Source organism: Uliginosibacterium sangjuense, from assembly GCF_059132465.1.
This window is the reverse complement of sequence record NZ_CP101132.1, coordinates 2495425-2552023: the sequence shown is the minus strand read 5'-3', so window position 1 is coordinate 2552023 and position 56599 is coordinate 2495425. Positions and strand designations below refer to the sequence as shown.

The window sequence follows — 56599 nt, the reverse complement described above, 5'->3', positions numbered from 1 at the left end:
GGCGGCCTCGTTGATGCGCTGACGCAGGCCCAGCTCGCGGTAGGCGTTCTCCTGCAGCATTTTCGCGAGGGGCTCGGACTCTAGCGTCAGCGTCTGCGCGACGGCGGCCTGCTGGTCAGCTGGGTAGAGCGCGATGAGCGCCGCCTTACGTTGCGCGAGGATGGCCTCGAAGTCCAAGGTCTCGATGACGTTCGGGGCCGGCAGTTGAGAGAGGTCGATCGGTCCGCTCATCGCACGGCCACCTGCAGGTTGACGGCGGCGCCGCGCGCGACATCCTTGCGCGTGCCCTCCAAATTGACGATGAGCTTGCCGGCGTCGCTGCCGGTCCCCACGAGGACGTTGACGCGCTCGATGCGCAGCCGCGGCTCCCAGGTGTAGATCGCCATGACGGTGGCGGCCATCACGCGCAGGCGCGTGGCGTCGTTGATGGGCTGGTCGATCAGGTCGGGCAGCAGCGATCCGTAGTCGCGGCGCATGACGCGCGACCCGATGCGCGTGGTCAGGATGTCGCGGATCGACTGACGCAGGTGCTCGAGGTCGGACACCGAGCGGCCGGTCTGGGCGTTCATGCCGGCGTAGCTCATGCCGTCGGGCCTCCGGTCTTGGCGACACCCGGCGTCACGCCGTCGTGCTTGTGCGCATCGAGCACGACACCATTGCTGATGACTTTGCCGACCACCTTCACATCGCCTTTGATGTTGATCGTCGGGCACTCGATGTCGATCGACTCGGAGGCGTGCAGGGAGGCTGAGCGAATGCCGGTGGCGGTCAGGGCACCTGACGCGTGGTCGTAGGCAATGCGGGCGCCGTCGGGGTACCGCACGACGTGCTCGCTCGCACTGTGGGTCGGGGCGGGGTGGTCTGTGGAGTAGAGGCCGACCAGCACGACGCCGGCCGCCGGATCACCGCTGGGGCTGAGCACGAGCACCTGCTCGCCCACGGTGGGCGGATCCCATGTGCGCGTCTCACCGGCGCGGAAGGTCAGCCAGGGCCGCCAGGTCGTTTCAAGGTCACCGCTCTTGACGCGGCAGCGCTCGGCGTCGTGATCCACAGCGGACACGGTGCCCAGGCGCACGATGCTTTCGAGACGGCGGGAGAGGTCGGCGAGCAAATCCATGCCCGCAGGATGACGCGCGCGCGCGGCGCGCAGTAGCTATACATGTTGTAGGGCGGCCGCCCTACAACATGCAGCCACTGCGCAGTATTAGTGCGCCACTCAAGTCGTCTGAATTCGCGAGAAAAGCTCCACAAACGCCCTGGGGAGAGTGCGTCCGGCTGTAGCTAAGATTCCCTTGTGCACGACTTCGATGTGCAGTTGTCTTCGGATTGCGCCGAGGCACGGGAACTTTGTTTTCGCCAGTTCCGCGAGTCGTTTGCCATTCACATGGCAGTACTCGCTTGACGCTCGTACCATGGCTCCATTTAGGAATTCGATATTTAAGTCGTAGTTGTCCGGCGCCATGCCAAGAATCTTCGTGTGCACAGCATCAGCAATCTGCTGCCACCGGCTCCCGTCCGTCAAAACAGCCAGGACATCACAGTTTCGTTCCAGGCCGAACTCTTCGGGAGGAACTTTATCTTGATGGTTATGCAGGATATATAACCCCAAGGTCAGCGGGTTTAGGATTGCGCTTTCTATGTTGTAGAACACCCCTTCACCGAGCACGTGTAAGTTCTCCTGAGGTTGGTTCTTTGCGTCCCAATCGATGATGCCATGGGTGGTTAGATTGCCCTCGCCAACTAGCGACTTAACCGTCCCTTTGACATTTTCACAGTTCCCTTGTCCGTTCAACGCAGCGATAAACCGATCAGTCTTCTGGGGATCAAGCTCCCCGAAGCTGGCTGTAAGCAACTGCCTGACTAGGGTCGGCACCAACTTCGCTGCAGCGGGGATGAAAGACAAGGACACACCAGCATTCAGGTGCTTTCCCTGCTCCCGCAGCATGGAGAAGATGTTCGCGTACACGCCGACGTCATACTCGCTTTCCACGTAGACCTGCCGCCTGTTTGTTGGCTGCACAGATACGTGCGACACCCCAACTAGCAACTCACTTATCGCGTCGTCGCGATCTACAACCACTAAATCGCGATCACTGACACGCATGACCGTCCCCTCGTCAAATACGGCAACGGTCGTGGGAGAGTGCGTGGTAAAGATGACCTGGCAGCCAAAATAATGAGCGATGGTGCGCAAGGTGCTGTGTAGCTTGATCACCATCTGAGGATGCAACTTGCAGTCCGGCTCGTCGAGAAGGAGAAGCCTCGGCATTTGGCCGAGTTGCCCTGACGTCGTCGTGTACATGGTTAGGCACAGCCACATCAAAACCTTCTCGCCAGATGAAAGTGCTGCTGGATCAACAAACGTTCCGTCGGGAAGGGTTAGTTTGGCCTGATATGTGGCTCGATTCTCCGGCGTTGGGACTGGAATCTGGTAACGGCCATTCAGACTCTCTCGCAGGAACTCATTGAAACTCTCCCATGGAGGAGGCCCGAAGCGCCACTCGAAGTCCTCTCCACTCCAGTGCGGGTTGCTCTCTCCATACTTGTGGTTCCTGAATTCCGCGAAGTCGTTTTGCTCTCGCCGATACCAGTAGGCGAGCATAGTGGCTGTGACGTTTAAGTGTCCAAGGCCGCTCGCATATCCCGCCACCATGTGATCAGCAACATCCTCGGCACTTAAATCGTTGACACCGCAACTGAGGGCCCTTGCTGCCGCCCTTACCGCGTGCATAACCGCGTGAGGGCTCACTGCCGAACCGTGACGCCCAAATGGACTCATTTGGCCGATCGCCTCGTTCGAGTCTGAGCTAAGCTTGCCCCGCCAGCTTTCATAAATTGCCTTTGCCTGGACAAGGCTCTCTTCATGCTGAACTCGGTTGAAGTCGAAGGACAAAGCCGGCTGCAGTTTCTCAAGATCGAAATAGGCGATTCGATGCAACGGCAGTTTGTCTGTTCCATCAAATACGACGGTTTTCCCTTCAGCGATAGACCGCATCAGCCTCGATTTTCCCGCTCCGTTTCGGCCAATGATCGCGGTCAGCTCACTCTCGACGCAGACGTCTGAAGCAAGTTGAAAGCCAAAGAACTCCTCGTGAGAGCACAAGCGCATATCTATCCCCTAATTGTTATATGGGAAGTATATGCCGATAGCTTTCACCTGCAGGAATGCCTGATATCAGATGGACAGGTGATTTAGCACAAGCTCGCAGATGCGCTCGACATCCCGCTCTGCTAGGCCTATCAGACCGCGCGCCGGGTATTGCACCTCTCGCTGACTGCGACGCGAGACGCGATCGCGCAGGCCTTCATGGTGGATCTGGGCGATGCGCTGCACCTGGGCTGAGAACTCGACCACGGCTTCGTCCGGCGTGCCGATGGCCTTCATGAAACGATTGGTCCGCAGACGCGAGAACATGCGCCGACGGATCGCGCCCTGCTTGGCGCGCGCCTGCGTTTTGCGGGGGGCGTAGGGCGAGCCGTCCGGATTGACCTGGGCGGCAATGCGCGCCTGATTGCGCCGGCGAAGCTCAGCGGCGAGCACTTGCGCGAGCTGCTTGCGCTGGCCTTCTTCGAGTGTGGCGAGCAGGCCGTCGGCCCACTCGCTGAGCGCTTCTAACTCGGCCATTGCGTGTCTGCGGTCGGCGGCCAGACGATGGCCGTTCCCTGCAGCGCGTATTCCCACACCGACACGTCGGCGAAGGGATCGAGCGGCGGCTCGGGCAGGTGCTCGACCACACGCTCCCCGTCCTCCGACTCGCTGACCCTGACCCGCTCGGTCAGCTTGATCGTCATCGACATGTCGATCGCGCTGTTGCTCAGGATCTCGGCGTCGAACCGGAAATCCTCCTTCATGCGCTCGGCATTCTGGAGCAGCTCGCGCTGGTGCGTGGCCAGCCATGACAGCGTCGGCACGACCAGGCGGTCGGGATGGTCGGCGTAGTCGATCACGACCACGTTCAGTGTGTAGGCGTACTCATACGAGAGCGATGCGGTCGCGGTCGACTGAATGCTGCCTGAGTCGATGTAGAGGCGCAGCCGATCGGGGTTGCGTTTCAGATCGGGATTGGCGGCCTCAAGCGCCGCGCGAAGGCTACTCGGCTTGTACATCGCAGGACTTCCGCGTGAGGATCAGGGCGGCTTGGCAGGCGCCGAGCTGCCGGGCGACGTCGTCGGCTTCTCCGGCGAGCGCGGAAAGATCTCCAGCAAGCGACGCAGGAAGTTGGGTTCCCGCTTCACCATGACAGCCGGGTCCGGCTCCGGCGGCTTCGGGCAGACGTAGGCCACCTTCGGTTCTGCCGGCAGGGAGCTGCAGGCGGACATCGCCAGCCCGCAGGCGAGCGATAAGCCGATCACGATCAGTTTTCTCACGTTGGGTTTCCTCCTGGTAGCGGCGGCCAAGGTCCGCCATGGCTGCGTTGGCTTGGGCGTCGCGCTCGCGCACCTTGGCGTAGGCCTTGATGAGTTCGGCCTGGCCAGCGGCCACACGGCGCGCGTCGGCAAGATCCCATTGCGCCTGCACGTGGCCCGCGCCTTTCACCCAGCAGAAGCCGCCGACGGCGGCTGCCACCGCAGCGACCACGAGCCAGCGCAGCAGCAGCGGATTCATGCCGCCTCCGCTTCGGTGACCCCCGCGAAGCGCTCATAGGCGCGCGCGAGCTTGGTGTCGTAGAGGTTCTCCTTGTAGGCCGGCCCGTTGTAGAGGCGCGCGAAGTCAGCCCACTTGCGAGCCTTGAGTGCCTTCTGCAGCGCTGCGTCGAGTTGGATGAACCGCACGAAGGCGGCGAGCTGCTCGCCCTCGCTGCGGCGCATGGCGGCCTCGAATGCGGTGGCACTCTCGTAGCCCAGCGCCTGCCAGTGATAGCCCATGATCTGGAACAGGCCCCAGCTCGCCGACTCGATGGCGATGGCTGGGTGGATCTCACGGGCACGCGCCAGGCGCATGTACTCGTCGGCGCCGCCGATGTAGCCACCGCGCTTCGCGCTCACCACGTTGGGCCACTTCGCGGCCAGCTCTTCAGCATCGAGGCCGGCCGTCTGCAGGCGCTGGTACATGACGTGACGCTCGTACAGGATCACCGGGCGGCCGTCGGCCAGGAAGCCGCAGCCGCGGCTCTCCACCGCGTTGATGGCCTTGATGCTGGCCAGCGGCACGCCCAGCGTCTCGGCGGCGGCGACCAGGTCGGCTTCGCGTAGCAGGTGCTCTGTGCGGCCACCCAAGGCCAGGGCGGCCAGCGTCTTGGGGCCTGCCGTGCCGTCGACCACCAGGCCGGCCTTGCGCTGGAAGGCCGACACCGCCTCGACGGTGGCCTCGCCGTACCAGCCGTCGACCATGATGTTGAAGCCGGCCGCGCTCAGCGCACGCTGGATGGCGCGCACGTCCTCGCCGGTGTCACCGAGGGTCAGGATTTTCATGGGAAGCTCCTTTGCTTGCGCGCCCGGGGGCGCAGTCGGGATTCGGCGATCGCGCGCAGGGCGATGCCACCGAAGATGCACAGCAGGGCCAGGAAGGTCTGCCGCAGGTTGAGGGTGGGCGCGAGGCACAGCCCGAAGGCGCCGGTCGCCAGCAGTGCCCAGGCGTGGCGATGCAGGGCACGCGCAGGGCGATGCGGGCCGTGACGATGGTTGGCAACGCAGACGGCGTGCCACAGCACGACCAGGGCGAGCAGCGCGGCGAGCGTGGTGAGGATCACGATGGGCCACCTCCGATGTTGTCGAGCTTGCGGCCGGCTGCGGCGCGTGCCTTCGGCAGCAGCCACAGCCCGCCGTAGCCCACGAAGACCGCCGCCGGCAGGTTCAGGTGCGGCGCACTCAGCGTGACGCCTGGCAGGGCCGAAAGCAGGCCAGCAAGAAGCTGCGCGACAGCCGGTGCGAGGTATCCGGCCAGCACGGCCGAGAACACCACCTGCACGACGCGCACGATGGTGCGGGTGGGCGGCAGATCGGTGACCGCATAGACGCCGCCGAACATGCCGGCCAGCAGCAGCGGGTAGTCCAGGCCGGTGGCCACGCCTGCGATGACGATGCCGCCGGTGCCCAGCGTGGCGAGGGGGCCGAGTGCGCTTGCGGTGGTGGTCGGTTCAGCCACGGTTCAGTCCCAGAGGTTGAGGGTTTGCTTGACGGCCGGCGGCGCCATGTCGGGCAGCTCGACGGCGGTGCCGTGCGGCAGGATCGCGCCCAGCGAGGCAATGCCGGGATTGGCTTCGAGCACGGTCTCGACGATGCCGGCGGTGCGGCCGTAGTGGCGGTAGCAGAGCAGGTCCAGGGTGTCGCCCTGGTGTGCGATCACGCGCATCAGATCAGCTCCACCGTGCTGCGCGGCCGGCCGACGATGTCGGAGAGCGCCCAGGCGGCGTCGCGGCGCAGATCGTCGATCGGGCTCTCGACCAGGTCGGCGCGCTGATCGCCCTTGCCGGTCGCGTCGGCCCCGCGATAGCGCTCGGCGAGGCTGGCCGCGGCGTAGCAATAGACGGCCCGCGTCCAGCGGTGGACGTGCTTGGTGGTCCCGTCGATCTCTTCGTCGCTGGTCTCTTCGAGCGAGCTGTGACCGGCGGCGATCTGTTGCGCCTTCCAGGTAGCCAGGCCCTCGATTGCGCTGATCGCGCCCTCTACCAATGCCGCCCGCACGCGGACGTCCGTCACGCTGCCGTCGATGCGCATGGCTTCGCGGAAGTCCTGCGGAGACACAGCCGGCCAGAAGGGGCCGACATCGATGTCGGTTTCCGCGGGGTTGCTGGTGCCGGTGGCGACGAAGGGACTGCTCATGGTGACTCCGGTGTGGTCGCGGTGGTCGGGGGTTTGAGCGATCGGCTGGCCGATGCTCGCCCCCCCGAGCCGCGAGGGTCGCGGGGACGCTCGTTATGCCGCCGGGGCGGGCGTGTTCTTGGGGTCGCGCGTGAGGCGCTCGAGGCGCTCGATGTCCTTCTTGACGCCCACCTTGTCGTGGAGCTGCAGGGCGCGCTTGAGGTAGTCGAGAGCGGAGAGGCGACAGCGCAGGCCGAAGTCATCGTCTGGCGGCCCATCTTCGGCTTCGGCACGAGCGAGCAGCGCGTAAGCGATAGCTTTGAGGAGCTTGGCGCGGACTTCGTCCGGCATGTCCTGCTCAGTGACCATTTCTTCGCACTGACGCAGCAGATCGGCATAGGGCGCCAGTGCCACCCCTTCGAGCTTCAGCGTGGTGTCGGCCATCTCCTCGGCGATCAGGCACGCGGTGGTGCGCTGGAAGCGGTCCGGCATTTGCAGGCCGTGCTTGATGGCATGGGCGGCCATCGGGAGCGCGGCGGCGAAATCACCGCAGTCGATGTGCCACAGCAGGATCGTCATGAAGACATCGTCCTGTCGCGGGCTGTCGGCCTGCAGCACGCCCTCGCACCAGGCGGCGTACTTGGGCAGCAGCTCACGCTTGACGGCGATCTTGCGTTCGACGCTCTGCACCGTTTTGAGGTGGCGGCGGTCCTCGGCGAGCGAGGCCTGCATGAGTTCGTACTCGGTGGCGTTGGCGCGCAGCTCGGAAGAACCCGCCCCGGCCGTGACGGCCAGGGCGGCGAGCACACGCTGCCGGTGAGCGAGGGCGTGGCGGGTCATGGTGCGGGTGCTCCCGATCAGGCGGCGACGAGCTGGATGTTCTCAGCGACCGCGATGCAGTCGAAGTCCTCGACCACGTAGGCGTCGTTCGAGGACTCGTAGTTCTCGATCCGGTTGCGCTTCGGGTTTTCCTCGAGGTGCCGGCGGCGCGCGCCTTCTTGGAAGTAGATCGACAGGTTATCCAGGCGCGTGATCGCAAGGCCGTTGGCCGGGAAGAAGGGCACCGTGACCGCCTGCTTACCGCCAACGCGCTTCTGGCTGATGATCAGATCCGCCGCGATCGCCTCGGAGTTGTCCTGCGCCTTGTTCACCAGCGGGAAATACTTGTCCGCCAACAGGTCGCGGCCGAGGATGACCACGAGTTCAGTATCGTCTTGGTACCAGGGAGCCAGGATGGAGCTGATCAGATCCATGACCAGGGCATCGAGGTTCTTGTAGCCATTGGCGGCACCGACGGTGTTACCGATCTGGATCTTGTTGGAACCGGCGGCGACTTCGGACAGCACGTTGGAGCCGCCGTTGAAGTCGCGCACGTGCTGCAGCCAGCCCTTGTTGACGTCCTGCAGGAGCGGATTCGCAATCAGGTCGGTGTCTGCGGCGGCATGTGTGCCGTTCCAGCCGATCATGATGCGGTCCAGCGCCTGACGCTTGATGATCAGGTCGCGCAGCCGCGCCTGGAAGTCCTTGAACTTGGCCCAGGCGTCCAGGGTGGCGTAGGGCACGTAGGTATCGAAGTTCGTCTGCACGGCCTGATAGCCCTTGTTGTCCAGAGCCAGCACGTTGCGCGGCGAACGGTCCGCGTTGGTGGTGTTGGTGCGGCTGGCGATGGGGCCGCCGACGCCCATCCCCAGCTTCTCGCCGATCTGCTCGGGGACTGGGACAATGTTGATGCGCTGCAGGAAGTCCGAGGACTCCTGCATGCGGGTCTCCAGCGTCTGCTGCACGCTGGGCGCGACGGTGAAGGTCTTGGTGGCGTCGCTCACGCCGCTCAACTGGGCGATTGCGGCGAGGTAGGCGGAATACTTCTGGCGGGCTTCGATGCGCATTGTTCGGTCTCCGAAAGGCGGATTGGGTGGGAACTCGTTGAGGATCAGCAGTCGGTGGTCACGTCGCCCTTGCCACCCGTGGCGGGGGCACGCGGCGCCCCGCCCGGGGTGTTGCTGAGCTTGGTGGTGAGGTCTTCGAGCTGGGCTTTCACCTTGGCCAGCTCGTCGCCGGTGGCGCTGAGCTTCTGAATGGCGGCCTCGGCTTCGCCCAAGCGCTTGGAGGTCTCGTCGTTGAGTGCCACTTGGTGCGAGGCGATCTCTTCGACCGCCGCGTGCACATCGGCGAAACGGGCGTCGTCGGAGTCCTGCTTGCGCGAGAACATGCTGCGGATCTTGTCCAGCAGGCCGGGTTCTTCTTCGATCTCGTCGAACTCGAACACCACCTCTTCGGCCGCGCTGAACAGGTTGTCTTCGTGCAGCTTGCGACTCTTGAGCGCTCCGCTCTTGGCCGAAAACTCCAGCATTTCAGTGCCAAGGCTGGCGGGGCTGTCCGTGACGGCCAGGCCGACGAGGTAGGCCTTGCCGGTCTTGGCGAAGTCCGGCTGCACTTCCATCGACGTGTAGACCTTCTGGCCCTTCTTGTTCAGGGCGATCAGTTCGTCGGTGGGCGCGATCTGGCCGAACAGCGCCAGCTTCTTTTTGCCGTCGATCTCGACCTCTTCGGTCTTGAGGGCGATGACATCACCGTAGGCCTTGAACAGGCCGTTGGGGTCAACGCCTTTGAAGTGTTCGAGATTGACGCGCGCACCATAGGTGTTGGGGTTGTAGCTCGAGGCCATCTGTTCGAGCCATGCACGTTCGATCGTGCGCCCGTCGGTGGTGGCGCCTTCGACGCCGATGCGGACAAACTTGCTGACGCGCTTGAACTTCTTTGCCTTCTGGCTCATGTGCTGATCCCCTGACGTGGTCTGGATTTCTGTGTTGGCGCGATATCGCGCTCGACACAGCCATCATCGGGACTCAAGCGACTGCGAGCTATGCCCATGTGTTGTATGCGCGCCGGCCTACAACACGCCGCGACCGGACTCGCGCGCGCGCGGCGGCAAAGTGGGCGACATGGATTTGTCGCAACCGCCCATCTCAATCTCCAATGCTCCCGGCATGGACCCTTGCCGGCAGGCGCGCGACCTGTACTGGCAAGGCCTGCGCGTGGCGCGCATCGCCGAGATGCTGGGCATCAAGGCGGCCACCATTCATTCGTGGAAGCGGCGCCAGCTATGGGACGAGACCGAGCCCGTCGCCCGTGTCGAGGCCGTGATCGAAGCACGTCTGATGAAGCTGGTCGCAAAGGAGCAGAAGGAAGGCTGCGACTACAAGGAGATCGATCTACTCGGGCGGCAGCTCGAGCGCACCGCGCGCGTGAAGAAGTACAGCGCGCCGGGTGGGCGCGAGACCGATCTCAATCCGAAGATCGCAGAGCGCAACGCCGCCCCACGCACGCGCAAGGCACCGCCCAAGAATGCAATCAGCGAAGAGCAGGCCAATCGCATGCGCGAGGCCTTCCTCGACGATCTCTTTGGCTACCAGAAGCACTGGCACCGGGCCGGGTTCGTCGAGCGGATCCGCAACGTGCTGAAGTCGCGCCAGATCGGCGCGACGTTCTACTTCGCGCGCGAGGCGCTGGTCGATGCGATCCACACCGGGCGCAATCAGATTTTTCTGTCGGCCAGCAAGGCGCAGGCCTTCCAGTTCAAGAGCTACATCCAGGACTTTGCGCGCAGCTCGGCTGACGTCGAGCTGCAGGGCGAGAAGATCACGCTACACCTGCCCAACGGTGAGTCTCCCGAGCTGATCTTCCTGGGCACCAACAGCCGCACGGCGCAGAGCTACCACGGCAATCTGTACCTGGACGAGTACTTTTGGATTCCGAAGTTCCAGGAGCTGCGAAAGGTGGCCAGCGGCATGGCCTCGCAGAAGCGCTGGCGCCAGACCTACTTCTCGACGCCGTCTTCGCTCACCCACGAGGCGGTGCCGTTCTGGGACGGCACGCTGTTCAACCGAGGGCGATCCAAGGAGGACCGGATCAAGCTGGACGTCAGCCACACGGCGCTGGCGGCCGGTCGGCGCTGCGAAGATGGCCAGTGGCGCCAGATCGTGACGATCCTCGATGCCCTGGCCAGCGGTTGCGACCTGTTCGACATCGAGCAGCTCCGCCTCGAGTACTCGCCCGAAGAGTTCCTGCAGCTCTTCATGTGCCAGTTCATCGATGACGGGCAGAGCATCTTCCCGCTCAACGTCCTGCAGCGCTGCATGGTGGATGCCTGGGAAGAGTGGGGCGACTTCAAGCCATTCGCAGCGCGCCCGTTCGGATACCGCGAGGTCTGGATCGGGTACGACCCGGCCCGGTCGGGAGATTCGGCCGGTCTCATCGTGCTGGCACCACCCGACCGCGCGGGAGGGAGATTCCGCGTGCTGGACCGTGTCCAGTTCGCGGGTCTGGACTTCGAAGAGCAGGCCGAGCGCATCCGCCTGCTCACTCAGACCTACAACGTCGGGCACATCGGGATTGACACCACCGGCATGGGCCAAGCCGTGTTCGATCTGGTGCAGAAGTTCTACCCGAGCGTGATGCCGATTCTCTACTCGGTCGACATGAAGGTGCGCCTTGTGATGAAGGCCATGTCGGTCATCAATGCGGGGCGCCTGGAGTTCGATGCCGGCGCCACGGACCTGGCCGCCGCGCTTATGTCGATCAAGAAAACCACCACCGCGTCGGGCCGCCAGATGACCTTCGAGGCCGGGCGCTCGCAGGAAACCAGCCACGCCGATCTGGCGTGGGCGCTGATGCATGCCCTGATCCGTGAGCCGCTTGAAGGCTCGACGGCCACCAATCAAAGCTCCATGGAGATCATCTGATGTCGCGCAAGCGCACCCCCCACAACAACGTCCGTCTATCGCAAGCGCAGACGCCACAGGCACAGGCCACGGCCATGGAGTTCAGCCTGGGCGACCCGGTACCGGTGCTCGACCGCCGCGAGATCTTCGACTACCTCGAGTGCATCGAGATCAGTGGCAAGTACTACTCGCCACCGCTTCATCTGCCAGGGTTGGCGCAGATTTTCCGGGCGGCCCCCCACCACGCCAGCGCGATCTACTGCAAGCGCAACATCCTGCTCGATACCTTCATCCCACATCCGAAGCTCAATGCTCAGGAGTTCAGCCAGCTCGCGCTGGACTACTTGGTGCTCGGCAATGGCTACGTCGAGCGTGTGCGCTCGATGATCGGGCAGGCGATGAGGTACCGGGTGCCGCTGGCGTTGTACGTGCGCCGCGGCGTGGCGCCCGGCTCCTTCTGGTGGCTGCATCGCGGCTATGAAGAACAGGAGATGCCGACGGGGGATGTGTTCCAGCTCCGCGAGCCGGACCTTCGGCAGGAGATCTACGGCATGCCAGAGTATCTCGCCGCCATCAACGCCGCGCTGCTCAACGAGTCGGCGACGTTGTTCCGGCGCAAGTACTACGCCAACGGATCACATGCTGGCTTCATCTTTTACATGACCGACCAGGCGCAAAAGCAGGATGACATTGATGCGCTCAAGGAGGCCTTCCGCCAAGCGAAGGGCCCGGGGAACTTTAAGAACCTGTTTCTCTACGCACCCAACGGCAAGAAGGACGGCGTGCAGTTGATTCCGGTGAGTGAAGTGGCGGCGAAGGATGACTTCCTGAACATCAAGGGGGTGAGCCGCGACGACATCCTTGCTGCGCACCGTGTGCCGCCGCAGCTCATGGGGATCGTGCCCGGCAACGTGGGCGGATTCGGCGATGTAGAGAAGGCTGCGCGCGTCTTCGCGCAAAACGAGCTGCGGCCCTTGCAGCGTCGCCTGCTTGCGATCAACACCTGGGCTGGTGAAGAGATCGTGCGCTTCAACGACTACTCGCTCGACGCTGGTCAAGGTTGAGCAAGCTGAGACGGTGCGACCGGCCCAGGTGCGCGAACACCTGAACCGGCCACCTCCTGCAGAGTGAGCTGCATTCAGCCAAGACACCGCACCGTGCACACGGCGGGCCGAAGGCTATCAACTGTGTAACACAATGGCAAACCCTATCGTTCCATGGATGGGCGGCAAGCGCCGCCTCGCAGACAAACTGTTCCCGCTGTTCCCTTCCCACGAGTGCTACGTCGAGCTGTTCGCAGGCGGCGCCGCGCTCTTCTTCCTACGCCCGATGCCAGCGCGCACCGAGGTGCTAAACGACATCAACGGCGAACTGGTGAACCTGTATCGGGTGATCCAAAACCACCCGGAGGAATTCGCGCGCCAGTTCAAGTGGGCGCTCAGTAGTCGGCAGGTATTCAAGTGGCATCAGGAGCAACCCACTGAACCTCTCACCGATATTCAACGTGCAGCTCGCTTCTTCTACCTGCAGCAGCATGCCTTCGGTGGCAAGGTCGACGGGCAGACATTCGGTACCGCGACCACCGGTCCTGCTTACAACTTCTACCGGATCGACGACCAACTAGCAGCGGCGCATCTGCGCCTTGCTGGTGTCTATGTCGAGCATCTTCAATGGCACGCCTGTGCCGAGAAGTACGACCGGCCGCACACCTTCTTCTACGCGGATCCGCCGTACTGGGAGACCGAAGGGTATGGGGTGGGTTTCCCGTGGAGCGAGTACGAGCGCCTGGCCCACTTCATGGGCACGTGCAAGGGCAAGGTGATGTTCTCGATTAACGATAACCCTGCCATCCGCGAGCTCTTCGCGGCCTTCCACTGCCATGAGCTGGACATCAAGTACAGCAACGGCAATCAGGCGAATGGGGCGCCGCAGACCAGCAGGGAGCTGGTTTTTGCGAACTGGGATCCGATGGAGAGCGGGCAGCTCTTCTAGTCATCAGTACTGCTGGCGGCTTCACCGCTTGAGTGGAGCCGCCAGTCTTCACACGGAAGAAGTCCCTCTACGGCATCACGCAGACATCCGTCATTGGTAACGAGGATGCAGCCGTACATGAATGCTGATTGGGCAATAAGTGCGTCGGGGATGTTGTCATCACGGGACTTCCGTTTCCTGCCTTTGCATTGCCCCATCCGACTCAGAACCGTTTCGTAGATATTTTCTCCTGCATCGTCACCCCATACAGACTCTCCTAACCCTGCCCCTGCAACATCAAGAGAGAACGGTGCGAGAAGTACTGCTTTCGCGGTTTCTGAAAACTTGGCTGCAAGCGGTTCAGCTCTGCCCCTGACAGAGGGATCCGGAGACGCGAGGCAGTTGTTGAGTTCCTCTCGTTGAATTGGGGTTGCTACCAGATGTTTGCCTTGCAACTGGGAATAGTCGATCTCGCCATCAAGCAAATGGTTGAAGACGTTCGTGTCCAGCATGTAGCGCTTCTTCTCTGAATCCATGTCGAACCCGCACGTGTGGTGCACTCGTGCCCAGTCTATCCCGTATGCCCCCCTGTTCGACTAACTGGCGCGCGGTCGTTCCCCCGCCACGCCCGCCCTCTTCATGGGGCGGAATACTTGCAGGCGCAAGGAAGGCTCTTTCCGGCCCTACAGGGGGCGCGGCGGGGCAGGGCGCGCTGTCGGAAAAGTGTGCAGATTTATGCAGCCTAAGCACTTGCAGTGGCCTGGGCATGCTGCGAAAAAGCTGCGATCACAGGACGATTCCAGTCGAAAAGAATCGCAGCCTGCAGGAGCGGCAAAAAAATAAGGCCTTGAATTTCAAGGCCTTATTTTCTTCTTGCTGGTGGAGGCGGGGGGGATCGAACCCCCGTCCGAAAGTCCTCTACAACCGGATCTACATACTTAGCCGTTCTATTTAAATTTAACCCTGCGCTTAGCCGATCGGCAGGCCGACGCAGGGCGAGTCACCTTGGTTTTAGCTCCGTCTCAAGTAACCCGAAACGGCACGAGTCTCTGTGAATGACGCTGCTGCCGGTTGCCCGGCCTGATCCAGAGACCTATCAGTGCAGCGGCTGTAGCCTTAAGCGGCTACTGCGAATTGCTCGTCGTTGGCGAGTATAGATTTCCAGATGGATTTACGAGGTCACTGGTCCTCGGTATGCACCAAGCTGCTTCGCGACCCCCGTCGAAGCCATGTCGCCCCCGGTGATCTGTGTTGCAGGCCTCAATTGTAAGCGGCAGGGGCGAGGCAGTCCAACACTTCCGCCGGTTCATCGATGATATGGTCGGCGCCCCAGCTTTCAATGGGGTCGCCCACGCCCAGGTAACCCCAGCGGACAGCGATAGTGCGCATGCCAGCCGCTCGACCGGCTTCGATGTCGCGGCGATCATCGCCGACGTAGATGCAGTCGGTCGCGGCCAGGCTGGCGAGTTGGCAGGCGTGCAGCAAGGGGTCTGGCGCCGGCTTGGGACGTGCCGCTGTATCGCCACTGACCACGCAGCAGGCGCGCGTGTCGATCGCCAGCGCCTTGACCAGCGGCTGCGTGAAACGGGTGTGTTTATTGGTGATGATGCCCCACAGGAGATTGCGCGCCTCCAGGTGGTCCAGCAACTCCGGCATGCCTGCAAACAGCGTGGTGTGCCTGCAGATGTCGCGCTGATAGTGCCCCAGTACACGCTCGGCATAACCCGCGTAGGCCGGGTGCTCGGGCAGTACATCCATGCCCGCACGCAACAGGCCGCGCACACCCTGCGAGGTATAAGGGCGAAGATGTTCCAGCGGGAGCGCAGCCAGGCCTTCTTCGGCACGCAGCGCGTTCAGGGCCGAGCCGAGGTCGGGGGCCGTGTCGGCCAGGGTGCCGTCGAGATCGAAGAAAATCGCGCGGGTCATGACTTCAGGCTGTGCGGGCACAGCGCATCAGGTAATTGACATCGGTGCCCTCGCCAAGGCGATAGTGCTGAGTGACCGGGTTGTAGTGCAGGCCGGTCAAAGCCTGGACATCCAGACCGGCGTCACGGGCGAAGCGCGACAGCTCGGAGGGCTTGATGAACTTCTGGTAGTCGTGTGTGCCGCGCGGCAGCATGTTCAGCACGTATTCGGCGCCGACGACGGCCAGCAGATAAGCCTTGGCATTGCGGTTGAGCGTGGAGAAATAGACCGTGCCCCCTGCCTTGGTGAGCGTGGCGCAGGCGCGCACGATGCTGGCCGGGTCCGGCACGTGCTCCAGCATCTCCATGCAGGTCACGATGTCGTACTGGCCTGCTTCAGTGGCCGCAAGCTCTTCTGCGGCGATCTTGCGATAGCGGATGTCCAGGTTGCTTTCATGCAGATGCAGGCGAGCGACGGACAGAGGTTTTTCTGACAGGTCTATCCCGCTGACCTTGGCGCCGAGGCGCGCCATGCTTTCGCACAGGATGCCGCCGCCGCAACCGATGTCCAGTACCGTTTTGCCAGCCAGTGGGGTTGCGGTGTCGATCCACTGGGTGCGCAGCGGATTGATCATGTGAAGGGGCTTGAATTCCGACTCAGGGTCCCACCAGCGGTGGGCCAGTTCGCCGAACTTGGCGAGTTCCGAATCGTCTGCGTTGAGCGTGGGCATCGGGGGTCCCGGGAGAACGAGGTGGTGCGATTGTATAAACAAAAAAGCCCTGCCGAAGCAGGGCTTTTCTTACCGGAGCAGCAGCTTACTTCTTGGTGCCGACGGCTTCCAGATCGACGCGGCGATCAGCGGCCAGGCAATCCACCAGCTTCTTGTTCTTGCCGGATTCAGCGCCCATGTTCTTGCACTTGTCGCCGGACACGGGCTGGCTTTCGCCCTTGCCTTCGGTGTAGACACGGTTGGCATCGATGCCCTTGCTGACCAGGAGGTCCTTGATCGCGGCGGCGCGCTTCTCGGACAGGGCCTGGTTGTACTTGTCGGAACCGATGCGGTCGGCGTGACCCACAGCGATCACGACTTCCAGGTTCATGGCCTTCAGGCTGTCGGCGAAGCTGGAGAGCTTGCTTTGGCCTTCGCTGCTGATAACGGCCTTGTCGTATTCGAACAGGGCGTCAGCATTGACCGTGACCTTCTGGGCGACCGGAGCCGGGGCGGGCGCGGGAGCCGGAGCGGGCGCAGCAGCCGGGGCCGGCGCAGCAGCGACCGGAGCGGGCTTCGGCACGCACATGTCCTTCGGAATCAGGTCGGGATCGCAGTAGCAGCCGACGGGGAAACCGGTTTCCTTGACCTTGACGCTCTTGGCTGCGTCCAGCGACCAGAAGCCGGTGCGCCAGCACATGCCGGTGGCGTTGCGGGTCAGGACGCTACGGCTGTCGGTGGCGTAAGGAATGATGTCGCCCGGCTTTGCGTCGACGGTGTAATCCTTGGTTTGTGCGTGAGCAACCGACAGGAAGCCCAGCGCAGCAACTGCGGCCAGAACAAACTTGCGATTCATTTTCATTGTGTATTCCCCTAACAAGGTTTGTTTGCGATCAGAAACTGGGGACCGAGAGGTGTGACTGCCCCAAACTACTTGTGGGTTGAGTCGCTCGGCATGGGGGCGAAATGATTAACGCAGTGCGAGATTCATCCCGGCTCAACTCCGAATGGAATTGTGCCACATGCTGCAAATCCGCAGCAATTCGCTGTTGTGCGGGTGCAACAATTGATAATCCGCCACGCGCCTATTTCCGTTAACCCACACATCGCTGACATGGTCGCGACCTGAAACATAAATGACATGTGAAGCCGGATCGAAGCAAGGATGGGTAATCCAGTCATCCAGTGCAATGGCGCAGAAGTCAGCGCTCTTGGTGGGGCGGATGGAGCCCGTCTCCGCGCCCAGGCCCAGTGCCGTCGCGCCTCCCAGGGTGGCCATCCGGAGTACCTGATGCGCCGGAAGGGTGTCTGCATTTCCCGTGCTGACCTTGGCCAGTAATGCAGCGTGGCGCATTTCCTGGAAGATATCCAGGCGATTATTGCTGGCGCTTCCGTCGGTGCCGAGGCCGACCTCGATTGTGCGGGCCAGCATCTTGGCGACAGGGGCAATGCCGCTGGCCAGCTTCATGTTGGAGGTCGGGTTGTGCGAAACGCTGACCCGGTGTGTAGCCAGCAGGTCCAGTTCCTCGTCAGTCATGTGAACGGCGTGGGCCAGGAGGAGTTCGCTGCCCAGCAGGCCGAGACGCTGCAGGCGTTGCAAGGGGCGCACGCCATGCGCGCGCACGCTGTCTTCAATTTCGCCCTGCGTTTCGTGTAAGTGTAGGTGGATCGGTGCGTCGAGCTCCGTCGCCAGGCTCGCGATGTGCTCGAAGGCGGCGTCTGACACCGTGTAGGGGGCGTGCGGAGCCAGCGCAAAGCTCAGGAGCGGATGGTTTGTCCATTTGTCGCGCACCTGCAGGCCCTTGCGCAGGTAGTCGTCGGCGTCGCTGGCGTAACCGGTGGGGAAGTCGATCACCGTCACGCCCAGCATGGCGCGCATACCCAGTTCGTCGAAGGCGCGCGCCGCAGCGTCCGGGAAGAAGTACATGTCGTTGGCGCAGGTGATGCCGGAGCGCAGCATCTCGGCGCCCGCGAGCAGGGTGCCGTCGTAGACGAACTGCTCGGACAGGTGGGTGCGCTCCGTCGGCCAGATCGCGTCCTCCAGCCAGCGCATCAGGGGCAGGTCGTCGGCGATGCCGCGCATCAGGCTCATCGCGGCGTGCGTATGGGTATTGATCAGGCCAGGCAGCAGGACGTGGTGAGGCAGGCTGACCGCTTCCGCAGGCAGGTAGCGGGTGCGCGCGTCGTGGATGGGCAGGGTCTCGACGATGCGGCCAGCGCGTACCGCGACCGCGTGGTGCTCCAGTACAACGCCGGCCGGCTCAATCGGGATGATCCAGCGCGCTTCGATCAGCAGGTCGACAGGAATCGGTGGGGTCATGGGGGTCGATGGTGGGGGAGGTGGGGTGGCTTGGGGGACATGTTACAATTTCAAGCTTTTAGCGCAGTCCAACGGAGCCCCAAGCGCCTGCTATGAATTCATTCGCCAAGGAAACGCTGCCGATCAGTTTAGAGGAAGAAATGCGTCACTCTTACCTCGATTACGCGATGAGCGTGATCGTGGGACGCGCGCTTCCCGATGTTCGCGATGGCCTCAAGCCGGTACACCGGCGTGTGCTATACGCGATGCACGAGCTGAACAACGACTGGAACCGTCCGTACAAGAAGTCGGCGCGTATCGTCGGTGACGTGATCGGTAAGTACCACCCGCACGGCGATCAGGCGGTGTACGACACCATCGTGCGCATGGCGCAGGACTTCTCGCTGCGCTACATGCTGGTCGATGGCCAGGGCAACTTCGGCTCCATCGACGGCGACGGCGCGGCGGCGATGCGTTATACCGAAATCCGTCTGGCCAAGATCGCGCACGAGATGCTGGCCGACATCGACAAGGAAACGGTCGATTTCGGACCCAACTACGACGGCTCGGAGAAGGAGCCGTTGATCCTGCCGGCGCGCATCCCGAACCTGCTCATCAATGGTAGCTCCGGTATCGCGGTTGGCATGGCCACCAACATCGCGCCGCACAACCTGGGCGAAGTGGTGGATGCCTGCCTGGCGCTGCTGGCGGATCCCGAAATCACCATCGACGATCTGATCAAGATCGTGCCGGCGCCGGACTTTCCCACTGCCGGCCTGATCTACGGCCTGCATGGCGTGCACGAGGGCTACCGCACCGGCCGTGGCCGCGTGATCATGCGCGCCCGTACGCACTTCGAAGACATCGCCAAGAGCAACGACCGCCAGGCGATCATCATCGACGAGCTGCCGTACCAGGTGAACAAGCGCACCCTGCTCGAGAAGATCGCCGAGCTGGTGTCGGAGAAGCGCATCGAAGGCATCTCCGACCTGCGCGACGAGTCGGACAAGTCCGGCATGCGCGTGGTCATCGAACTCAAGCGCGGCGAAGTGGCCGAGGTTGTGCTGAACAATCTGTTCAAGCAGACCCAGATGCAGGATACCTTCGGCCTCAACATGGTGGCCCTGGTCGACGGCAAGCCGCGCCTGCTGAACCTCAAGCAGATGCTGGAGTGCTTCCTGGCACACCGGCGCGAGGTCATCACCCGCCGCACCATCTTCGAACTGCGCAAGGCACGCGAGCGTGGCCACATCCTGGAAGGCCTGGCCGTCGCGCTGTCGAACGTCGACGAGATCATTGCCCTGATCAAGGCCGCGCCGACGCCGGCCGTGGCCAAGCAGGAGCTGATGGGCCGCGAGTGGCGCTCGCAGCTGGTCGAGGACATGCTGGCGCGTGCCATGGCTGACGCCTATCGTCCGGAAGGCATCGACGCCAGCTTTGGTCTGTCGGCGCAGGGCTATCGCCTGTCTGACGTGCAGGCGCAGCGCATTCTCGAAATGCAACTGCAGCGCCTGACCAACATGGAGCAGGACAAGATCGTCGGCGAATACAAGGAGGTGATGGACATCATCACCGACCTGCTGGACATCTTGGCCCGCCCGGAGCGCATCACGCAGATCATTGCCGATGACCTGCGTGCGATCCGCGCGCAGTTCGACGATCCGCGCCGCTCCGAGATCGTGCTGAACACGGCCGACATCAACATCGAGGACCTGATCGCGCAGGAGGACATGGTCGTCACCCTGTCGCATACCGGTTACTTCAAGCGTCAGCCGCTGGCCGACTACCGCGCGCAGAAGCGCGGCGGGCGTGGCAAGCAGGCCGCCGCGACGAAGGAGGATGACTGGATCGACCAGCTCTTCGTTGCCAACACGCATGACACCATCCTGTGCTTCTCGAACCGTGGGCGCCTGTACTGGCTCAAGGTGTATGAAGTGCCGGAAGGCAACCGCAACGCGCGTGGTAAGCCGATCGTGAACCTGTTCCCGCTGGTGGAAGGCGAGAAGATCACGGCTGTGTTGCCGGTCAAGGAATTCGACGAAGGCCACTACGTCTTCATGGCGACCGCGCTGGGCACGGTCAAGAAGACACCGCTGACCGATTTCTCCAACCCGCGCAAGGCCGGCATCATCGCCGTCGCGCTGGACGATGGCGACTTCCTGGTTGGGGTGGCGATCACCGATGGTGACTGCAACGTCATGCTGTTCTCCGACGCCGGCAAGGCCGTGCGCTTTGACGAGAACGACGTGCGCCCGATGGGCCGCACGGCGCGCGGCGTGCGCGGCATGATGCTGGAAGACGGCCAACGCGTGCTGTCGATGCTGGTCGCGCATGGCGAGACGCAGAGCGTGCTCACCGCGACCGAAAACGGCTACGGCAAGCGCACCAACATCGGCGAATACACGCTGCATGGGCGCGGCACCAAGGGCATGATCGCGATCCAGTCTTCCGAGCGTAACGGCAAGCTGGTCGCCGCTGTGCTCGTCGATCCGACCGATCACGTGATGCTGATCGCCGACAACGGCGTGCTGATCCGCACGCCGGTCAAAGACATCCGCGAGTTGGGCCGCTCCACGCAAGGCGTCACCCTGATCAATCTCGACGAAGGCGCCAAGCTGTCCTCGATCGAGAAGATCGTCGAGAGTGACGAAGAGGAGAACGGCGAAGGAGTCGAGGGTACGGAAGGTGGCGAAGGCGCTGCCGGTGAATCCGCCGAGGGAGGCGAGGCGTGAGCGAGGAACTGGCGAAACTGCGGGCCGAGATCGACCGCCTGGATCGCGAGATCCTGGAGCGCCTGTCGCAGCGCGCCCAGTGCGCCAAGCGCATCGGCGAGGTCAAGCGCGGCCCGCTGTATCGCCCGGAGCGCGAGGCGCAGGTCTTGCGCAACATCGCCGACGAGAATGCCGGCCCCTTGTCGAACGAAGCTGTGCAGCGCGTGTTCCGCGAGATCATGTCGTGGTGCCTGGCGCTGGAGCAGCCGCTCAAGGTCGCTCACCTGGGGCCGCAGGGCACCTTCTCGGAGGCTGCTGCCGGCAAGCATTTCGGCGGTGCGCCGGAACTGCATCCACAGCAGACCATCGACGATGTGTTTCATGCTGTGCAGGCGGGCGCATGCGAGTACGGCGTGGTGCCGGTCGAGAACTCGACCGAGGGCGCCATCGGCCGCACGCTGGACCTGCTGCTGGCCGGCAACGTCTTCGTGTGCGGTGAAGTCAGCCTGCGCATCCGGCACAACTTCATGACGCGCGCCACCGACATGGCTTCGGTCAAGCGCATCTACTCGCACTCGCAGTCGCTGTCCCAGTGCAATGCCTGGTTGGCGCACAACGCGCACGGCATTCCGCGCCTGCCGGTGGCGAGCAATGCAGAGGCCGCCCGCATGGCGGCCGCCGATCCCGAAGCGGCGGCGATCGCCGGTGAGACGGCGGCGCAGCTCTACGGGCTGGATATCCTGCACGCCAATATCGAGGACGATCCCAACAACACCACGCGCTTCCTGGTGATCGCGCGCCATGATGCGGGCCCGTCCGGCCGCGACCGGACCTCGCTCGTGTGCTCCGCACCGAACCGGCCCGGCGCCGTCTATGAGCTGCTGGCCCCCTTTGCCGAGCAAGGCGTCAGCATGACCAAGCTGGAGTCGCGTCCGTCGCGCACCGGCCTGTGGGAATACGTGTTCTATGTGGACGTCGAGGGACACCGCGACGACCCGGCGGTGGCCACCGCCCTCAAGGCGATTGCCGACCGTGCTGCCTTCCTCAAGGTGCTGGGTTCTTACCCGGTCGCCGCCATCTGACGCCATCTGAATTTTCGTCTGGAGCCTGACATGTCTGCCGTGCAGTTCGCGCCCGAGTACATCCGCGCCATTTCGCCCTATGTGCCGGGCAAGCCGATTTCCGAACTGGCCCGTGAAATGGGTCTGGAGGAGGAAAAGATCGTCAAGCTCGCCTCGAACGAGAACCCCTTGGGCATGAGTCCCGCCGCCAAGGGCGCAGTGGCCGGCGCGCTGGGCGACATCGCGCGCTACCCCGACGGCAATGGTTTCGCGCTCAAGCAGGCGCTGTCGCACAAGCTGGGCGCGGGCATGGACAGCTTCGTGCTGGGCAATGGCTCCAATGATGTGCTGGAACTGGTTGCGCGCGCCTTCTTGTCGCCGCAGCACAGCGGGGTCTATGCGCAGCATGCTTTTGCCGTGTACCCGCTGGCGATTCAGGCCATCGGTGCGCGCCGCATCGAGGTGCCCGCACGCAACTTCGGCCACGACCTGGCGGCGATGGCGGATGCCATCGCACCGGACACGCGCATCGTCTTCATCGCCAATCCGAACAACCCGACCGGTACCTTCCTGCCCGGCGAACTGATCGAAGCCTTTCTCGGACAAGTGTCGCCCGACGTGATCGTGGTGCTGGATGAGGCCTACAACGAGTACCTTGCGCCGGTGCAGCGCTACAACGCAGTGCCCTGGATCAAGCGCTTCCCGAACCTGGTCATCACGCGCACCTTCTCCAAGATCTATGGCCTGGCTGGGCTGCGCATCGGTTACGCGGTGGCTGCGCCCGAGGTGGCGGACATCATCAATCGCGTGCGTGCCCCGTTCAACGCCAACAGCCTGGCGCTGGCTGCAGCCGAGGCTGCATTGAGCGACGACGAGTTCCTGCAGCGCAGCTACGAGGTCAATGCGAACGGCATGCAGCAGATCATCGGCGGCCTGTCTTCGCTGAACCTGGAGTACATCCCCTCGGCGGGCAACTTCCTGACCTTCAAGGTGGGGGATGCGGCCGGCGTGAACCATCAACTGCTCAAGCAGGGCGTCATCGTGCGCCCGATCGCCGGCTACGGCATGCCGGAATGGCTGCGCGTCTCCATCGGCACGCGCGAGGAGAATGCACGCTTCCTGGCGGCCTTGGCCGTGGCGCTGCAAGCATGAGCGTGAAGCTCTCGCGCCTGGTTATCGCCGGGGTTGGCCTCATTGGCGGATCCTTCGCCGCCGCGTTGAAGGAGGCTGGCGTTGCGCGGCACGTCGTGGGTGTCGGGCGCCGTCGCGAGTCCCTGCAGGAAGCCCTGGACCTGGGTTTGATCGACGAAATCCAGCTCGACTGGGAAAGCGCATTGAAGGGCGCGGATTTCGTGTTGCTGGCCATGCCGGTCGGTCAGATGGATGCGGTCATGGCAGCCATGGCGCCACACTTGGAGCCGCATACCCTGGTGACGGATGGCGGTAGTACCAAGGCAGACGTGATCCAGGCGATCTACCGCCGCCTGGGCCATCGCATCGGTCGCGTAGTCCCGGCACACCCCATCGCGGGCGCCGAGAAGAGCGGCCCCTCTGCCGCCAATGCCGAGCTGTACCGCGAGCGCAAAGTCGTGCTGACGCCGCTGCCCGAGAATGACAGTGACGCCATCGACACGGTGCGCCAGGTGTGGGCCGCCACCGGCGCTCAGATGCACCAGATGAGCCCGCAGGAACATGACCGCGTGTTCGCTGCCGTCAGCCACCTGCCGCACCTGCTGTCCTTCGGCCTGGTGCATGACTTGGCGCAGCGCGCCAATGCCGAGCAGCTCTTCAAGTACGCGGCCTCCGGTTTTCGCGACTTCACTCGCATCGCCGGCAGTCATCCCGAAATGTGGCGCGACATTTGTGTGGCCAACCGGCAGGCTTTGCTGGCCGAACTCGATGCCTATCTCAGCGAGCTCGCCTACCTGCGCGCGTTGTTGATGGCGGGCGACGGCAATGCCCTCGAAGCGCTCTTCGCGCAGGCCCGCGAAGCGCGTAACGCCTGGGTCGAACAGCAACAGAAACAGTAAGAACATGGAATTCCTCGACCTCAAACCCCTGTCACAGGCCCAGGGCACAGTGCGCCTGCCGGGCTCCAAGAGCATCTCCAACCGTACGCTGCTGCTGGCCGCACTGGCTGAGGGTACGACCGACATCCGCGACCTGCTGGCCTCGGACGATACGGACCGGATGCTGGATGCACTGAAGACGCTGGGTGTGTCGGTGGAGAAAACCGGTGAGAAGGATTACCGCGTCGTCGGTGCGCCAGACGGTTTCGCCAACAAGAACGCGGACCTGTTTCTGGGCAATGCCGGCACCGCGTTCCGTCCGCTGACCGCAGCTCTGGCTCTGGCCGGCGGCACGTATAAGCTGCATGGCGTGTCGCGCATGCATGAGCGGCCCATCGGCGACCTCGTCGATGGTTTGCGCCAGATCGGCGCCGACATCGAATACCTCGGCAACGATGGCTTCCCACCCTTGCAGATCCGCCCGGCGGCGATCCGTGCCGGTGGCGTCGTGCGTATCAAGGGCAATGTCTCCAGCCAGTTCCTGACGGCGTTGTTGATGGCGGTGCCGACCACGGGCGTCGAAACAACGATCGAAGTGATCGGCGAACTGATCTCTAAGCCTTACATCGAGATCACGCTCAAGCTGATGGCGCAGTTTGGCGTGCGCGTCGAGCGCCAGGGCTGGGAGCGATTCGTCATTCCCGGGGCTCAGCGCTATGTGTCGCCGGGCACGGTGTTCGTCGAGGGAGATGCCTCCTCGGCCTCCTATTTCCTGGCCGCCGGTGCCATCGGTGGTGGCCCGCTGCGCGTGGAAGGCGTGGGGCGCAACAGCATCCAGGGTGACGTGGCCTTCGCCCAGGCGCTGGAAGCCATCGGTGCGCGGATTCAGATGGGTGACAACTGGATCGAGGCGCAAGCGCCCGCGAGCGGCAAGCTTCGCGCCTTCGACATGGATTTCAATCACATCCCGGATGCGGCCATGACCCTGGCGGTCGCGGCACTGTTCTGCGATGGGCCCTGCCGCCTGACCAACATCGGTAGCTGGCGTGTCAAGGAGACGGATCGCATTGCGGCCATGGCGACCGAGCTGCGCAAGCTCGGGGCAATGGTGGAGGAGGGCGAGGATTGGTTGCGTGTGGCGCCGCCGACGCAACTCAAGCCGGATGCCGCGATCGACACCTATGATGACCATCGGGTGGCGATGTGCTTTTCGCTGGCCGCCTTGGGCGGCGTACCGGTGCGTATCAACGACCCGAAGTGTACGGCCAAGACCTTCCCGGAGTATTTCGACGTATTTGCCGGGGTGACCCAGTAGGGGGCAGTAGGGTGGGTTCGCGAAGCAACCCACCACCGGCCTTCGCTCATCGCTGACGGTAGCTTGTCGCTGCGCGCCGAGCCCACCCTAAGTAATTGAATCGTTTTTCGTTTGCATCCATGAATCAAACCCTCACTGAACTCCTCGATGCCCGCGTGCGTGCCGCCCTGGCGGCGGTCGGCTGTGCCGACGCGTCTGCCATCATCCAGCCAGCGGGGCGGCCCGAATTCGGCGACTACCAGGCCAACGGCGTCATGGCGGCGGCCAAGGCGCGCAAGATGAATCCGCGCCAACTGGCCGAGCAGGTGGTGGCGCAGCTTGACTTGAACGGTATCGCCAGCAAGATCGAGATTGCCGGCCCGGGTTTCATCAACATCACGCTGGCGCCGGAGTTTCTGGCCACACTGGCGGTCGCGGCGGCTGCGGATGCGAAGCTCGGCGTGCCGCTGCCGGCACAGCAGCGCGTGGTCGTCGACTATTCCTCGCCGAACCTGGCCAAGGAAATGCACGTTGGCCACCTGCGCTCCACCATCATTGGCGACGCGCTGGCGCGTGTGCTGCGTTTCCTCGGTCACGAGGTCATCGCGCAGAACCACGTCGGCGACTGGGGCACGCAGTTCGGCATGCTGACGGCCTATCTCATTGAGGCCGAGCAGGGCGGTGAGGCGCAACTCGCGTTGAATGACCTGGAAGACTTCTACCGGCGCGCCAAGCAGCGCTTTGACGAGGACGAAGCCTTTGCCACGCGTGCCCGTGAATACGTGGTGAAGCTGCAGGGCGGCGATGTGCAGGTCAATGCGCTGTGGCAGAAATTCCTCGACGTCTCGCTGCATCACTGCGAGGCCGTCTATGAAAAGCTCGGCGTGGGGCTCACGCGTGCCGACGTGCGTGGCGAGAGTGCCTACAACGACGACCTGCCGGCTGTGGTGGCCGACCTCAAGGCCAAGGGCATGGCGGTCGAGAGTGAGGGCGCGCAGGTCGTGTTTCTCGACGAGTTCAAGAACAAGGAGGGCGAGCCGCAGGCTTACATCGTGCAGAAGCAGGACGGTGGCTACCTGTACTCGACCACCGACCTGGCTGCGGTGCGCTATCGTGCCGGCACGCTGAAGGCTGACCGCGCGCTGTACGTGGTCGATGCGCGCCAGGGCCTGCACTTCCAGCAGCTCTTCACGCTCAGCCGCAAGGCGGGCTATGCGCCCGTCGACATGAAGCTGGAGCACGTCGGTTTCGGCGTCATGCTGGGTGATGATGGCAAGCCCTTTAAGACGCGCAGCGGCGGCACGGTCAAGCTGGCCGAGCTGTTGGCCGAGGCCGAAGAGCGCGCCTTTGCGCTGGTCGGCGAGAAGAATCCGGACATGGCGGAAACCGAGCGCCGCACCATCGCCCACGCGGTCGGCATCGGGGCTGTCAAGTACGCCGATCTGTCGAAGAACCGCAACAGCGATTACGTGTTCAACTGGGACACGATGCTGGCTTTCGAGGGCAACACGGCTCCGTACTTGCAATACGCCTACACGCGTATCCAGAGCGTGTTCCGCAAGGTCGATACCTTTGATGCTGCGGCACCCATCGCGCTGAACGAGCCGGCCGAGCGCCAGCTTGCCCTGGAGCTGGCGCGCTTCGCCGACGCTGTCTATTCGGTCAGCCGTGAGGCTGCGCCGCACTTCCTGTGCGGCTATCTGTACGAGTTGGCCGGCCAGTTCATGCGTTTCTACGAAGCCTGCCCGGTGCTCAAGAGCGAGGGGGCTGTGCGCGACAGCCGCCTGCGCCTGTGCCGCCTGACCGCCGACACGCTCAAGACCGGCCTTGGCCTGCTTGGCATCCAGACGCTGGAGACGATGTGATGGCGAGCCCTCACGCCCGGCCGTCCCGAAGTGAGGGCTCGTCCTCCCTTGGGGAGGATGTCGCGTCGCGACAGGAGGGCACAGTTTTTCCCGTGCTGGCCATCGATGGCCCGACCGCTTCCGGCAAGGGCACGGTCGCCAGCCGCGTGGCCGAGGCGCTGGGCTGGAACCTGCTCGATTCCGGCTCCATCTACCGCATGGTGGCGCTGGCCGCGATGAAGCGCGGCGTGGCGGTCACCGACGAAGAGGCTCTGGTGCCGATCGCGCAGAATCTGGATGCCTTCTTCAGCCACGGCCACATCATCCTGGAAGGGGAGGATGTGTCGGTGCCCGTGCGCAAGGAAGAAACGGGCAATGCGGCTTCCAAGTTGGCTGCGCTGCCACGCGTGCGTGAGACCCTGTTGGCCCGCCAGCGCGCCTTCCGTCAGGCGCCCGGCCTGGTCGCGGACGGCCGCGACATGGCTTCGATCGTGTTTCCGGACGCCTTCCTGAAGATTTTCATGACCGCCTCGGCCGAGGCACGCGCCGAAAGACGCTATAAACAGTTGATCGAAAAAGGATTGGCAGCTAACATTGATAGTCTTGTGCTAGAGCTAAGAGAGCGTGACGTCCGTGATTCCTCGCGGCCGGTGGCGCCCTTGAAGCAAGGCCCTGATTCAGTGCTGCTGGATACCACGCACATGGGCATTGATGAAGCCGTGCAGTTCGTGCTTGATCATGCTCTGGAGCGATTGTCCCGCAAGTCCTGAATGGCGCCGTGACGGCGTGGATGGTGCAAGGCCATCTGCGTTGTCCCCGGTTTTATCAACTTACCCAAGTACGCCATGTTTTGCATGGTGCCGAGTCCTTACATGTCATCCACCTCTGTTGAAACCATGGAAAGCTTTGCCGCGCTCTTCGAAGAGAGCCTGAACCGTCAGGAAATGCGCGCCGGTGAAGTGATCACTGCTGAAGTTGTTCGCGTCGACCAGAACTTCGTGGTCGTGAACGCGGGCCTGAAGTCCGAGAGCTACATCAACGTCGACGAGTTCCGCAACGACCGCGGCGAACTCGAAGCCAATCCGGGCGACTATGTCCAGGTTGCCATCGAATCGCTCGAAGACGGCTTCGGCGAAACCCGCCTGTCGCGCGACAAGGCCAAGCGCATCGCCGCCTGGAACTTCCTCGACGCTGCACTGAACGAAGGCACCCTGGTCAAGGGCGTGGTGACCGGCAAGGTCAAGGGTGGTCTGACCGTCATGACCAACGGCATCCGCGCGTTCCTGCCGGGTTCGCTGGTCGACATGCGTCCGGTCAAGGACACGACCCCGTACGAAGGCAAGGAATTCGAATTCAAGGTCATCAAGCTGGACCGCAAGCGCAACAACGTCGTCGTGTCGCGCCGCGCCGTGCTCGAAGTGACCATGGGCGAAGAGCGTGAAAAGCTCCTGGCCAACCTGGCCGAAGGCACCATCGTCAAGGGTGTGGTCAAGAACATCACCGACTACGGCGCGTTCGTTGATCTGGGCGGTATCGATGGTCTGCTGCACATCACCGACCTGGCTTGGCGTCGTGTCCGTCACCCGTCCGAAGTGCTGGCCGTGGGCGACGAAGTCACCGCCAAGGTGCTGAAGTTCGACCAGGAAAAGAACCGCGTCTCGCTGGGCATGAAGCAGCTGGGCGAAGATCCGTGGGTCGGCATCTCGCGCCGTTACCCGGCCGGTACCCGCCTGTTCGGCAAGGTCACGAACATCACCGACTACGGCGCGTTCGTTGAAGTCGAGCAAGGCATCGAAGGCCTGGTGCACGTGTCCGAAATGGACTGGACCAACAAGAACATCCACCCGACCAAGGTTGTCCAGCTGGGCGACGAAGTCGAAGTGGCCATCCTGGAAATCGACGAAGACCGTCGTCGTATCTCCCTGGGCATGAAGCAGTGCATGGCCAACCCGTGGGACGAGTTCGCCGAGAACCACAAGAAGGGCGACCGTGTGAAGGGTGCCATCAAGTCGATCACCGACTTCGGCGTCTTCATCGGCCTGGCCGGCGGCATCGACGGCCTGGTTCACCTGTCCGACCTGTCCTGGAGCCTGCCGGGCGAAGAAGCGATCCGCAACTTCAAGAAGGGTGATGAGCTGGAAGCCGTGGTGCTGGCCATCGACATCGAGAAGGAGCGCATCTCCCTGGGCGTCAAGCAACTGGATGGGGATCCGTTCACCTCCTTCGTCGCTACCCACGACAAGAACAGCCTGGTCAAGGGCACGGTCAAGTCGGTTGACGCCAAGGGCGCCGTGATCGACCTGGGCGGCGACGTCGAAGGTTACCTGCGTGTCTCCGAGTTCTCGCGTGAGCGTGTCGAAGACCTCAGCTCCGTGCTGAAGGCGGGTGAAGCCGTTGAAGCGCTGATCATCAACGTGGACCGCAAGTCGCGTTCGATCAACCTGTCGATCAAGGCCAAGGATCAGGCCGAACAGAACGAAGCCATGCAGAAGCTGGCTTCCGACAATTCGGCTGCCAGCGGTACCACCAACCTTGGTGCGCTGCTCAAGGCCAAGCTCGACAACGCGCAACAGCAATAATCCGCGCGGTTTATGACCAAGTCGGAGTTGATTGAGCGTTTGTCCGCGCGCTTTCCGCAGCTCGGCGTCAAGGACGCCGAGCTGGCGGTCAAGGTGGTGCTCGATGAGATGTCCGCGTGCCTGTCGCGCGGGCAGCGCATCGAGATTCGCGGCTTCGGCAGTTTTGCACTCAATTACCGTCCGCCGCGCGTGGGTCGTAATCCGAAGTCCGGTGAGAAGGTCATGGTGCCCGGCAAGTACGTGCCGCACTTCAAGGCCGGCAAGGAATTGCGCGAGCGTGTGGATGTCGGGCTTTGATTGCCAGCGCAAAGTTTGATCAGGAAGGCGACCGTAAGGTCGCCTTCTTTTTTACACGGTGCTGACGGATAATGCCGGCCATGAAAATTCTGATCTGGCTGCTGCGCATTGCGTTGTTTGTCGTATTGCTGGCATTCGCAGTCAAGAATGACGGGGTGGTGGTTCTGAGGGTGTTTTTCGGTGGTGAATACCACGTACCCTTGGTATTGCTGGTGCTGATCACCTTTGCTGCGGGCGTATTGCTGGGGGCCACTGCCACCTTGACCCGCCTGTTTGCGACCCGCCGCGAGCTGCGACAATTGCAGGAGCAGGGTGCTCCCTCCCTGAGCGTGCGTTCGCGCACCGACAACCCCGAGGCGTTCTGATCACAATGGATTTCGAGCTCTGGTGGCTGGTCTCCTGGCCAGTCTTTTTTGCGTTTGGCTGGTTTGCCGCGCGCATCGACATCAAGCACTTGCTGCGCGATTCGAGCACCATGCCGCGCTCCACGCTGCAGGGATTGAATTTCCTTCTCAACGAGCAGCCGGACAAGGCCATCGATGCCTTTCTGGAGGCGGTCAGCGTGGATCCGCAGACCGTCGAGTTGCATTTCGCCCTGGGTAGCCTGTTCCGTCGCCGCGGTGAGGTCGACCGTGCGATCCGCGTGCACCAGGTGCTGATCGAACGCGAGGATCTGAGCGAGGAGCAGCGTCTGCAGGCTCTGGATGAGTTGGGTCTGGACTACCTCAAGGCGGGGCTGCTGGATCGTGCAGAGCAGGTGTACCTCAAGCTCAAGGGGACGGTGCGCGAGGACAAGGCGCTCAAGGCCTTGCTCGAGATCTACCAGCAGGAGAAGGCCTGGCAGCAGGCCATCGAGGTGGCCAAGCTGCTGCCGGAACGCAGCAGCCACCTGTGGGAGCGGGACGTCGCGGAGTTCCATTGCGAGATCGCCGCCAGCCAGTTGGCGCTGTCGCGCTTCGACGAGGCAAGGGCGCAGGCGGAGTTGGCGCTGTCGATCAACCGCAAGTGCGTGCGCGCCAATGTGATCCTGGGGGACATCGCGGCCGCACAAGGGCGGCTGGATGAGGCACTGGAGTACTGGCGCCGGATCGAGCAGCAGCAACCGGAGTACCTGGCCCTGGTGGCCGAACGCATGATGGATGCCTACCGCAAGAGCGGGCGCGAGAGCGAGGGGATGTTGTTGTTGCGCTCCTATCTCTCGCAATATCCCACGCTCGATCTGCTGGAAGCGGTTTTCCAGTGGGAGATGGACAAGCAGGGTGCGGAGGCCGCCTACGGCTTGGTGCGCGACGAGCTGCGCCGCAACCCGACCCTGCTGGGGCTGGAGAAACTGCTGGAGGCTGCCGTGCTGACCGCGCCGGCTGAGAAGCGGCATGACGTCGAGATGGTCAAGGGCTTCATTCATGGCCACACCCGCAAGGTGGCGCGCTACCGTTGCGAGGAGTGTGGCTTCAAGGCGCGGCAGTTCTACTGGCGTTGTCCTGCCTGTGGCGGCTGGGAGACCTATCCGCCCAAGCGCACCGAGGAATTCGATCTGGCGCCCTGAGCGCCCGGTCCGGCCAATTCATACATCGAGCGATAAAGCATGAAGATCACGGTTGTTGGAACGGGTTACGTCGGACTGGTGTCCGGTGCCTGTCTGTCGGAAGTGGGCAATGACGTGCTGTGCCTGGATCTGGATGCGGAGAAGATCCGCATCCTGGAGGAAGGCGGCATCCCGATTTTTGAACCCGGTTTGCTGGAGATGGTGAAGCGCAACGTCGCAGCCGGTCGCCTGCACTTCACGACCGATGTCGAGCGCGCGGTGGCGCATGGCTCGATCCAGTTCATCGCGGTGGGGACGCCGCCGGACGAGGATGGCTCGGCAGACCTGAAGTACGTGCTGGCGGCGGCGCGCAATATCGGCCGTCTGATGACCGACTACAAGGTCGTGGTGGACAAGTCGACGGTGCCGGTCGGCACGGCCGACAAGGTGCGTGCGGCGATCGCCGAGGAACTGGCGGCGCGTGGTATCGAGGTGCCCTACAGCGTGGTGTCGAACCCCGAGTTCCTGAAGGAAGGCGCGGCGGTCGAGGACTTCATGCGCCCTGATCGCATCGTCGTGGGGGCCGAGGACGAGCAGGCGATCCACCTGATGCGCGCGCTCTACGCACCCTTCCAGCGCAACCATGAACGCCTGATCGTGATGGATGTGCGCTCGGCCGAACTGACCAAGTACGCCGCCAATGCCATGTTGGCCACGCGCATTTCCTTCATGAACGAATTGGCTCTGCTGGCTGAGCGCCTGGGGGCTGACATCGAGTGGGTGCGCCAGGGCATCGGCTCCGATCCGCGTATCGGCTACCACTTCCTGTACGCGGGCTGTGGTTACGGGGGTTCCTGCTTTCCAAAGGATGTTCAGGCCTTGATCCGGACGGGCGGTGATGCTGGGCAGGACCTCAAGATCCTGAACGCGGTCGAGGCCGCCAACGAGCAGCAGAAGCATGTGCTGGTCGACAAGATCGTCGCGCGCTTCGGCGCTGACCTCAGTGGCAAGCGCCTGGCTTTGTGGGGGCTGGCCTTCAAGCCGAACACCGACGACATGCGTGAGGCGCCGTCGCGGGTGATCGTGGCGGAGCTCTTGCGGCGTGGCGCCAGCGTGTGCGCCTATGACCCGGTTGCGATGCATGAGGCACAACGCGTGTTCGGCGCCCTCGCCGGGCTCAGCTATGCCGAGCAGCCCATGGCGGCGCTGGACGGCGCCGACGCCCTGGTCATCGTGACCGAGTGGAAGGAGTTCCGCAGCCCTGACTTCGAGGTCATCCGCGGCAAGCTCAAGAGCCCGGTCGTATTCGATGGCCGCAACATGTTCAATCCCGATCTGCCCCGCGCGGCAGGGCTGGAGTATTTCGGGATCGGTCGCAAATGACTGCCCGGCAAAGCTTGCCCCGCATTCCCGGCACGGCTGCCGCGCGCGTGCTGGTCGTCGGGGATGTCATGCTGGATCGCTATTGGTTCGGCGATGTGAGCCGCATTTCGCCCGAAGCGCCGGTGCCGGTGGTGCGTGTCGAACGCAACGAGGAGCGCCCGGGTGGTGCCGCCAATGTCGCGCGCAACGCGGCCGCACTTGGCGCACAGGCGAGCCTGCTGTCCGTGGTGGGGCCAGACGAGGCCGCCGCCGCCTTGGCGCGCCTGGTCGAGGCGGCCGGTGTGCGCGCTCACTTGCATGCCGACGCGACACTGTCGACCACCGTCAAGCTGCGCGTCATCGGACGCCAGCAGCAACTGCTGCGCATCGACTTCGAGAACACCCCCACGCACGAGGTGCTGGCCGAGGTTTTGGAAAACTATCGCCAGTTGTTGGCGACACACGACATCGTGGTGCTGTCGGACTATGGCAAGGGCGGGCTGCATCACGTCCAAACCATGATTGATCTGGCGCGTGCCGCGGGCAAGCCGGTGCTGGTCGACCCCAAGGGCGAGGACTATTCGCGGTATCGCGGCGCCACCATGCTGACGCCCAATCGTTCCGAACTGCGTCAGGTGGTAGGGCGCTGGAAGGATGAGGCCGACTTGGTGAGCCGGGCCCAGGCTTTGCGCGGTGAGTTGGCGCTGGAGGCTTTGCTGGTGACGCGCTCGGAAGAGGGCATGACCTTGTTCCGCGACCAGGGCGCGATGCACGAAGGTACGCGCGCGCGCGAAGTCTTCGACGTGTCCGGCGCCGGCGACACCGTGATCGCCACGCTGGCCGTCATGCTGGCGGCGGGCTGCGACATGGGTGATGCGATGCGTCTATCGAACCACGCGGCGGGGATCGTCGTGGCCAAGCTGGGTACGGCTACGGTCACGCTGGAAGAAATGCAACAGGAAGCCTGAACGGAGTATCTGAAATGGGACGCTATTACGTCGTGACCGGAGCCGCAGGCTTCATCGGCTCCAACATCGTCGCCGGTTTGAATGCCAAAGGCATCACCGAGATCATCGCGGTCGACAACCTGAGCAAGGGCGACAAGTATCGCAACCTCGTCGACTGCGAGATCGAGGACTACCTGGACAAGCAGGAATTCCTGGAAGCCGTCGAGGCCGGTGAATTCGATGGCGGCGTGGAAGCGGTGCTGCACCAGGGCGCCTGCTCCGACACCATGGAGCACAACGGCCAGTACATGATGGCCAACAACTACCGCTATTCCCTGGCCCTGCTGGATTTCTGCGTCGACCAGGACATCCCTTTGCTGTACGCCTCGTCCGCGGCCACGTATGGCACGACCCAGACCTTCCGCGAGGCGCGCGAGTTCGAGGGGCCGTTGAACGTGTACGGCTACTCCAAGCTGCTGTTCGACCAGGTGCTGCGCCGGAATCTCAATGACATCCAGTCACAGGTCGTGGGCTTCCGCTATTTCAACGTCTATGGTCCCAACGAGCAACACAAGGGGCGCATGGCTTCCGTCGCCTGGCATTTCTTCAACCAGTACCAGGCCGAAGGCAAGGTCAAGCTGTTTGAGGGCTGCGATGGCTATGGCAACGGCGAACAGTTGCGCGACTTCATCTACGTCGAAGACGTGGTGAGTGCGAACCTCTACTTCCTGGAGCATGGCGAGCGCTCGGGCATCTTCAATCTCGGCACCGGGCGTGCCCAGAGCTTCAACGACGTGGCTGTGGCGACCGTCAACGCCTGTCGTGCGGCCAAGGGTGAGAGCCGCTTGAATCTGGACGAGATGCGCGCGCAGGGAATCATCACCTACATCCCCTTCCCGGATGCGCTCAAGGGCAAGTACCAGAGCTATACCCAGGCCGACATCGGTGCCTTGCGCGCGGCGGGTTATGACCGGCCGTTCAACGACGTGAACAGCGGCGTCGAGAAGTATGTCCGGGTGCTGCTGGAGCGCGCCGGCAAGTCCTGAGCCCCAACCGTAAACCCGCGCCAGGTATAGGGTTTCCTCATGCGCTCATTCCGTCGGAGGGGGCGATTTTGAATGTCCAAGCAGGCGGGCTTGGAGTATAGTCGCGCCTGCCGTAAGCACGGTGCGTCCAGCCCGTGCGCAAGTCTGGAGAGAACAAGAATGACCTATGTCGTGACCGAGTCGTGCATCAAGTGCAAGTACACCGACTGCGTGGACGTGTGCCCGGTGGACTGCTTCCGTGAAGGCCCCAATTTCCTGGTCATCGACCCGGACGAATGCATCGACTGCACGCTGTGCGTGGCCGAGTGCCCGGCCGAGGCGATCTTCGCCGAGGATGACGTGCCGGCAGATCAGCAACACTTCATCGAGCTGAACGCCGAGCTGGCGAAGGCCTGGCCGGCCATCGTCGAGCGCAAGGATCCGTTGCCCGATGCGGACGACTGGGTCAAGGTCAAGGGCAAGCTCGACCAGCTTGAACGCTGAACCCATGCGGCCGACAGGTCGCGACAGAATGAGGCGCACGCCCACCCGGCCGTGCGCCTTTTTCTTTCTCCACATGGCAGGATGGCCGGCATGAGTCTGGTGACCCACGCCATCGCGCCGGATGCGGGCTTCCTCGACGAGGCGGCGCGTCAGGTTCTGTCCTTTGCGCAATCAGCACAGGGCTTCGACCTCTCGTCGTGCAGCCTGCTGTTGCCCAATCTGAAGCTTGTCCCCGCGTTGAGCCGGGCCTTGCGCGACGCAGCGGGACAGCCCTTGTTGCTGCCACGCATCGGCACCTTGTCCAGCCTGATCGAACCCTGGTTGGCGGAGGTGTCCGCGCTGCCGGACTCCCGTCGCCAACTGATCCTGCATGCCTTGCTGAAGCAGCGTGACTGGCTGGAGGAGGGCGTGCTGTGGGACGTCGTCGGTGAGCTGACGCAACTCTTCGACACCCTCAGCGAGCATGCGGTGAGCCTGCCCGGCGATGAGGGAGAACTGGTGCGCAGCCTGGAGCGCGCGTTCCAGTTGCATGACGCGCACGCACTGAATTTCGAAGCGCGTCTCGTGCATGCCCTGTGGCGCGCTGAAGCGACCGGCGAGCCCTCTGCCGCGATGGCGCGCCTGCTGGCGGCGGGGCGCTGGGTCGATGCCTTGCAAGGGCCCCTCATCGTGCTGCTCGAAGGGGACCAGGCGGGCCCCCTGCAATCCCTGATGGAGCGGGCTGCCCAGCGGGTGCCGGTGCTGTGCCTTCAGCCGCGCCGCGCATTGGCGCAAGGGGCGTTGGCGGAACTGCTGGCGATCGCCTGGCCAGTCGCAGACAGTGAGCTCCCTTTGAGCGAACGCCTGTGCGCGGGCTCGGCGGCGATGTTGGCCGAGACGCAAGGGCGGGTGAAGCTGGTGAGCGCCGATAGCCTGGAGGATCTGGGCGGCGCCGTGGCGCAACAGGTGCTGGGCTGGCTGGATGCGGGGCTGCGCGACATCGCCCTGGTGGCCTGTGACCGCCTGGCTGCGCGGCGCGCGCGTGCGCTGCTGGAACGTGAGGGCGTGCTGGTCCAGGACGAGACCGGCTGGAAGATGGTCACCACCCGTGTGGCGGCGGTGGTCGATGCCTGGTTGGAGGTGCTCGCCACCGATGGCTGGCACCGTGCGCTGGTCGATCTGCTGCGCGCGCCCCTGCTGTTTGCCGACCTCGATCCACTGCAGCGTGCAGAAGGTGTGGCGGAACTGGAGCGTCTGATCCGCGAGAGTGGCATGGCCGACGGTCTGGACGCCCTGCACAGGCTGGCCACCGAACGCGCGCCGACGGCTCTGCCTCTGCTCGATCGTCTCCTGGCGGCGCGCGCGCGCTTCAATCCAGGGCAGGGCGCGAGCATCGCTGAGTGGCTACGTCGCCTCTACGCAAGCCTCGAGCTCCTGGGCGCTTTGCCGCATTTCGCGGCCGACCAGGCCGGGCGGCAATGGCTGGAGTGGCTACAGGCGCGGCAGGGCGAACTGGCGGCGGAAGGTGCGCGCTTCCGGTTTGCTGCGTGGCGCATCTGGTTCAACCGGCAGATGGACGCGGCGCTGTTTCGCGACGAGAGTGTGGATAGCCCGGTGATCATGACCCATCTCGCGGCGACGCGCCTGCGCCGCTTCGACGCGGTGATCCTGATCGGCGCGGACAGTGAACACCTGGCCCCGCCCGTGGCGCCCGGCTGGCTGACCCATGCCGGCGTGCGCCGCGAGCTGGGACTGCCAGGACAGGAACAGGAGCGGCGGCGCCTGCGCGAAGACCTGGCGGCTCTGATGCTGGCCAGTGGTGAGTGCGTGCTGGCCTGGCAGAGCCAGCAGCGCGACGAAGCGCGCCTGCCCGCCCCCGACCTCGCCGTGCTGGAGGCAGCACTACGCCTGATGGCAGGCGGCGCCGTCGTGCAACATGCCGAAGCACAGGCCTGTCCGCCCGCCGAATGGCCAGGGCCGACCACCCTGCCTGCGCCGGCGGTGGCACCGCAGCGAGTGCCGAGACGCCTCTCGGCCAGCGGCATGCAGGCCCTGGTCGACTGTCCCTATCGCTACTTTGCCCGCCATGTGCTGCGCATCGTTGAGCTGGAGGACCTGGTGGAGGGCATGGAGAAGCGGGATTTCGGTGAGGCACTGCACCGCATCCTGCTGCGTTTCCACCAGCGTTTCCCGTGCCTGGCCGAGGTAGGTGACGACGGCATGCTGATCGAGGCCCTGTCGCAGATGACCGAGGAGGTCTTCGCCGATGCCGTCGCACGCAACTTCCAAGACCACGCTTGGCGCCTGCGGTGGAGGGCGCAGTTGGCGGCCTACGTCAGTTGGCAGCGTGAGCGTGAGGAGGCCGGCTGGCGCTGGCAGGCCGGCGAGCTGAGTGTGACCCGCGAGCATGTGTTGGCGGACGGTCAGGTTCTGGCTTTGCAAGGGCGGATCGACCGGCTGGATGCAACTGCCGCTGGTGACCAGTCCGTCCTCGACTACAAATCGCGCGCACTCAAGCTGCTGCGTGACCAGGCGCAGGACCCGGATGACGTGCAACTGGCGTTCTACACCTTGCTGCAAGGGGAGCAGGTCGCGGAGGCTGCCTATGTGGCCCTGGATGGCGATGTACTCGGCTGTGCGCCGGTACTGGAGCCAGCAAGCCGTGCTGAGGCACTGCGTGCCTGCATCGACGACAGTTTCAACGCGCTGCTGGGTGGCGTTGGCATGCCCGCACAGGGGACGCCGACCGCCTGCGGGCGCTGCGAGATGCGCGGTCTGTGTCGCAAGGAGTGGGTGGCATGACCATGGACATGGGCGCTGAGTGCCGACAGCAGGAGCGCCTGCTGGCCCTGTCGCCGGAGCGCAGCGTGGTGGTGGAGGCCTGTGCCGGCAGCGGCAAGACCTGGTTGTTGTCCTCGCGTCTGCTGCGTCTGCTGCTTGCCGGTGTGAAGCCGGGCGAAATCCTGGCCATCACCTACACGCGCAAGGCGGCGCGCGAGATCGAGGCGCGCCTGCATGGTTTGCTGGCCGATCTGGCGGGGCTGCCGCAGGCTGAGGCGCTGGCCATTCTGACGGCGCGCGGTTTGTCTCCCGCCGAAGCCAACGAGGTACTGCCGCGCGCGCGTGGCTTGTTCGAGATGGTGCTGCATGCGCAGCCGGCCATCTGCATCACGACCTTCCACGGCTGGTTTGCCCGCCTCGTCGGGGCGGCGCCGCTGGAGAGCGGGGTGGCCGGGCGCAGCCTGGATGAAGCGGCCGGCAACCTGCTGGAAGAGGCCTGGGCAGCGCTGGCCGCTGGCTGTGCGCGCGAGCCGCAGGGCGGGCTTGCACAGGCCCTGTTGTGGCTCTACGAGCGCTCGGGCGCACATGCCGTGGGCAAGCTGATGCGGGCCTTCGTGGAGCGTCGTGCTGAGTGGCAGGTGTGGCACACGGAGCAGGGCGGTAGCCTGGGGGTCGGCGAGTGGCTGGATCTGCATTTCGGTGTCTATCGTGACCCTCTGGGGGTGCTGTTTGCCGGCCCGAGACTGGATGAGTTGGAGGCTTTTGCCCGCTTGCTGGGACAGAACACCAGTGGCGATCAGGCTCTGGGGAATGCTCTGGCCCAGGCCGTACTGGATTTGCGCCATGGCTGCGGGCCCGAGCTGGCTTTGCCCGCGGTACGTGCTGCCTTCCTGACGGCCAGTGGCGAAGCGCGCGCGCGCAAACCCAGCGCGGCCCAGGCCAAGCGGCTGGGAGGCGAAGGCGAGACGCAGTTCCTGGCCTTGCACGCACAGTGGAGCGAGCGTCTCGTCGAAGCCCTGGGCGCGCTGCAGGACCGTGACAACGCCCAGTTCAACCGGTATGCCCTGCAGGTTGGCGAGGCCTTGCTCGTGCGCCTGGAAGAGCTCAAGCGCAGTCGGCGTGTGATGGATTTCGCCGACCTGGAAGCGCAGGTTGACCGCTTGCTGGCCGAGGAGGGGACTGGCGCCTGGATCCAGGCACGCCTGGACGCGCGCTACAAGCACATCCTGCTCGACGAGTTCCAGGACACCAACCCCCTGCAATGGCGCATCCTGCGCGCCTGGCTTGACGCCTATACCCATGGCGGCATCACTCCGCCCGGCGTGTTCCTGGTCGGCGATCCCAAGCAGTCGATCTATCGTTTTCGGCGTGCGGAGCCGCGCCTGTTCAGCGCGGCGGCGGACTACTTCGCGCAGCATTTTGGTGCCCTGCGCATCGGCAATGCCCATACCTTCCGCAACGCGGGCGGGGTGGTCGAACTGGTCAACGCCGTGTTCGAGGGCTGTGCCGGGTTTAGTCCGCAGACGACCGAGCGCCAGGCCTGGCCGGCGCGCATCGAGGTGCTGCCGCTGATTCCGGTGCCGACGGCGGAGGCCTCTGCCGAGCTGGCAGAGGCAACGGATATGCGCCGACCGCTTCAGCAGCCACGCGTTGATCCGGAGGACCTGCGGCGCACCGAGGAAGCCCGCTTGCTGGCCACCCGCCTGGGCGAGATCGTCGGACGGTGGATGGTTGGCCCGCCTGATCGCCCGCGCCCGGCACGCTATGCAGATGTCCTGATCCTGACCCGGCGCAAGACCCAGTTGGGCATCTACGAGGCGGCGCTGCGTGAGGCGGGTATTCCCTTCGTGAGCCCGGGGCAGGGCGGCCTGCTCGATACGCTGGAGGCGCAGGATTTGCTGGCCGTGCTGCGCTTCCTGTCCGACCCCGGCGACAAGCTCGCCCTGGCGCACGCGCTGCGCACGCCCGCCCTCGCACTCGACGACCAGGACCTGCTGGCCATCTCGGCCGAGGAGGGAGCGTGGTGGCCAGCGCTGCTGCGCCTGGCCAGGGCCGGCCATTCGCCCGCGCTGAGCCGTGCCGCCGGCATGCTGGCGTGCTGGCGTGAGGCGGCGGCCCATCTGCCGGCACACGATCTGATCGACCGGATCTTCCATGAATCCGGCTGGTTTGCGCGCTACCGGTCTGCCGTGCCACCGGCGCAGTGGCCAGGCGTGCACGCCAACCTGCAAGCGCTGCTCGAATTGGCATTGAGTGTAGATGCGGGGCGCTACCCCAGCCTCACGCGTTTCGTCGATGAACTCAAGCGTCTATCTGCCTCGGACGAGGAGGCACCGGATGAAGGCCTGGTCGCCACCGGCGGAGGCCAGGGTCGGGTGCGCATCATGACTGTGCATGGCGCCAAAGGGCTGGAAGCGCCCATCGTCTGGTTGATCGACGCCAATGCGCCGCCTCGCCCGGCAGAAGGGCACACGGTCGCCCTCGACTGGCCGGCCGAAGCTACGACGCCGCGCCATTTCTCACTGCTTGGGCGCATGGCCGAGGCCGGTCCGGTGCGGGCCGGGCTGCTCGAAGCCGAGCGCGCTGCGGCGGAGCGGGAAGAGTTGAACCTGCTCTACGTCGCACTCACGCGTGCCGAGCAGGTGTTGTTTGTCAGCGGCGTCGCGGCGGCGCGCAAGGCTCCGACTCTCACGGCTTACCAGCGCGTGGCGGCAGCTCTACAGAAAATGGGCGCGCCTGATGGGTGCATCGGCGCCTTGCCTTGCCACGCTGCCGACGACGCCGGCAGGGCGACGCCAGTATTGGCGCAGCCGGCCAGCGAACCGCGCGCGAGCCGCCGGATCGGCAGTCTGCGCCTGCGCCCCCCCGATGTGCTCAGTGACGATGCCAAAGGCATGATCTTCGGCAGCGCCCTGCATGCCTGGCTGGAGGCGCAGGCTTCGGGCTGGCCGCTGCCTGCTGTGGCGCCCGAAGTGGAGCAGGCGGCGCGCCAACTGTTCGCCCGTCCTGCCCTGCGGCGATTCTTTGATCCGGCCTGCTATCTGCGCGCGGGGAATGAGACAAGCTTCGTGGATGCACAGGGCAAGGCCGGGCGCATTGACCGCTGGGTCGAGACCGAGGATGCGATCTGGGTGCTGGACTACAAGAGTGGGCATCCCTCGCCGGATATGCTGGACGAGTACCGCCTCCAACTGGCGCGTTACCGGACGGTCTTGCAGCAGGTGTTTGTGCACAAGCCGGTGCGCGCCATGCTGGTATTCACTGATGGTGACGAGCTTGAGGTGGTCTGATTCCATACGCTAGAGTATGGAGCCCTGCGTGCGGTGATGAACTAGGATCGAATTGTCCGCAGCCCACATGCAGGACATGTGCTGCACAGCGGTATCCGGAGGAGACAAAGAATGGAAAAAGTGTGGCTATCAAGCTACCCCAAAGGCATCCCGGCGGAGGTCGACCTCAACGAGTTCAGCTCGATCGGTCATCTGTTCGATACTGGGGTGGCGCGCTGGGGTGACCGGCCGGCCTATACCAACATGGACAAGTCGATCAGCTACCGAGAGCTGGAACGGCTGTCCTCGGCCTTCGGGGCCTATCTGCAACAGGTACTCAAACTGCCGCGTGGTGCCCGCGTGGCGCTGATGATGCCCAACCTGCTGCAGTACCCGGTGTGCCTGTGGGGGGCCTTGCGCGCAGGCTATACCATCGTCAACTGCAATCCGCTCTACACCACGCGCGAACTCGAACACCAGTTGCGTGACTCCGGTGCCGAGGCGATCGTGATCCTGGAGAACTTCGCGCGCACGCTCGCACCCATCGCGAGCGGTCTGCCCTTGAAGCACGTCGTGGTCACCTCTATCGGCGACATGCTGGGCGGGCTTAAAGGTGCGCTGGTCACCTTCGTGGTCAGGCACATCAAAAAAATGGTGCCGGCCTGGGAAATTCCAGGGCACATCCGCTTCAAGGACGCGATGGCTGAAGGCGCGCAGCATGCACTGGCTGCCGTCGAGGTCACGCATGACGACATCGCCTTCCTGCAGTACACCGGCGGCACTACCGGCGTGGCCAAGGGCGCCATGTTGAGCCATGGCAACATCATCGCCAACCTGCAGCAGGCCCATGCTTGGGTACGCCCCTGGCTGCACGACGGGCAGGAAGTGATCATTACTGCACTGCCGCTCTATCACATCTTCTCGCTGACCGCGAACTGCCTCACCTTCTTCAAGCTGGGGGCGAGCAACATCCTGATCACCAACCCCAAGGACATTCCGGGTTTCGTGAAGGAGCTCGGCAAGCATCGCTTCACCGCCATCACCGGAGTCAACACGCTCTTCAACGCGTTGCTGAACCACCCGGATTTCGGCAAACTGAATTTCACCGGCCTGCGCGTCTCGCTGGGGGGCGGCATGGCCGTGCAGCATGCCGTCGCCGAGCGCTGGAAGAAGATGACCGGCTGCCCGCTGATCGAAGCCTATGGCCTGACCGAGACCTCGCCGGCAGTGTGCATCAACCCCCTGGACCTGCCCGAGTTCAATGGCGCCATCGGCTTGCCGGTGCCCTCCACCGACATTTCCATCCGCAACCCGCAGGGTGAGGAGGTGGCGGTCGGTGAAGCCGGTGAGTTGTGCGTAAAAGGGCCGCAGGTCATGAAGGGCTACTACAAGTGCCCGGAGGAAACCGCACGTGTGATGACGGCGGATGGTTTCCTGCGTACTGGCGATGTGGCGGCTATCGACGACAAGGGCTTCGTGCGCATCGTCGATCGCATGAAGGACATGATCCTGGTCTCTGGTTTCAACGTGTATCCCAACGAGGTCGAGGATGTCGCGGCCTCGCACCCGGGCGTGCGCGAGGTGGCGGCCATCGGGGTGCCCGACGAATGCTCCGGCGAAGCCGTGCGCCTGTTCGTGGTACGCAAGGATCCGGCGCTGACCGCAGAGGATGTGATTGCCCATTGCCGGAAGGGGCTCACTGGCTACAAGGTGCCGCGTAGCGTGATCTTCCGTGACGAGCTGCCCAAGACCAACGTTGGCAAGATCCTGCGGCGCGCCCTGCGGGACGAAGCGATAAGCGCCAAATGAGAGTGCTTCTCGTCTTGCGCTGCTGCGGGAAAGTCCTCATGGGTTGATGACACCCTGGGGGCTTGTTTAGCCCTCTGGCTTGTGCTTCAATGGAAGCGCGTTTCTCACTTCGGTTTGGTCTGATCTCGTGAACTTCGTCTCTTACACCTCTGGCGCGATGGCTGCTCTGGCAGCAGTAGTGGTAGTACGTGTAGTAGGCGTAGGCGGCATCGCGTCGTAACGGGCTAGGACTAGACAAAAGTTTCCAACCCCGCCGGCGCGAGCCGAGCGGGGTTTTCTTTTTGAACTAATTCAAATTGCCCCGCCCGAAACGCACCGGCTCCAGAAATCAGGAGCAGGATCCATGCAGTACACAGGGGCTCAATTGGTTGTCAGGCTGCTCGAGCGGCAGGGCATCACCACCGTGACCGGCATTCCCGGCGGCGCCGCTTTGCCGCTTTACGATGCGCTGGCGCACAGCGAAACAATTCGTCACGTTCTGGCTCGCCACGAGCAAGGCGCGGGGTTCATCGCGCAGGGCATGGCCCGCGCCACCGGCAAGGCTGCGGTGTGTCTGGCATCGAGCGGACCGGGTGCGACCAATCTGGTGACGGCGATTGCCGATGCCAAGCTGGACTCTGTTCCCCTCGTGTGCATCACGGGACAGGTGCCTTCGTCCATGATCGGCACCGATGCCTTTCAGGAGGTGGATACCTATGGCATCTCGATCCCGATCACCAAGCACAATTACCTCGTGCGCAAGGTGGAAGACCTGCTGCAGGTGATCCCGGAAGCCTTCCGCCTCGCGGAGTCGGGTCGCCCCGGTCCGGTGTGGGTGGATATCCCGAAGGACGTGCAGAACGCGCTCATCGAACTGGAAGAGCTTCCGTCGCCGGCTGTGCCGGATGCCATGCCTGCCGTCGACTACGACGCGGTGTTGCGCGCAGCGGAGTTGATCAACGCGGCGAAGACGCCGGTGTTGTACCTGGGCGGTGGCGTGATCACGTCGAATGCCTGCCACCAGGCGGTGACCTTGGCGGAGCAGGCCGGCCTGCCGACTACCATGACCCTGATGGGCCTGGGTGCAATGCCGGTCGATCACCCGCTGTCGTTGGGTATGCTGGGCATGCATGCGGCGCGCTTCACCAATTACGTGCTGGAGGAGGCGGACCTGTTGATCGTGCTGGGTGCGCGCTTCGACGATCGTGCCATCGGCAAGGCCGAGAAGTTCTGTCCCAATGCCGCCATCGTCCATGTCGACATCGACCCGGCCGAGCTAGGCAAGATCAAGCGTCCGCACGTGGGCATCCATGGCGACGTGGCGAAGGTGCTGGACCAGTTGCTGCCGCATGTGCAGGTGCAGTTGCGCAAGCGCTGGCTGGCCCGCGTCGACAGCTTGCGCGCCGAGTATCCGCTGGCGATGCCCGGCGCCGGCGATCCGCGCAGCCACTATGGCCTGGTGCGCGCCGTGGCCAGCCTGCTCGATGACGAAGCGATCATCACCACCGACGTGGGCCAGCACCAGATGTGGGTGGCCCAGGCCTATCCCTTGCGTCGCGCGCGGCAGTGGCTGACCTCAGGCGGGCTGGGCACCATGGGCTTCGGCATGCCGGCGGCGATCGGCGCCGCTTTGGCGGAACCTGAGCGCACCGTGGTGTGTTTTTCGGGCGATGGCAGCCTGCAGATGAACATCCAGGAGATGGCGACTGCTGCGGAGGAGGGCGCCAACATCAAGGTCATCCTGATGAACAACCAGTCGCTGGGCATGGTGCATCAGCAGCAGGACTTGTTCTACAAGAAGCGCCTGTACGCGGTGAACTACGCGCGCCGCATGGATTTCATGAAGATCGCCGAGGGTTTCGGCATGCAGGCCTTCGACCTGGACCAGGCGAGCGACCCGCGCGCCATGCTGGCGCAGGCGCTGGCCATGCGCGGGCCCTGCCTGATCCATTGTTCGATCGACGTGAACCAGAAGGTCTACCCAATGGTGCCGCCGGGCGCTGCCAACACCGAGATGATTGGAGAATGAGCATGGATATGCCCGTGACCACGCCCGGCTTCCACAAGGCCGTGCTGGAACTGAATGTGCGCAACCACCCTGGCGTGATGACCCATGTATGCGGTCTATTTGCGCGCCGCGCCTTCAACCTCGAAGGCATTCTGTGCATGCCGCAGGAGAACGAGGCGCGCAGTCGCATCTGGCTGCTGGTTCGGGAGGACGAACGCCTGCCGCAGATCGTGCGCCAGGTCGAGAAGCTGGAGGACGTGCTGTCGGTGGCGCGCCACGGCGCCGACCATCGTGTGTTCGAGAAACTGGAGGCCTTCTTCGCCTGAAGGGGACGACGGGGGTGGCGTGTTAAAATCGCCGCCTTTCCGCCTACCCCAACGGTCTTCCCATGTCTGGCAGCACGCTCGGAACGCTTTTCACGGTCACGTCTTTCGGTGAGTCGCATGGTGCGGCGATCGGTTGCGTCGTCGACGGCTGCCCGCCGGGGCTGGTGTTGAGCGAAGCAGACATCCAGGCCGAGCTGGACCGCCGCAAGCCCGGCACTTCGCGCCATGTCACGCAGCGCAAGGAGCCGGATACGGTCGAGATCCTGTCCGGCGTGTTCGAGGGCAAGACCACGGGCACGCCCATCGCGCTGCTGATCCGCAATCAGGACCAGCGCAGCGGTGACTACTCCAAGATCATGAACACCTTCCGTCCGGGCCACGCGGACTACGCCTACGAGCACAAGTACGGCGTGCGCGACTACCGTGGCGGCGGCCGCTCCTCGGCGCGCGAGACGGCGGTGCGCGTGGCCGCTGGCGCGATTGCCAAGAAGTGGCTGGCCGAAAAATTTGGCATCGTGATCCGCGGCTTCATGAGCCAACTCGGTGAGATCAAGATCCCGTTCCAGAGCTGGGACGAAGTGGGCAACAACGCCTTCTTCGCGCCGAATGCGGAGATCATCCCGCAGCTCGAAGCCTATATGGACCAGATCCGCAGCGAGCGCGACTCCATCGGCGCGCGCATCGAAGTCATCGCCACTGGCGTGCCGCCGGGCTGGGGCGAGCCGGTGTACGACCGCCTCGACGCCGACATCGCCTACGCGATGATGAGCATCAACGCGGTCAAGGGCGTCGAGATCGGCGACGGCTTCGATGTGGTCGCGCAGCGCGGCACCGTGCATGGCGACGAGCTGACGCCCGCGGGCTTCTTGTCCAACCACGCTGGCGGCGTGCTGGGCGGTATCTCCTCCGGCCAGGACGTCCGCGTCTCGCTGGCCATCAAGCCGACCTCCTCGATTCCGCAGGATCGCCGCTCGATCGACCGCGACGGCAATCCGGTCATGATGATGACCACCGGCCGTCACGACCCTTGTGTGGGCATCCGTGCCACGCCGATCGCCGAATCCATGCTGGCCCTGGTGCTGATCGACCACGCGCTGCGCCAGCGTGCGCAGAACGCCGATGTCACGCCGCCGCTGCCGCGCATCGCCGGCCTGGCGCCGGAAGCCACGCAGCCCGTCCCTAGCCCCAAAGCTTGAAGCGGATCGCCGCCATGAACAGCCTGGGCGTGATGCCGCGGCTGTCCATCTACTACTTCTGCTACTTCACCTTCATCGGCATCTTCATGCCGTACTTTGCCTTGCTGCTGCAGGGCCGGGGCTTTGCGGCGACCGAGATCGCGCTGCTGATGTCGGTGATGCAGGTCATGCGCCTGGTGGCGCCCAATCTGTGGGGCTGGCTGGGCGATCGCCTGGGGCGCAGCACGCCGGTGATCCGCGCCTCCGCTTTCCTCTCCTTGCTGGGTTTTGTCTGGGTGCGTTATGCCCATGACCTGTGGAGCATGCTGTTCGCGCTGGGCGTGATGAGCTTCTTCTGGACTGCGACCATGCCGCTGCTGGAGTCGCTCACCTTGTCCAGCCTCGGCGCGCGTTCGGCACACTACGGGCGGGTACGGGCCTGGGGTTCGATCGGTTTCGTCGTGGCCGTGATGGCGATGGGCGCGGTACTTGAAGTGTGGCCAGTGGACAGCATCCTGCCCGGCTGCATGCTGACGCTGTGCGCGATCCTGCTGGCCTCCTGGCTGTTGCCGGATCAGGCGCGCGTACCGCGCGCACGCGAAGCGCGGGACGGCCTCGCGGCGCTATTGTGCCGACAGGAGATTCTGGCGCTGCTGGCAGCGGCCTTCCTGATGTCAGCCGCGCATGGTGCCTTCTACGTGTTCTTCTCGATTCATCTGGTCGAGGCCGGTTATGCCAAGACCGCCGTGGGGCTGCTGTGGGCGCTGGGGGTGCTGGCCGAAATCGGTATCTTCCTGTGGGCGCCGCGCTTGTTGGGTGGGCACAGCCTGCGCACGGTCATGTTCGTATGTTTCGGCGCGACCATCCTGCGCTTTCTGCTGACTGGCTGGGGCGTTGAGTGGTGGGGCTTGATCATCCTCGCGCAGAGCCTGCATGGCATTACTTTTGGCGCCTACCACGCGACCGCCGTGGCCGCGGTGCATCGCTGGTTTGGCGCGGGGCACCAATCGCTCGGTCAGGCACTCTATGGCAGCATGAGCTTTGGGGCCGGCGGCATCGTGGGCGGCCTGCTGTCCGGTGTGTTGTGGGACCGCCTGGGGCCGGGTTGGACTTTTACTGCCGGGGCCGTGTTCGCCTTGCTGGGCTTGCTGTGCCTGGTGGCCGGCTGGCGTCGCGGCGGCCCGGCAGAATCTGGAGTGTATGAATGAGTGCTTACCGTTGGATGGTAGCGGGCTTGAGCGCCTTGCTGCTGACGTCCTGCCAGACCGTCAAGACCACCGAGTCGGGGACCGTGGGGATCGACCGCAAGCAGACCGTATCGCCGCTGGTAAACCGCAAGGATCTGGACCGTCAGGCGACCTTGCAGTACACGCAGGTGATCCAGCAGGCACAGAAGAAGAACGTCCTGAACAAGGATGCGGAGCAGGTCGCGCGCGTGCGCCGCATCGCCGACAGGTTGATCCCGCAGACCACGGTATTCCGCCCGGATGCGCGTGACTGGAAGTGGGAAGTGAACGTATTGGAGTCCAAGGATCTCAACGCCTGGTGCATGCCCGGCGGCAAGATTGCCGTGTATAGCGGACTCATCGAGAAGCTGCAGTTGACCGACGATGAGTTGGCTGCGGTGATGGGCCACGAAATCGCGCATGCACTGCGTGAGCATGCCTGGGAACGTGCCTCGCAGCAGGCCAACGCGAATGCGGCGATGACCATCGGCGGCATCTTGCTGGGGGTGGGGCAGTTGGGCATGGACATGGCCTCCATGGCTTACCAGGCGACCTTTGAACTACCCAATTCACGCGAGCACGAAACTGAGGCCGACCGCATTGGCGTGGAACTGGCTGCGCGCGCCGGTTTTGACCCGCGCGCGGCGGTCACGCTATGGGGCAAGATGCGCAAGGCGGGCGGCAGCGAGCCGCCCAAGTGGATGTCTACCCACCCGCCCTCTGGCGAGCGCCAGGCCGACCTCGAGGTCTATAGCGCACGCGTCAAGACCCTGTACGAGCAGGCGAAACCGAAGTGAGTGCTGACAGCGGGCGCAGCAGTACCAGCTTGATGTGTTCGTGTTCCATGGGCTTGAGCGTGATCTGCTCATAGCTGATCAGGCCGCGGGTGGGGTGCTGGAAATCGCGCTGGCCACCTTGGCGCTCCATGACGTCGTGCTGTTTCCAGAAGCGGCTGAAGTCGTCGCTGACCGCCGACAGTTCCGCAATCAACTGCTGCAGGGCAGGGGATTCCAGCCGGCTGCGGCTGTCGGCGCGAAACTCCGCCGCGATGCGCTGGGCGCGGATGTCCCAGTCGATCAGCAGGCGGCGTGCGAGCGGGTGGGCAAACACGAAGCGCAGCAGGTTGGGGCGGGCGTCATTGCCGCCCGTGGTGTCCAGCCAGCCGGCGAACAGCTCTGCCGCGGCTGCGTTCCAGCCCAGCAAGTCCCAGTAGCGACCCATGATGTAGGCGGGCGTGGCGATTTCGGCCAGCAGCGCGAGCAGGGGCGAGGGGGCGGTGTCGTCTTCCGGTTCGCTGGCGCGCAGATCGCGGCGGCCGGCCATCTCGAACAGATAGGCGCGCTCGCTGCGGGTCATGTTGAGGCGCTGCGCCAGCCGGTCCAGCACCTCGGCCGAGAGATTGACCTCGCGCCCTTGTTCGGCCCAGGTGTACCAGGTCGGGCTGATGCCGATCAGTTGCGCCATCTCCTCGCGCCGCAGGCCGGCTGTGCGGCGGCGCTGACCAGGGGCGAAGCCATAGTCCGCCGGTTGGCTGCGCAAGCGGATGATCTGGAGGAACTCCCCCAACTCCTTGCGTTTGCTATCCATAAGTATTGACGGTGTAGACGTGATCCTGTTAGTCGTTATACCAGTATAAAAGCTCTGCTTGTACGGGTATATCGAGCTGGCTATGATTCGCCCCACTGCGGACGAGTGTATTGCGCCGCTTCCCGTTTTCTCTGCTCTCCCGGGCACCAGCAAGGAGTCATGACAGCCATGGCCGGCAAGACGCTTTACGACAAGTTGTGGGATTCCCACGTGGTCCGTCAGGAACAGGACGGCACCTGCCTCATCTACATCGACCGTCACCTCATGCACGAAGTGACGAGCCCGCAAGCCTTCGAAGGTCTGCGCATCGCTGGCCGCAAGGCCTGGCGCCCGAGTTCGGTGGTGGCCAACCCCGACCACAACACGCCGACCAACAATTGGGACCGTGACATCGAGGACCCGATCTCCAAGACGCAGGTCGATACGCTGGATGCCAACATCAAGGAATTCGGCGCACTGGTCTACTTCCCGTTCAAGCATGCCAACCAGGGCATCATCCACGTGATCGGCCCGGAGAACGGCACCACGCTGCCGGGCATGACGGTGGTCTGTGGCGACAGCCATACCGCGACGCATGGCGCCTTCGGCGCACTGGCGCACGGCATCGGGACTTCCGAAGTGGAGCACGTGCTGGCGACGCAAACGTTGGTGCAGAAGAAGTCCAAGTCCATGCTGATCAAAGTGGAAGGTCAGCTTGGCGCAGGCGTGACGGCGAAGGATGTGGCGCTCGCCATCATCGGCAAGATCGGCACGGCAGGTGGCACGGGCTACTGCATCGAGTTCGCCGGCTCGGCGATCCGTGGCCTGTCGATGGAAGGTCGCATGACGGTCTGCAACCTGGCGATCGAGGCGGGTGCGCGCGCCGGCATCATCGCCCCGGATGAAACCACCTTCGAATACCTGAAGGGTCGTCAGTACGCGCCGCAGGGCGCGCAGTGGGACGCTGCGGTGGCCTATTGGAAGACGCTGGCCAGCGACGCCGATGGCGTCTACGACACCGTCATCGAGATGAAGGCGGAAGAGATCGAGCCGCAGGTGACCTGGGGCACCTCGCCCGAGCAGGTGTTGGCGGTGGGTGGCAAGGTGCCCAACCCTGCTGCCGAGAAGGATGCGGTCAAGCGTGCCGGCATCGAGCGTGCCCTGCAGTACATGGGCCTGACTGCCGAGCAGGCCATCACCGACATCAAGATCGACAAGGTGTTCATCGGTTCCTGCACCAACAGTCGTATCGAGGATTTGCGTGCCGCTGCGGTCATCGCCAAGGGCAAGAAGGTGGCCGGCAACGTCAAGCTCGCGCTGGTGGTGCCCGGCTCCGGCCAGGTCAAGCGTCAAGCCGAACAGGAAGGCCTCGACAGGATCTTCATCGAGGCAGGTTTCGAATGGCGCGAGCCGGGCTGCTCCATGTGTCTGGCCATGAATGCCGACCGCCTGTCGCCGGGTGAACGCTGCGCCTCGACCTCCAACCGTAACTTCGAAGGTCGTCAAGGCCCTGGCGGGCGCACTCACCTGGTGAGCCCCGCCATGGCTGCTGCTGCTGCCATCGCCGGCCACTTCGTGGACGTCCGTTCGGTGCAATAAACGCTTTTGCCAGGAGTTGAATCATGAAACGAGTCATCGCCCTTTCCTTGCTGCTTGCCTTCACGCTGTCCGCCTGCAATACCTGGCGTGGCTTCGGTAAGGATCTCGAGCACGTGGGCAACAAGATCGAGAACTCCGGCAAGAAATAATCAGGAATCCGTCATGAAAGCATTTACGCAACTCAAGGGCCTGGTCTGTCCGCTCGATCGTGCCAACGTCGATACCGACGCCATCATCCCGAAGCAATTCCTCAAGTCGATCAAGCGCTCGGGTTTTGGACCCTACCTCTTCGATGAATGGCGCTATACCAACTACGGTGAGCCCGGCATGGACTGCACGCACCGTCCGAAGAACCCGGATTTCGTGCTGAACCAGCCTCGCTACCAGGGCGCACAGGTGCTGCTGGCACGCGACAACTTCGGCTGCGGCTCATCCCGCGAGCATGCGCCCTGGGCCATCGAGGACTACGGTTTTCGCGTCATCATCGCCCCGTCCTTCGCCGACATCTTCTTCTCCAACTGCTACAAGAACGGCGTGCTGCCGATCGTTGCGGGCAGCGAGGTTGTCGATCGTCTGTTCAAGGAATGCGAAGCCACCGAAGGCTATGCGCTGGACGTGAACCTGGAAGCCCAGACCGTGACCACACCCAGCGGTTTCTCCTTCGGTTTCGATATCACGCCGCACCGCAAGCACTGCATGCTCAATGGCCTGGATGAAATCGGCCTGACCCTGGTGCATGCCGAGCAGATCAAGGCTTTTGAGACGAAGCACAAGGCGGCTCAGCCCTGGCTGTTCTCGCAGTAATCGCAGACAAGGATAAAAAATGAAGATTTGTGTTCTGCCCGGTGACGGGATTGGTGTCGAAATCATTGCCGAAGCCGTGCGCGTGCTGGATGCGCTGAAGAGCGATGGCCTCAAGCTGGAACTGGAGTACGCCGAACTGGGCGGCTGCGCCGTCGATTCGACCGGTTCGCCCTATCCGGAAGCCACGCAGAAGCTGGCGCGCGCGGCCGATGCCGTGCTGCTGGGTGCCGTCGGCGGCCCGAAGTGGGACGTGCTGCCGCGCCCGCAACGCCCCGAGCGTGGCCTGCTGGGTATCCGCAAGGACCTGAACCTGTTCGCCAACCTGCGCCCGGCGGTCCTCTATCCCGAGCTCGCCAATGCCTCTTCGCTGAAGCCGGAAGTGGTGTCGGGCCTGGACATCCTGATCGTGCGCGAGCTGACCGGTGACATCTACTTCGGCGAGCCGCGCGGCATCACCGAAGAAGGTGGCAAGCGTGTCGGTCGCAACACCATGATCTACAACGAAGACGAAATCCGTCGTATCGGCCACGTCGCCTTCAAGTCGGCGCAGAAGCGCAACAAGAAGGTCTGCTCGGTCGACAAGATGAACGTGCTGGAAACCACGCAACTGTGGCGTGACGTCATGATCGAAGTCGCCAGGGAGTATCCGGACATCGAGCTGTCGCACATGCTCGTCGACAACGCCGCGATGCAACTGGTGCGCGCACCGAAGCAGTTCGACGTGATGGTCACCGGCAATATGTTCGGCGACATCCTGTCCGACGAAGCCTCGATGCTCACCGGCTCCATCGGCATGCTGCCCTCGGCCTCGCTGGACCAGAACAACAAGGGCATGTACGAGCCTTGCCACGGCTCCGCCCCGGACATCGCGGGCAAGGGCGTGGCCAACCCCTTGGCAACGATCCTGTCTGCTGCCATGATGCTGCGCTATAGCTTCGACAACGAAGCCGCAGCCCAGCGTATCGAAGCCGCGGTCAAGAAGGTTCTAGCCTCCGGTCTGCGCACTGGCGACATCTGGGAAGAGGGCACCAAGCGTGTCGGTACCCGCGAAATGGGTGATGCGGTGATCGCAGCGCTCTGATTGGATCTGTAATGGTTGATGGACGTGAAATGCCGGTTCTGACTGCCTTTGCCGACGCAATGTCGGTGAAGGCCGTTGGCGTTGTGGTCGTTGCTACGACCGGCATCGTCACGTCCACCACGACCACCACCAAAACCACGAAAACTACCGCTGGTTGATTTCGTCCTGCACCTCCGCACTTTGACCCCGCGGCGGCGGGTCAGGCGGAACCGGAGCGGGGCGTTTATCTAGAGGAAACTGAAATGCGTGCAGGTTTTGTCGGCTGGCGCGGCATGGTTGGCTCCGTGCTGATGCAGCGCATGCGCGAAGAGAATGATTTCGCGCTGATCGAGCCAGTGTTTTTCACCACGTCCAATGTCGGCGGTGCCGGCCCGAACATCGGGCGCGACGTGCCGCCCCTGAAGGATGCCAAGTCCATTGAGGACCTGCGCCAGATGGATGTGATCGTCACCTGCCAGGGCGGTGACTACACCAATGAGATCTTCCCCAAGCTGCGCGCGGCCGGCTGGGCCGGCTACTGGATCGATGCGGCGTCGGCCCTGCGCATGAAGGACGACGCGATCATCATCCTGGACCCGGTCAACAAGAACGTGATCCAGGATGGTCTGAGTAAGGGCGTGAAGAACTACGTCGGTGGCAACTGCACGGTCAGCCTGATGTTGATGGCACTGGGCGGTCTGTTCCAGAAGGATCTGATCGAGTGGGCCACGTCCATGACCTATCAGGCCGCTTCCGGCGCGGGAGCCCAGAACATGCGCGAGCTGATCGCGCAGATGGGCAAGATTCACGGCTCCGTGTCTGATTTGCTGGCTGATCCGGCGTCCGCGATTCTCGACATTGATCGTAAGGTGGCCGAGACGATCCGCTCTGACGAGTTGCCGAAGCAGAATTTCCGCGGCGTGCCCTTGGCGGGAAGTCTGATTCCGTGGATCGACGTACCGTACGAAAACGGTCAGAGCAAGGAAGAATGGAAGGGCGGCGCCGAATGCAACAAGATTCTCGGCAAGCCGGCATTCCGTTCGCCTGGTAGCGTGCCCATCGACGGATTGTGCGTACGAATCGGCGCCATGCGTTGTCACAGTCAGGCGCTGACGATCAAATTGCGTCAAGACATTCCGCTGGACGAAATCACCGAAATTATCGGAACTGCGAATGACTGGGTTCGGGTTATTCCTAATGAACGCGAACGTTCTGAGCGCGAATTGACCCCGGCTGCCGTCACCGGTCGTCTGGAGGTGCCGGTCGGTCGGCTGCGCAAGATGGCGATGGGCGGCGAATACCTGACAGCATTCACCGTGGGCGACCAGCTCCTATGGGGAGCTGCCGAGCCGCTGCGGCGCATGTTACGTATCCTGATCGAGGGCTGATGGCCGGTCGATTTCGTGGGGGAGGAAGTGTTCGCACTTCCTCCCTTTTGCATTGCGGCGAAGGAAAACTGTCTTGAAGTATTTGTTGAACAAGGGCTTTTTGTTCGCGCTATTTCAGGAAAAGGATGAGCTTGCAGCCCTAACCCTTTGATGTTATTTTGATCTTATTCTCTAACCACAAGAGAAGGCCGCTCGCTAGCGTGCCGCGCCGAAAACATATGAAAACACCGTTCCTTCGTAGCACCCTGGTGGCCGCATTGATTGCCGCATTTTCCGGCGGTTCGTTTGCGGCTGGTCTTGGAAGAATTAGCGTTTTCAGTGCCTTAGGCCAGCCTTTGCGGGCAGAGGTAGAAATTGCCGCGACGCCGGAAGAGCTCGACGGCATGTCGGCGCGAATTGCTTCATTAGAAGCATTCAAGCGTGCCAACATCGAATACGATGGTTCCTTGTCCAGCGTGAAAATGGCGGTCGAACGGCGCGCCGGCAGTAATGCTGTGGTGAGAATCTCCTCCGATCGTCCGTTCGGCGAACCGTTCGTCGATATTCTGATCGAGCTGAATTGGAATGGCGGGCGCCTGCTGCGCGAATATACCTTCCTGCTTGATCCGGCCGAAGTGGCCGATCAACGCACCCCGGCTCCTGCCGTCGGCACGGTGACCAGCCCGGATGTCGGCAGCCGCGCCAGCGCGGCGCCCACACCTGCGCCGGCGGCCAGCAAGCCGGCACCGGCTCCGCGCCAGCCCCGTCGTGCTGCGGCTGAGCCCAAGCCCGCCGCGACCCCGACGGAACAGGCCGCTGCCGGGGATTATCAGGTCAAGCAAGGCGATACCCTCAGCGGCATTGCCGGCAATCTGAAGTCCAGTGACGTCAGCACCCAGCAGATGCTGGCTGCCCTTTACAAGGCCAACGAAGACGCCTTCATCAACGGCAACATTAATCGCCTGCGCGCCGGCAAGATCCTGAAGGTGCCCGAAGCGGAAGAGGTGCAGCGCATCTCCAAGACGGAAGCACGTGAAATCGTGCTGAACGCTTCCAGTTTCGACGGCTATCGCAAGGCTGTGGCGTCGGCTGCTGCCGATGCGCCGGCTCAGCAACCGGCGGCGAGCCAGTCGTCCACAGGCAAGATCGCACCCAAGGTGGCCGAGTCGGCACCTGCAGTGGCGCCGAGTCAGGGTCAGCTCAAGATCAGCCAGAATCGTGACAGTCAGGCCAGTGCGGCCGAGAAGAACGCAGCGGCGCGCGTGCAGACGCTGCAGGAAGAACTGGCATCCCGCAACAAGGCGCTCAACGAGGCCAATAGTCGTCTGGCTGCGCTGGAAAAGAACGTCAAGGAACTGCAGAAGCTGGTCGAGTTGAAGAACCAGAATCTGTCCGACCTGCAGAAACAGGCTGATGCGGCCAAGAAGGCCGAGTCGTCGGCGCAGAAGAGCGCCGAAGAGGCCAAGAAACTGGCTGCCAAGCAGGCCGAGGAAGCGAAGCTGGCGGCCTCCAAGGAGGCGGAAGCGGCGAAGGCTGCTGCGGCCAAGGAAGCCGAGGCGGTCAAGGCTGCGGCGGCGAAAGAGGCGGAAGAGGCACGCAAGGCTGCGCAGGCCGCTGAAGAAGCACGCGTGGCGGCTGCCGCCAAGGCTGAAGAGGAGGCCAAGGCCGCTGCTGCAGCCGCGGCCGCGGCTGTCGCCGCCAGCGCGCCGCCTGCCATGGAGCCGGCTCCGGCCCCTGTCATTACGGAAGAGGTGGCGAGTGCCCCGGTTGCGGAGCCGCCGCCGGCTCCCGCCCCGGCCCCTGCTCCGATGCCCGTGGTGGAGGAAGAAGAAGGCTTGCTGTCCAGCCCCTTGGCGCTGGGCGGCCTCCTGATCGCTGCCCTGGGCGCGGGCTATGTGGTCCTGCGCAACCGCAAGCGCAATGCCAAGAATACTGGCCTGACCATGTCGGCATTGAGCGAAGCTTCGACCAGCCCGAATTCGGTGTTCGGCAATGCGGGCGGGCAGACGGTCGATACCGGCACCAGCGTGCTGCATACGGATTTCAGCCAGTCCGGCCTGTCGGCGATTGACACCGATGAGGGGGTCGATCCGGTGGCCGAAGCCGATGTGTACATGGCCTATGGGCGCGATGCACAGGCCGAGGAA

General features: G+C 63.7%; 52 protein-coding genes, 1 other RNA gene and 2 pseudogenes (2 of these 55 running past the window's edge). 33 read left to right on the top strand and 22 right to left on the bottom strand.

Annotated elements, in window-relative coordinates:
• From NMB43_RS11820 to NMB43_RS11750, 15 genes are all read right to left on the bottom strand, one after another.
• On the bottom strand, positions 1-231 hold the start of the coding sequence (locus NMB43_RS11820) for a baseplate assembly protein (RefSeq protein WP_494348362.1). The gene continues 681 nt to the left of window position 1, outside the view; only the first 231 of its 912 coding nucleotides appear in the window; its start codon is at positions 229-231; its stop codon lies off the left edge, out of view.
• A complete protein-coding gene (locus NMB43_RS11815) occupies positions 228-584 on the bottom strand; it encodes a GPW/gp25 family protein (RefSeq protein ID WP_494348361.1) in 357 nt (118 codons plus the stop codon). Before NMB43_RS11815 ends, NMB43_RS11820 begins: the two co-directional genes overlap by 4 nt.
• Entirely contained in the window at positions 581-1117 is a 537-nt protein-coding gene (locus tag NMB43_RS11810; RefSeq protein ID WP_494348360.1) for a phage baseplate assembly protein V, read from the bottom strand. Before NMB43_RS11810 ends, NMB43_RS11815 begins: the two co-directional genes overlap by 4 nt.
• A 99-nt stretch (positions 1118-1216) precedes the next feature.
• Complete coding sequence (locus NMB43_RS11805) at positions 1217-3109, bottom strand: AAA family ATPase (protein ID WP_494348359.1); 1893 nt, start codon at positions 3107-3109, stop codon at positions 1217-1219.
• Between the two features lie 66 nt (positions 3110-3175).
• Positions 3176-3625, bottom strand: a complete 450-nt coding sequence (locus tag NMB43_RS11800; protein ID WP_494348358.1) for a phage virion morphogenesis protein — start codon at positions 3623-3625, stop codon at positions 3176-3178.
• Positions 3613-4107, bottom strand: a complete 495-nt coding sequence (locus NMB43_RS11795; RefSeq protein WP_494348357.1) for a phage tail protein — start codon at positions 4105-4107, stop codon at positions 3613-3615. The genes NMB43_RS11800 and NMB43_RS11795 overlap by 13 nt, the downstream gene beginning before the upstream one ends.
• On the bottom strand, positions 4091-4606 hold the full coding sequence (locus NMB43_RS11790) for a lysis system i-spanin subunit Rz (protein WP_494348356.1): 516 nt from the start codon (positions 4604-4606) through the stop codon (positions 4091-4093). Before NMB43_RS11790 ends, NMB43_RS11795 begins: the two co-directional genes overlap by 17 nt.
• Positions 4603-5412, bottom strand: a complete 810-nt coding sequence (locus NMB43_RS11785; RefSeq protein ID WP_494348355.1) for an N-acetylmuramidase domain-containing protein — start codon at positions 5410-5412, stop codon at positions 4603-4605. Before NMB43_RS11785 ends, NMB43_RS11790 begins: the two co-directional genes overlap by 4 nt.
• Complete coding sequence (locus tag NMB43_RS11780; RefSeq protein WP_494348354.1) at positions 5409-5690, bottom strand: hypothetical protein; 282 nt, start codon at positions 5688-5690, stop codon at positions 5409-5411. Before NMB43_RS11780 ends, NMB43_RS11785 begins: the two co-directional genes overlap by 4 nt.
• Positions 5687-6085 carry a hypothetical protein gene (locus NMB43_RS11775; RefSeq protein ID WP_494348353.1) on the bottom strand — a complete coding sequence of 133 codons (399 nt, stop codon included), beginning with the start codon at positions 6083-6085 and terminating at the stop codon, positions 5687-5689. The genes NMB43_RS11780 and NMB43_RS11775 overlap by 4 nt, the downstream gene beginning before the upstream one ends.
• A 3-nt stretch (positions 6086-6088) precedes the next feature.
• The gene (locus NMB43_RS11770) at positions 6089-6292 is read right to left on the bottom strand and encodes a tail protein X (RefSeq protein ID WP_494348352.1); all 204 of its coding nucleotides are present in this window, start codon (positions 6290-6292) and stop codon (positions 6089-6091) included.
• Entirely contained in the window at positions 6292-6762 is a 471-nt protein-coding gene (locus NMB43_RS11765; protein ID WP_494348351.1) for a head completion/stabilization protein, read from the bottom strand. Before NMB43_RS11765 ends, NMB43_RS11770 begins: the two co-directional genes overlap by 1 nt.
• Before the next feature lie 93 nt (positions 6763-6855).
• Positions 6856-7581 carry a phage terminase small subunit gene (gene gpM / locus NMB43_RS11760; protein ID WP_494348350.1) on the bottom strand — a complete coding sequence of 242 codons (726 nt, stop codon included), beginning with the start codon at positions 7579-7581 and terminating at the stop codon, positions 6856-6858.
• A 17-nt stretch (positions 7582-7598) separates the two neighbouring features.
• Positions 7599-8627, bottom strand: a complete 1029-nt coding sequence (locus NMB43_RS11755) for a phage major capsid protein, P2 family (protein WP_494348349.1) — start codon at positions 8625-8627, stop codon at positions 7599-7601.
• A gap of 44 nt (positions 8628-8671) precedes the next feature.
• Positions 8672-9514 carry a GPO family capsid scaffolding protein gene (locus NMB43_RS11750; protein WP_494348348.1) on the bottom strand — a complete coding sequence of 281 codons (843 nt, stop codon included), beginning with the start codon at positions 9512-9514 and terminating at the stop codon, positions 8672-8674.
• Positions 9515-9683: 169 nt separating this feature from the next.
• Here NMB43_RS11750 and NMB43_RS11745 point away from each other — a divergent pair, with 169 nt between their 5' ends.
• From NMB43_RS11745 to NMB43_RS11735, 3 genes are all read left to right on the top strand, one after another.
• Positions 9684-11483 carry a terminase ATPase subunit family protein gene (locus NMB43_RS11745; RefSeq protein ID WP_494348347.1) on the top strand — a complete coding sequence of 600 codons (1800 nt, stop codon included), beginning with the start codon at positions 9684-9686 and terminating at the stop codon, positions 11481-11483.
• The gene (locus NMB43_RS11740; RefSeq protein ID WP_494348346.1) at positions 11483-12526 is read left to right on the top strand and encodes a phage portal protein; all 1044 of its coding nucleotides are present in this window, start codon (positions 11483-11485) and stop codon (positions 12524-12526) included. Before NMB43_RS11745 ends, NMB43_RS11740 begins: the two co-directional genes overlap by 1 nt.
• Before the next feature lie 133 nt (positions 12527-12659).
• Entirely contained in the window at positions 12660-13454 is a 795-nt protein-coding gene (locus tag NMB43_RS11735; RefSeq protein ID WP_494348345.1) for a DNA adenine methylase, read from the top strand.
• On the opposite strand, the gene NMB43_RS11730 is transcribed toward NMB43_RS11735, so the two are convergent.
• The 6 genes from NMB43_RS11730 to NMB43_RS11705 form a co-directional block, all read right to left on the bottom strand.
• Positions 13451-13945, bottom strand: a complete 495-nt coding sequence (locus NMB43_RS11730) for a type II toxin-antitoxin system VapC family toxin (protein ID WP_494348344.1) — start codon at positions 13943-13945, stop codon at positions 13451-13453. The two genes, NMB43_RS11735 and NMB43_RS11730, sit on opposite strands and share 4 nt — an antisense overlap.
• 365 nt (positions 13946-14310) lie before the next feature.
• Positions 14311-14673: a transfer-messenger RNA gene (gene ssrA / locus NMB43_RS11725) on the bottom strand.
• Between the two features lie 20 nt (positions 14674-14693).
• Complete coding sequence (locus tag NMB43_RS11720; RefSeq protein WP_494348343.1) at positions 14694-15359, bottom strand: HAD family hydrolase; 666 nt, start codon at positions 15357-15359, stop codon at positions 14694-14696.
• Positions 15360-15363: 4 nt separating this feature from the next.
• Positions 15364-16068, bottom strand: coding sequence for a bifunctional 2-polyprenyl-6-hydroxyphenol methylase/3-demethylubiquinol 3-O-methyltransferase UbiG (gene ubiG / locus NMB43_RS11715; protein ID WP_494348342.1), 705 nt, complete (start codon positions 16066-16068; stop codon positions 15364-15366).
• Between the two features lie 85 nt (positions 16069-16153).
• Entirely contained in the window at positions 16154-16909 is a 756-nt protein-coding gene (locus tag NMB43_RS11710) for an OmpA family protein (RefSeq protein ID WP_494348341.1), read from the bottom strand.
• A gap of 135 nt (positions 16910-17044) precedes the next feature.
• Entirely contained in the window at positions 17045-18367 is a 1323-nt protein-coding gene (locus tag NMB43_RS11705; protein WP_494348340.1) for a TRZ/ATZ family hydrolase, read from the bottom strand.
• Between the two features lie 92 nt (positions 18368-18459).
• On the opposite strand from NMB43_RS11705, the gene gyrA reads away from it, so the two are divergent.
• From gyrA to NMB43_RS11590, 23 genes and pseudogenes are all read left to right on the top strand, one after another.
• Complete coding sequence (gene gyrA, locus NMB43_RS11700) at positions 18460-21078, top strand: DNA gyrase subunit A (protein ID WP_494348339.1); 2619 nt, start codon at positions 18460-18462, stop codon at positions 21076-21078.
• Entirely contained in the window at positions 21075-22139 is a 1065-nt protein-coding gene (gene pheA / locus NMB43_RS11695) for a prephenate dehydratase (RefSeq protein WP_494348338.1), read from the top strand. Before gyrA ends, pheA begins: the two co-directional genes overlap by 4 nt.
• Positions 22140-22169: 30 nt before the next feature.
• A complete protein-coding gene (gene hisC / locus NMB43_RS11690; RefSeq protein ID WP_494348337.1) occupies positions 22170-23270 on the top strand; it encodes a histidinol-phosphate transaminase in 1101 nt (366 codons plus the stop codon).
• Positions 23267-24148: a prephenate dehydrogenase gene (locus NMB43_RS11685; protein WP_494348336.1), complete on the top strand. Its 882-nt coding sequence runs from the start codon at positions 23267-23269 to the stop codon at positions 24146-24148. Before hisC ends, NMB43_RS11685 begins: the two co-directional genes overlap by 4 nt.
• Before the next feature lie 4 nt (positions 24149-24152).
• A pseudogene (gene aroA / locus NMB43_RS11680) lies at positions 24153-25439 on the top strand (3-phosphoshikimate 1-carboxyvinyltransferase); the annotation flags it as partial.
• Positions 25440-25561: 122 nt separating this feature from the next.
• A complete protein-coding gene (gene argS / locus NMB43_RS11675) occupies positions 25562-27286 on the top strand; it encodes an arginine--tRNA ligase (protein ID WP_494348335.1) in 1725 nt (574 codons plus the stop codon).
• A gap of 89 nt (positions 27287-27375) precedes the next feature.
• Positions 27376-28035: pseudogene (gene cmk, locus NMB43_RS11670) on the top strand ((d)CMP kinase); the annotation flags it as partial.
• Between the two features lie 102 nt (positions 28036-28137).
• The gene (gene rpsA, locus NMB43_RS11665) at positions 28138-29844 is read left to right on the top strand and encodes a 30S ribosomal protein S1 (RefSeq protein WP_494348334.1); all 1707 of its coding nucleotides are present in this window, start codon (positions 28138-28140) and stop codon (positions 29842-29844) included.
• Positions 29845-29856: 12 nt separating this feature from the next.
• Entirely contained in the window at positions 29857-30141 is a 285-nt protein-coding gene (locus NMB43_RS11660; protein ID WP_494348333.1) for an integration host factor subunit beta, read from the top strand.
• Between the two features lie 80 nt (positions 30142-30221).
• Positions 30222-30506 carry a LapA family protein gene (locus tag NMB43_RS11655; protein WP_494348332.1) on the top strand — a complete coding sequence of 95 codons (285 nt, stop codon included), beginning with the start codon at positions 30222-30224 and terminating at the stop codon, positions 30504-30506.
• A 5-nt stretch (positions 30507-30511) separates the two neighbouring features.
• Positions 30512-31687: a lipopolysaccharide assembly protein LapB gene (gene lapB / locus NMB43_RS11650; RefSeq protein WP_494348331.1), complete on the top strand. Its 1176-nt coding sequence runs from the start codon at positions 30512-30514 to the stop codon at positions 31685-31687.
• A 39-nt stretch (positions 31688-31726) separates the two neighbouring features.
• Positions 31727-33049 carry a UDP-glucose dehydrogenase family protein gene (locus NMB43_RS11645; RefSeq protein WP_494348330.1) on the top strand — a complete coding sequence of 441 codons (1323 nt, stop codon included), beginning with the start codon at positions 31727-31729 and terminating at the stop codon, positions 33047-33049.
• On the top strand, positions 33046-33996 hold the full coding sequence (rfaE1, locus tag NMB43_RS11640) for a D-glycero-beta-D-manno-heptose-7-phosphate kinase (protein WP_494348329.1): 951 nt from the start codon (positions 33046-33048) through the stop codon (positions 33994-33996). The genes NMB43_RS11645 and rfaE1 overlap by 4 nt, the downstream gene beginning before the upstream one ends.
• A gap of 14 nt (positions 33997-34010) precedes the next feature.
• Positions 34011-35021: an ADP-glyceromanno-heptose 6-epimerase gene (gene rfaD / locus NMB43_RS11635; RefSeq protein WP_494348328.1), complete on the top strand. Its 1011-nt coding sequence runs from the start codon at positions 34011-34013 to the stop codon at positions 35019-35021.
• A 159-nt stretch (positions 35022-35180) separates the two neighbouring features.
• Positions 35181-35504: a ferredoxin FdxA gene (gene fdxA / locus NMB43_RS11630; RefSeq protein ID WP_494348327.1), complete on the top strand. Its 324-nt coding sequence runs from the start codon at positions 35181-35183 to the stop codon at positions 35502-35504.
• A gap of 90 nt (positions 35505-35594) precedes the next feature.
• Complete coding sequence (locus NMB43_RS11625) at positions 35595-38285, top strand: PD-(D/E)XK nuclease family protein (protein ID WP_494348326.1); 2691 nt, start codon at positions 35595-35597, stop codon at positions 38283-38285.
• Positions 38282-41554 carry a UvrD-helicase domain-containing protein gene (locus tag NMB43_RS11620; RefSeq protein WP_494348325.1) on the top strand — a complete coding sequence of 1091 codons (3273 nt, stop codon included), beginning with the start codon at positions 38282-38284 and terminating at the stop codon, positions 41552-41554. Before NMB43_RS11625 ends, NMB43_RS11620 begins: the two co-directional genes overlap by 4 nt.
• 111 nt (positions 41555-41665) lie before the next feature.
• The gene (locus tag NMB43_RS11615) at positions 41666-43342 is read left to right on the top strand and encodes a long-chain-fatty-acid--CoA ligase (protein WP_494348324.1); all 1677 of its coding nucleotides are present in this window, start codon (positions 41666-41668) and stop codon (positions 43340-43342) included.
• Positions 43343-43685: 343 nt separating this feature from the next.
• Entirely contained in the window at positions 43686-45350 is a 1665-nt protein-coding gene (ilvB, locus tag NMB43_RS11610; RefSeq protein ID WP_494348323.1) for an acetolactate synthase large subunit, read from the top strand.
• A gap of 2 nt (positions 45351-45352) precedes the next feature.
• A complete protein-coding gene (gene ilvN / locus NMB43_RS11605; RefSeq protein ID WP_494348322.1) occupies positions 45353-45655 on the top strand; it encodes an acetolactate synthase small subunit in 303 nt (100 codons plus the stop codon).
• Positions 45656-45717: 62 nt separating this feature from the next.
• The gene (aroC, locus tag NMB43_RS11600; protein ID WP_494348321.1) at positions 45718-46851 is read left to right on the top strand and encodes a chorismate synthase; all 1134 of its coding nucleotides are present in this window, start codon (positions 45718-45720) and stop codon (positions 46849-46851) included.
• A gap of 14 nt (positions 46852-46865) precedes the next feature.
• On the top strand, positions 46866-48038 hold the full coding sequence (locus NMB43_RS11595) for an MFS transporter (protein ID WP_494348320.1): 1173 nt from the start codon (positions 46866-46868) through the stop codon (positions 48036-48038).
• On the top strand, positions 48035-48853 hold the full coding sequence (locus NMB43_RS11590) for a M48 family metallopeptidase (RefSeq protein WP_494348319.1): 819 nt from the start codon (positions 48035-48037) through the stop codon (positions 48851-48853). The genes NMB43_RS11595 and NMB43_RS11590 overlap by 4 nt, the downstream gene beginning before the upstream one ends.
• Here NMB43_RS11590 and NMB43_RS11585 read toward each other — a convergent pair.
• Positions 48819-49643: a helix-turn-helix transcriptional regulator gene (locus NMB43_RS11585; protein ID WP_494348318.1), complete on the bottom strand. Its 825-nt coding sequence runs from the start codon at positions 49641-49643 to the stop codon at positions 48819-48821. The genes NMB43_RS11590 and NMB43_RS11585 overlap by 35 nt on opposite strands.
• A 168-nt stretch (positions 49644-49811) precedes the next feature.
• Here NMB43_RS11585 and leuC point away from each other — a divergent pair, with 168 nt between their 5' ends.
• The 7 genes from leuC to NMB43_RS11550 form a co-directional block, all read left to right on the top strand.
• Positions 49812-51221: a 3-isopropylmalate dehydratase large subunit gene (gene leuC / locus NMB43_RS11580; protein ID WP_494352139.1), complete on the top strand. Its 1410-nt coding sequence runs from the start codon at positions 49812-49814 to the stop codon at positions 51219-51221.
• A 23-nt stretch (positions 51222-51244) separates the two neighbouring features.
• Positions 51245-51370, top strand: a complete 126-nt coding sequence (locus NMB43_RS11575) for an entericidin A/B family lipoprotein (RefSeq protein ID WP_494348317.1) — start codon at positions 51245-51247, stop codon at positions 51368-51370.
• 13 nt (positions 51371-51383) lie between these two features.
• Positions 51384-52025 (top strand): 3-isopropylmalate dehydratase small subunit, encoded by a 642-nt coding sequence (gene leuD, locus NMB43_RS11570; protein WP_494348316.1) that lies wholly within the window; start codon positions 51384-51386, stop codon positions 52023-52025.
• Positions 52026-52044: 19 nt separating this feature from the next.
• Positions 52045-53106, top strand: coding sequence for a 3-isopropylmalate dehydrogenase (gene leuB / locus NMB43_RS11565; RefSeq protein WP_494348315.1), 1062 nt, complete (start codon positions 52045-52047; stop codon positions 53104-53106).
• Between the two features lie 11 nt (positions 53107-53117).
• Positions 53118-53264, top strand: coding sequence for a hypothetical protein (locus tag NMB43_RS11560; protein WP_494348314.1), 147 nt, complete (start codon positions 53118-53120; stop codon positions 53262-53264).
• A gap of 84 nt (positions 53265-53348) precedes the next feature.
• Complete coding sequence (gene asd / locus NMB43_RS11555; RefSeq protein WP_494348313.1) at positions 53349-54473, top strand: aspartate-semialdehyde dehydrogenase; 1125 nt, start codon at positions 53349-53351, stop codon at positions 54471-54473.
• 218 nt (positions 54474-54691) lie between these two features.
• On the top strand, positions 54692-56599 hold the 5' portion of the coding sequence (locus NMB43_RS11550; protein WP_494348312.1) for a motility hub landmark protein FimV. The gene runs 1242 nt beyond the window's last position; only the first 1908 of its 3150 coding nucleotides appear in the window; the start codon lies at positions 54692-54694; its stop codon lies off the right edge, out of view.

What these genes read in the sequence shown, in the direction of transcription:
- NMB43_RS11815 (WP_494348361.1), bottom strand. Translation starts at nt 584, where the DNA reads ATGAGCTACGCCGGCATGAACGCCCAGACCGGCCGCTCGGTGTCCGAC.
- NMB43_RS11810 (WP_494348360.1), bottom strand. Translation starts at nt 1,117, where the DNA reads ATGGATTTGCTCGCCGACCTCTCCCGCCGTCTCGAAAGCATCGTGCGC.
- NMB43_RS11805 (WP_494348359.1), bottom strand. Translation starts at nt 3,109, where the DNA reads ATGCGCTTGTGCTCTCACGAGGAGTTCTTTGGCTTTCAACTTGCTTCA.
- NMB43_RS11800 (WP_494348358.1), bottom strand. Translation starts at nt 3,625, where the DNA reads ATGGCCGAGTTAGAAGCGCTCAGCGAGTGGGCCGACGGCCTGCTCGCC.
- NMB43_RS11795 (WP_494348357.1), bottom strand. Translation starts at nt 4,107, where the DNA reads ATGTACAAGCCGAGTAGCCTTCGCGCGGCGCTTGAGGCCGCCAATCCC.
- NMB43_RS11790 (WP_494348356.1), bottom strand. Translation starts at nt 4,606, where the DNA reads ATGAATCCGCTGCTGCTGCGCTGGCTCGTGGTCGCTGCGGTGGCAGCC.
- NMB43_RS11785 (WP_494348355.1), bottom strand. Translation starts at nt 5,412, where the DNA reads ATGAAAATCCTGACCCTCGGTGACACCGGCGAGGACGTGCGCGCCATC.
- NMB43_RS11770 (WP_494348352.1), bottom strand. Translation starts at nt 6,292, where the DNA reads ATGCGCGTGATCGCACACCAGGGCGACACCCTGGACCTGCTCTGCTAC.
- NMB43_RS11765 (WP_494348351.1), bottom strand. Translation starts at nt 6,762, where the DNA reads ATGAGCAGTCCCTTCGTCGCCACCGGCACCAGCAACCCCGCGGAAACC.
- gpM (WP_494348350.1), bottom strand. Translation starts at nt 7,581, where the DNA reads ATGACCCGCCACGCCCTCGCTCACCGGCAGCGTGTGCTCGCCGCCCTG.
- NMB43_RS11755 (WP_494348349.1), bottom strand. Translation starts at nt 8,627, where the DNA reads ATGCGCATCGAAGCCCGCCAGAAGTATTCCGCCTACCTCGCCGCAATC.
- NMB43_RS11750 (WP_494348348.1), bottom strand. Translation starts at nt 9,514, where the DNA reads ATGAGCCAGAAGGCAAAGAAGTTCAAGCGCGTCAGCAAGTTTGTCCGC.
- NMB43_RS11745 (WP_494348347.1), top strand. Translation starts at nt 9,684, where the DNA reads ATGGATTTGTCGCAACCGCCCATCTCAATCTCCAATGCTCCCGGCATG.
- NMB43_RS11740 (WP_494348346.1), top strand. Translation starts at nt 11,483, where the DNA reads ATGTCGCGCAAGCGCACCCCCCACAACAACGTCCGTCTATCGCAAGCG.
- NMB43_RS11735 (WP_494348345.1), top strand. Translation starts at nt 12,660, where the DNA reads ATGGCAAACCCTATCGTTCCATGGATGGGCGGCAAGCGCCGCCTCGCA.
- NMB43_RS11730 (WP_494348344.1), bottom strand. Translation starts at nt 13,945, where the DNA reads ATGCTGGACACGAACGTCTTCAACCATTTGCTTGATGGCGAGATCGAC.
- NMB43_RS11720 (WP_494348343.1), bottom strand. Translation starts at nt 15,359, where the DNA reads ATGACCCGCGCGATTTTCTTCGATCTCGACGGCACCCTGGCCGACACG.
- ubiG (WP_494348342.1), bottom strand. Translation starts at nt 16,068, where the DNA reads ATGCCCACGCTCAACGCAGACGATTCGGAACTCGCCAAGTTCGGCGAA.
- NMB43_RS11710 (WP_494348341.1), bottom strand. Translation starts at nt 16,909, where the DNA reads ATGAAAATGAATCGCAAGTTTGTTCTGGCCGCAGTTGCTGCGCTGGGC.
- NMB43_RS11705 (WP_494348340.1), bottom strand. Translation starts at nt 18,367, where the DNA reads ATGACCCCACCGATTCCTGTCGACCTGCTGATCGAAGCGCGCTGGATC.
- gyrA (WP_494348339.1), top strand. Translation starts at nt 18,460, where the DNA reads ATGAATTCATTCGCCAAGGAAACGCTGCCGATCAGTTTAGAGGAAGAA.
- hisC (WP_494348337.1), top strand. Translation starts at nt 22,170, where the DNA reads ATGTCTGCCGTGCAGTTCGCGCCCGAGTACATCCGCGCCATTTCGCCC.
- NMB43_RS11685 (WP_494348336.1), top strand. Translation starts at nt 23,267, where the DNA reads ATGAGCGTGAAGCTCTCGCGCCTGGTTATCGCCGGGGTTGGCCTCATT.
- argS (WP_494348335.1), top strand. Translation starts at nt 25,562, where the DNA reads ATGAATCAAACCCTCACTGAACTCCTCGATGCCCGCGTGCGTGCCGCC.
- rpsA (WP_494348334.1), top strand. Translation starts at nt 28,138, where the DNA reads ATGTCATCCACCTCTGTTGAAACCATGGAAAGCTTTGCCGCGCTCTTC.
- NMB43_RS11660 (WP_494348333.1), top strand. Translation starts at nt 29,857, where the DNA reads ATGACCAAGTCGGAGTTGATTGAGCGTTTGTCCGCGCGCTTTCCGCAG.
- NMB43_RS11655 (WP_494348332.1), top strand. Translation starts at nt 30,222, where the DNA reads ATGAAAATTCTGATCTGGCTGCTGCGCATTGCGTTGTTTGTCGTATTG.
- lapB (WP_494348331.1), top strand. Translation starts at nt 30,512, where the DNA reads ATGGATTTCGAGCTCTGGTGGCTGGTCTCCTGGCCAGTCTTTTTTGCG.
- NMB43_RS11645 (WP_494348330.1), top strand. Translation starts at nt 31,727, where the DNA reads ATGAAGATCACGGTTGTTGGAACGGGTTACGTCGGACTGGTGTCCGGT.
- rfaE1 (WP_494348329.1), top strand. Translation starts at nt 33,046, where the DNA reads ATGACTGCCCGGCAAAGCTTGCCCCGCATTCCCGGCACGGCTGCCGCG.
- rfaD (WP_494348328.1), top strand. Translation starts at nt 34,011, where the DNA reads ATGGGACGCTATTACGTCGTGACCGGAGCCGCAGGCTTCATCGGCTCC.
- fdxA (WP_494348327.1), top strand. Translation starts at nt 35,181, where the DNA reads ATGACCTATGTCGTGACCGAGTCGTGCATCAAGTGCAAGTACACCGAC.
- NMB43_RS11625 (WP_494348326.1), top strand. Translation starts at nt 35,595, where the DNA reads ATGAGTCTGGTGACCCACGCCATCGCGCCGGATGCGGGCTTCCTCGAC.
- NMB43_RS11620 (WP_494348325.1), top strand. Translation starts at nt 38,282, where the DNA reads ATGACCATGGACATGGGCGCTGAGTGCCGACAGCAGGAGCGCCTGCTG.
- NMB43_RS11615 (WP_494348324.1), top strand. Translation starts at nt 41,666, where the DNA reads ATGGAAAAAGTGTGGCTATCAAGCTACCCCAAAGGCATCCCGGCGGAG.
- ilvB (WP_494348323.1), top strand. Translation starts at nt 43,686, where the DNA reads ATGCAGTACACAGGGGCTCAATTGGTTGTCAGGCTGCTCGAGCGGCAG.
- ilvN (WP_494348322.1), top strand. Translation starts at nt 45,353, where the DNA reads ATGGATATGCCCGTGACCACGCCCGGCTTCCACAAGGCCGTGCTGGAA.
- aroC (WP_494348321.1), top strand. Translation starts at nt 45,718, where the DNA reads ATGTCTGGCAGCACGCTCGGAACGCTTTTCACGGTCACGTCTTTCGGT.
- NMB43_RS11595 (WP_494348320.1), top strand. Translation starts at nt 46,866, where the DNA reads ATGAACAGCCTGGGCGTGATGCCGCGGCTGTCCATCTACTACTTCTGC.
- NMB43_RS11590 (WP_494348319.1), top strand. Translation starts at nt 48,035, where the DNA reads ATGAGTGCTTACCGTTGGATGGTAGCGGGCTTGAGCGCCTTGCTGCTG.
- NMB43_RS11585 (WP_494348318.1), bottom strand. Translation starts at nt 49,643, where the DNA reads ATGGATAGCAAACGCAAGGAGTTGGGGGAGTTCCTCCAGATCATCCGC.
- leuC (WP_494352139.1), top strand. Translation starts at nt 49,812, where the DNA reads ATGGCCGGCAAGACGCTTTACGACAAGTTGTGGGATTCCCACGTGGTC.
- NMB43_RS11575 (WP_494348317.1), top strand. Translation starts at nt 51,245, where the DNA reads ATGAAACGAGTCATCGCCCTTTCCTTGCTGCTTGCCTTCACGCTGTCC.
- leuD (WP_494348316.1), top strand. Translation starts at nt 51,384, where the DNA reads ATGAAAGCATTTACGCAACTCAAGGGCCTGGTCTGTCCGCTCGATCGT.
- leuB (WP_494348315.1), top strand. Translation starts at nt 52,045, where the DNA reads ATGAAGATTTGTGTTCTGCCCGGTGACGGGATTGGTGTCGAAATCATT.
- NMB43_RS11560 (WP_494348314.1), top strand. Translation starts at nt 53,118, where the DNA reads ATGGTTGATGGACGTGAAATGCCGGTTCTGACTGCCTTTGCCGACGCA.
- asd (WP_494348313.1), top strand. Translation starts at nt 53,349, where the DNA reads ATGCGTGCAGGTTTTGTCGGCTGGCGCGGCATGGTTGGCTCCGTGCTG.